At 47.7% G+C, this 57,671-nt stretch carries 43 protein-coding genes, 1 riboswitch and 1 other annotated feature (2 of these 45 running past the window's edge); of the genes, 10 read left to right on the forward strand and 33 right to left on the reverse strand.

The features are described from left to right. The 3 genes from ICC18_RS11760 to ICC18_RS11770 all read right to left on the reverse strand — a co-directional run. On the reverse strand, nucleotides 1–106 hold the 5' portion of the coding sequence (locus ICC18_RS11760) for an arginine--tRNA ligase (RefSeq protein WP_188174569.1). 1,778 nt of this gene lie to the left of the window's left edge; 106 of the gene's 1,884 nt are visible here — the first part of the coding sequence; the start codon lies at nucleotides 104–106; its stop codon lies beyond the left edge, outside the window. 53 nt (nucleotides 107–159) lie between these two features. Next, nucleotides 160–401: a binding site (T-box leader), on the reverse strand. A gap of 60 nt (nucleotides 402–461) precedes the next feature. Further along, nucleotides 462–1,337, reverse strand: coding sequence for an EamA family transporter (locus ICC18_RS11765; protein WP_188174570.1), 876 nt, complete (start codon nucleotides 1,335–1,337; stop codon nucleotides 462–464). A 61-nt stretch (nucleotides 1,338–1,398) separates the two neighbouring features. Further along, nucleotides 1,399–3,615, reverse strand: a complete 2,217-nt coding sequence (locus ICC18_RS11770) for a GDYXXLXY domain-containing protein (protein WP_188174571.1) — start codon at nucleotides 3,613–3,615, stop codon at nucleotides 1,399–1,401. Nucleotides 3,616–3,781: 166 nt separating this feature from the next. On the opposite strand from ICC18_RS11770, the gene ICC18_RS11775 reads away from it, so the two are divergent. After that, nucleotides 3,782–4,648 carry an EcsC family protein gene (locus tag ICC18_RS11775; protein WP_376745629.1) on the forward strand — a complete coding sequence of 289 codons (867 nt, stop codon included), beginning with the start codon at nucleotides 3,782–3,784 and terminating at the stop codon, nucleotides 4,646–4,648. A 47-nt stretch (nucleotides 4,649–4,695) separates the two neighbouring features. On the opposite strand, the gene ICC18_RS11780 is transcribed toward ICC18_RS11775, so the two are convergent. The 5 genes from ICC18_RS11780 to ICC18_RS11800 all read right to left on the reverse strand — a co-directional run bounded on the left by ICC18_RS11780 (nucleotide 4,696) and on the right by ICC18_RS11800 (nucleotide 15,217). Beyond that, nucleotides 4,696–6,432, reverse strand: coding sequence for a methyl-accepting chemotaxis protein (locus ICC18_RS11780; protein ID WP_188174572.1), 1,737 nt, complete (start codon nucleotides 6,430–6,432; stop codon nucleotides 4,696–4,698). 6 nt (nucleotides 6,433–6,438) lie between these two features. Continuing rightward, on the reverse strand, nucleotides 6,439–8,109 hold the full coding sequence (locus tag ICC18_RS11785) for a pyridoxal phosphate-dependent decarboxylase family protein (protein ID WP_188174573.1): 1,671 nt from the start codon (nucleotides 8,107–8,109) through the stop codon (nucleotides 6,439–6,441). Between the two features lie 92 nt (nucleotides 8,110–8,201). After that, nucleotides 8,202–8,287, reverse strand: a riboswitch (cyclic di-GMP riboswitch). Nucleotides 8,288–8,475: 188 nt separating this feature from the next. Continuing rightward, the gene (locus ICC18_RS11790; RefSeq protein ID WP_223192477.1) at nucleotides 8,476–10,266 is read right to left on the reverse strand and encodes an ABC transporter ATP-binding protein; all 1,791 of its coding nucleotides are present in this window, start codon (nucleotides 10,264–10,266) and stop codon (nucleotides 8,476–8,478) included. Next, a complete protein-coding gene (locus ICC18_RS11795; protein ID WP_188174574.1) occupies nucleotides 10,253–12,004 on the reverse strand; it encodes an ABC transporter ATP-binding protein in 1,752 nt (583 codons plus the stop codon). The genes ICC18_RS11790 and ICC18_RS11795 overlap by 14 nt, the downstream gene beginning before the upstream one ends. A 39-nt stretch (nucleotides 12,005–12,043) precedes the next feature. Continuing rightward, nucleotides 12,044–15,217, reverse strand: a complete 3,174-nt coding sequence (locus tag ICC18_RS11800) for an ATP-binding protein (RefSeq protein WP_188174575.1) — start codon at nucleotides 15,215–15,217, stop codon at nucleotides 12,044–12,046. A gap of 129 nt (nucleotides 15,218–15,346) precedes the next feature. On the opposite strand from ICC18_RS11800, the gene ICC18_RS11805 reads away from it, so the two are divergent. Then, nucleotides 15,347–15,553: a YrzA family protein gene (locus ICC18_RS11805; RefSeq protein WP_188174576.1), complete on the forward strand. Its 207-nt coding sequence runs from the start codon at nucleotides 15,347–15,349 to the stop codon at nucleotides 15,551–15,553. 170 nt (nucleotides 15,554–15,723) lie between these two features. Next, nucleotides 15,724–16,782 carry a CapA family protein gene (locus tag ICC18_RS11810; protein WP_188174577.1) on the forward strand — a complete coding sequence of 353 codons (1,059 nt, stop codon included), beginning with the start codon at nucleotides 15,724–15,726 and terminating at the stop codon, nucleotides 16,780–16,782. A 55-nt stretch (nucleotides 16,783–16,837) separates the two neighbouring features. On the opposite strand, the gene ICC18_RS11815 is transcribed toward ICC18_RS11810, so the two are convergent. From ICC18_RS11815 to ICC18_RS11840, 6 genes are all read right to left on the reverse strand, one after another. Continuing rightward, entirely contained in the window at nucleotides 16,838–17,080 is a 243-nt protein-coding gene (locus tag ICC18_RS11815; protein WP_188174578.1) for an HPr family phosphocarrier protein, read from the reverse strand. Between the two features lie 90 nt (nucleotides 17,081–17,170). After that, a complete protein-coding gene (locus ICC18_RS11820; RefSeq protein ID WP_188174579.1) occupies nucleotides 17,171–18,604 on the reverse strand; it encodes an NAD-dependent malic enzyme in 1,434 nt (477 codons plus the stop codon). A gap of 46 nt (nucleotides 18,605–18,650) precedes the next feature. Next, a complete protein-coding gene (locus ICC18_RS11825; protein ID WP_188174580.1) occupies nucleotides 18,651–19,574 on the reverse strand; it encodes an AEC family transporter in 924 nt (307 codons plus the stop codon). Between the two features lie 100 nt (nucleotides 19,575–19,674). Then, nucleotides 19,675–21,201, reverse strand: coding sequence for a tripartite tricarboxylate transporter permease (locus ICC18_RS11830; protein ID WP_188174581.1), 1,527 nt, complete (start codon nucleotides 21,199–21,201; stop codon nucleotides 19,675–19,677). Nucleotide 21,202: 1 nt separating this feature from the next. Next, complete coding sequence (locus ICC18_RS11835) at nucleotides 21,203–21,664, reverse strand: tripartite tricarboxylate transporter TctB family protein (RefSeq protein WP_188174582.1); 462 nt, start codon at nucleotides 21,662–21,664, stop codon at nucleotides 21,203–21,205. A 65-nt stretch (nucleotides 21,665–21,729) separates the two neighbouring features. Continuing rightward, the gene (locus ICC18_RS11840; RefSeq protein WP_188174583.1) at nucleotides 21,730–22,800 is read right to left on the reverse strand and encodes a Bug family tripartite tricarboxylate transporter substrate binding protein; all 1,071 of its coding nucleotides are present in this window, start codon (nucleotides 22,798–22,800) and stop codon (nucleotides 21,730–21,732) included. Nucleotides 22,801–23,054: 254 nt separating this feature from the next. Between ICC18_RS11840 and ICC18_RS11845 the strand changes: the two genes are divergently transcribed. Both ICC18_RS11845 and ICC18_RS11850 read left to right on the forward strand, forming a co-directional pair. Beyond that, nucleotides 23,055–24,692, forward strand: coding sequence for an ATP-binding protein (locus tag ICC18_RS11845; RefSeq protein WP_188174584.1), 1,638 nt, complete (start codon nucleotides 23,055–23,057; stop codon nucleotides 24,690–24,692). Beyond that, nucleotides 24,661–25,377 carry a response regulator gene (locus ICC18_RS11850; protein ID WP_223192478.1) on the forward strand — a complete coding sequence of 239 codons (717 nt, stop codon included), beginning with the start codon at nucleotides 24,661–24,663 and terminating at the stop codon, nucleotides 25,375–25,377. Before ICC18_RS11845 ends, ICC18_RS11850 begins: the two co-directional genes overlap by 32 nt. Before the next feature lie 306 nt (nucleotides 25,378–25,683). Here ICC18_RS11850 and ICC18_RS11855 read toward each other — a convergent pair whose 3' ends face one another. After that, nucleotides 25,684–26,643: an acetylxylan esterase gene (locus ICC18_RS11855; protein ID WP_188174585.1), complete on the reverse strand. Its 960-nt coding sequence runs from the start codon at nucleotides 26,641–26,643 to the stop codon at nucleotides 25,684–25,686. A gap of 16 nt (nucleotides 26,644–26,659) precedes the next feature. After that, nucleotides 26,660–28,315, reverse strand: coding sequence for a hypothetical protein (locus ICC18_RS11860; RefSeq protein ID WP_188174776.1), 1,656 nt, complete (start codon nucleotides 28,313–28,315; stop codon nucleotides 26,660–26,662). Between the two features lie 248 nt (nucleotides 28,316–28,563). Here ICC18_RS11860 and ICC18_RS11865 point away from each other — a divergent pair, with 248 nt between their 5' ends. The 3 genes from ICC18_RS11865 to ICC18_RS11875 all read left to right on the forward strand — a co-directional run bounded on the left by ICC18_RS11865 (nucleotide 28,564) and on the right by ICC18_RS11875 (nucleotide 31,245). After that, nucleotides 28,564–29,589 carry a methionine ABC transporter ATP-binding protein gene (locus ICC18_RS11865; RefSeq protein WP_223192535.1) on the forward strand — a complete coding sequence of 342 codons (1,026 nt, stop codon included), beginning with the start codon at nucleotides 28,564–28,566 and terminating at the stop codon, nucleotides 29,587–29,589. Between the two features lie 2 nt (nucleotides 29,590–29,591). Beyond that, the gene (locus tag ICC18_RS11870) at nucleotides 29,592–30,272 is read left to right on the forward strand and encodes a methionine ABC transporter permease (RefSeq protein WP_188174778.1); all 681 of its coding nucleotides are present in this window, start codon (nucleotides 29,592–29,594) and stop codon (nucleotides 30,270–30,272) included. A 115-nt stretch (nucleotides 30,273–30,387) separates the two neighbouring features. Further along, nucleotides 30,388–31,245: a MetQ/NlpA family ABC transporter substrate-binding protein gene (locus ICC18_RS11875; protein WP_188174586.1), complete on the forward strand. Its 858-nt coding sequence runs from the start codon at nucleotides 30,388–30,390 to the stop codon at nucleotides 31,243–31,245. 108 nt (nucleotides 31,246–31,353) lie between these two features. Here ICC18_RS11875 and ICC18_RS11880 read toward each other — a convergent pair whose 3' ends face one another. Together ICC18_RS11880 and ICC18_RS11885 are read right to left on the reverse strand one after the other, a co-directional pair. Beyond that, the gene (locus ICC18_RS11880; protein WP_188174587.1) at nucleotides 31,354–32,259 is read right to left on the reverse strand and encodes a LysR family transcriptional regulator; all 906 of its coding nucleotides are present in this window, start codon (nucleotides 32,257–32,259) and stop codon (nucleotides 31,354–31,356) included. A gap of 20 nt (nucleotides 32,260–32,279) precedes the next feature. Further along, nucleotides 32,280–33,656 carry an aminotransferase-like domain-containing protein gene (locus ICC18_RS11885; protein ID WP_188174588.1) on the reverse strand — a complete coding sequence of 459 codons (1,377 nt, stop codon included), beginning with the start codon at nucleotides 33,654–33,656 and terminating at the stop codon, nucleotides 32,280–32,282. A 130-nt stretch (nucleotides 33,657–33,786) separates the two neighbouring features. Between ICC18_RS11885 and ICC18_RS11890 the strand changes: the two genes are divergently transcribed. Beyond that, nucleotides 33,787–34,194, forward strand: a complete 408-nt coding sequence (locus ICC18_RS11890; RefSeq protein ID WP_188174589.1) for a GNAT family N-acetyltransferase — start codon at nucleotides 33,787–33,789, stop codon at nucleotides 34,192–34,194. A gap of 148 nt (nucleotides 34,195–34,342) precedes the next feature. Next, complete coding sequence (locus ICC18_RS11895) at nucleotides 34,343–35,557, forward strand: branched-chain amino acid ABC transporter substrate-binding protein (RefSeq protein WP_188174590.1); 1,215 nt, start codon at nucleotides 34,343–34,345, stop codon at nucleotides 35,555–35,557. A gap of 100 nt (nucleotides 35,558–35,657) precedes the next feature. On the opposite strand, the gene ald is transcribed toward ICC18_RS11895, so the two are convergent. The 15 genes from ald to ICC18_RS11970 form a co-directional block, all read right to left on the reverse strand. Continuing rightward, nucleotides 35,658–36,773 (reverse strand): alanine dehydrogenase, encoded by a 1,116-nt coding sequence (gene ald, locus ICC18_RS11900; RefSeq protein WP_188174591.1) that lies wholly within the window; start codon nucleotides 36,771–36,773, stop codon nucleotides 35,658–35,660. 124 nt (nucleotides 36,774–36,897) lie between these two features. Further along, nucleotides 36,898–38,559, reverse strand: a complete 1,662-nt coding sequence (locus ICC18_RS11905) for a PucR family transcriptional regulator (protein ID WP_312029518.1) — start codon at nucleotides 38,557–38,559, stop codon at nucleotides 36,898–36,900. Nucleotides 38,560–38,703: 144 nt separating this feature from the next. Next, nucleotides 38,704–40,290: an extracellular solute-binding protein gene (locus tag ICC18_RS11910; RefSeq protein WP_188174592.1), complete on the reverse strand. Its 1,587-nt coding sequence runs from the start codon at nucleotides 40,288–40,290 to the stop codon at nucleotides 38,704–38,706. Between the two features lie 48 nt (nucleotides 40,291–40,338). Next, a complete protein-coding gene (locus ICC18_RS11915; RefSeq protein ID WP_188174593.1) occupies nucleotides 40,339–41,217 on the reverse strand; it encodes a carbohydrate ABC transporter permease in 879 nt (292 codons plus the stop codon). A 20-nt stretch (nucleotides 41,218–41,237) separates the two neighbouring features. Further along, nucleotides 41,238–42,209 (reverse strand): ABC transporter permease, encoded by a 972-nt coding sequence (locus tag ICC18_RS11920; RefSeq protein WP_188174594.1) that lies wholly within the window; start codon nucleotides 42,207–42,209, stop codon nucleotides 41,238–41,240. A gap of 195 nt (nucleotides 42,210–42,404) precedes the next feature. Next, nucleotides 42,405–44,756, reverse strand: a complete 2,352-nt coding sequence (locus tag ICC18_RS11925; RefSeq protein WP_312029519.1) for a helix-turn-helix domain-containing protein — start codon at nucleotides 44,754–44,756, stop codon at nucleotides 42,405–42,407. A 190-nt stretch (nucleotides 44,757–44,946) separates the two neighbouring features. Then, nucleotides 44,947–45,987, reverse strand: a complete 1,041-nt coding sequence (gene bglB, locus ICC18_RS11930) for a beta-galactosidase BglB (RefSeq protein ID WP_223192479.1) — start codon at nucleotides 45,985–45,987, stop codon at nucleotides 44,947–44,949. A gap of 18 nt (nucleotides 45,988–46,005) precedes the next feature. Continuing rightward, the gene (locus ICC18_RS11935) at nucleotides 46,006–48,228 is read right to left on the reverse strand and encodes a glycoside hydrolase family 88/105 protein (RefSeq protein WP_188174595.1); all 2,223 of its coding nucleotides are present in this window, start codon (nucleotides 48,226–48,228) and stop codon (nucleotides 46,006–46,008) included. 15 nt (nucleotides 48,229–48,243) lie between these two features. Next, the gene (locus ICC18_RS11940; protein WP_188174596.1) at nucleotides 48,244–49,506 is read right to left on the reverse strand and encodes a hypothetical protein; all 1,263 of its coding nucleotides are present in this window, start codon (nucleotides 49,504–49,506) and stop codon (nucleotides 48,244–48,246) included. A gap of 885 nt (nucleotides 49,507–50,391) precedes the next feature. Further along, a complete protein-coding gene (locus ICC18_RS11945; RefSeq protein WP_188174597.1) occupies nucleotides 50,392–51,192 on the reverse strand; it encodes a polysaccharide deacetylase family protein in 801 nt (266 codons plus the stop codon). Nucleotides 51,193–51,216: 24 nt separating this feature from the next. Beyond that, nucleotides 51,217–52,368, reverse strand: a complete 1,152-nt coding sequence (locus ICC18_RS11950; RefSeq protein WP_188174598.1) for a DUF2264 domain-containing protein — start codon at nucleotides 52,366–52,368, stop codon at nucleotides 51,217–51,219. Beyond that, on the reverse strand, nucleotides 52,361–53,488 hold the full coding sequence (locus ICC18_RS11955; RefSeq protein WP_188174599.1) for a glycoside hydrolase family 88 protein: 1,128 nt from the start codon (nucleotides 53,486–53,488) through the stop codon (nucleotides 52,361–52,363). Before ICC18_RS11955 ends, ICC18_RS11950 begins: the two co-directional genes overlap by 8 nt. Continuing rightward, nucleotides 53,463–54,521, reverse strand: a complete 1,059-nt coding sequence (locus tag ICC18_RS11960) for a LacI family DNA-binding transcriptional regulator (RefSeq protein WP_188174600.1) — start codon at nucleotides 54,519–54,521, stop codon at nucleotides 53,463–53,465. Before ICC18_RS11960 ends, ICC18_RS11955 begins: the two co-directional genes overlap by 26 nt. Before the next feature lie 169 nt (nucleotides 54,522–54,690). Further along, nucleotides 54,691–56,034: an ABC transporter substrate-binding protein gene (locus ICC18_RS11965; protein ID WP_188174601.1), complete on the reverse strand. Its 1,344-nt coding sequence runs from the start codon at nucleotides 56,032–56,034 to the stop codon at nucleotides 54,691–54,693. 419 nt (nucleotides 56,035–56,453) lie between these two features. Continuing rightward, on the reverse strand, nucleotides 56,454–57,671 hold the 3' portion of the coding sequence (locus tag ICC18_RS11970) for a pectate lyase family protein (protein WP_188174602.1). It continues 864 nt past the right edge of the window; 1,218 of the gene's 2,082 nt are visible here — the last part of the coding sequence; its start codon lies off the right edge, out of view — the gene reads right to left on this strand; its stop codon occupies nucleotides 56,454–56,456.

The raw sequence follows: 57,671 nt of genomic DNA on the forward strand, positions 1-57,671 counted from the left end.
GGTGTTCCGTTATCACTTTTAACGAATCTGGACGCTCCACTCCCTCCTCTTGCAATAAAACATCTACAAGCTGCTCGATTTCGGCTGTCAAAAGGTTATGAATCATAATCAGTTCCTCCCTGTTTTGTCGTTGAAATGCAAAAAAGCCCCCGTCTCCAATAAAGAGACGAGAGCTGTTCATTCCCGCGGTACCACTCTAAGTATCAAACCAGCCGGTTTGACCCCTCACAAATAACGGCTTACGCCGGATCTTCCTACTACCCTTGCTGCCGTATGCGGCTCGGCGGTTCAAAAGACCATTTCCCAGGTCCGTTTCGCTCTTGACATTCGTACCGGTTCCCACCTTCTCCGGCTCGCTGCGACTGTCCGACAAGAACTACTGTCCTGTTCATCAATGTTGACTATGCAGTTGTTTAATTAACTGAATATTACATCATTTATACAGGAACGTTCCATGATTGTCAAGACGCATATAACCGCATCATGATAATTCCGACAAAAGCCATTGTAAGCCCAGACTGTTCCAAACGTGAAAAGTGATCCTTTAGAACGAATCTGGAATACAATAAAACCAGCAAAACATTAAGTGCAACAACAGCTGATACAAGACCTGCCTTCCCATCATCAAAAGCTTTAATAATCAGGATCATGCCAACCACATTCGTAATGCCTACCGACATCCCGATCAAAAACGTACGCTGTGTATTCCATGCAGCAGGAGCAGCAGGAGCCGTCTCCTCCCCATTCATTCTCGGACGATCCTTGAGCCACCAAATGCCAAAGCAGGCGGTTCCCGTCGCGAACATATAGAACAATGTAGGGAACAGCGGCGCTTCCACCATCGTCGACCATTTGCCCGAAAGATCATTACCGGCAAAAAGCAGCAAGGCCAGCAATCCCCATTGCGCGCCTTGCAAATTGCTTAATGAGATTTCGTTCGAATACCGAACGAGTAAAATGCCAACGACAATAACAACAAAAGCAAGAAATTGCATCATATTGAGGCGTTCGCCCCAGAGGGCAAAAGCTGCGATCACAACGACGACGGACGGCAATCCCGTCAGGATGGCAACGAGCGATGCCTTTCCAACCGCGAATCCTTTGAACATACTTGCATTAGCGCCAAATGAAAACAGCCCCATTTGTACACCTATCAAGGCCGAAACCGTCCATTCCTGCCTCAAGCTCAAACTGAATACCAGACTAATCAAGGCCCCCATGAAAAAGGTACCGCAAAGCAAAACATTCCGATTCAGCGATTTCTGGCTGGTCCAATGATACAAAATGCCCCGGAGCCCGAAGCTGACCGCTGCGAGCACCGAATAAATAAGCCACATGAAGCCGGAATCCCCTTTCTTCTTCAAAACCAAAGATTGGGACATTTTAACACAGATTCAGCTACCTAACAAGACTTGTTTCCTGCAGCAGCCGCACAAGAATGGCATCACCATTCGCAGACACTTTGACTACCGCGTACCGGGCATTTCTTTCAACATCTTGACCGGTACCTTCCGGGATAAAATAGGTTTCAATGCCGTATTCAACGTTGCCCAAGCCTCCGATTGTACCGTTCATTCGGATTTCTCCTGGGCTTAGCTGCTCTCCTTTGGTATATAGGCGGCGGAATTCGTATACGCCTGTGGAAGCGTCCGGAGCAAGAACAACGGCTATTTTTTTATGAAAAAAGCGATCACGCTCTAATTCTGCCGGCAGCTCCGGATCCGAGATCGCATAGTGCAGACGGACATAATCGCCCTGCATCAGGGAACGCGGATCCAGCGGAGCGAGCTCCAGCTTAATAAGCTGCCCGTGAGACAGCAGCCACTCGCTTTTACCGATTTGCAAGGACATCGCGCTAAGTTGCAGCATGAGAAGCACCGCTATTAGTAATCGCGTCCCTTTAACATACCAGGAGTAGTCAGCTTGTGCATGTTCAGCAGCTAGAGCTTGCCGGTTCCGTTGTTCATACCATACGGTGATCCCGATGATCAACAAGCCAAGAATCGCTAGGCTAACCGATTTATGCAAGAGTTTCCAGGCCAAATCGTAATATTTATAAACGAGAAACGCGATCCAGAAAGTCATTCCCCAACTGAACGTCCATGAGGACTGCAATTGTCTGCTGATGATCAGCACAGCGATAACGGCGAGGAAGTATAGGCCGTTGCTCATATAATACCATGAGAATTCAGTGATAAACGTAAGGATGAAGAACGCAAGCAAGAATGATGGGAAACTGCTGTACTGAAGCGGCGCTCTAACTGTTTCATTGCGGATCAACTGTGCTGTGATAAAAATTACGAACAGGATTGTTGTAAGCACGAGGAAAACCGCAACGCTATGGCCGAGCAAGTTGTGGAGTATAAAAGCCGCAATCGCTTCGCTGACAAGGAAGAATAAGATTCGCTGCACCTTGCCTGTCATATTGGCAAAAGCGAGTATGGTTAACGCCAAGAAAATAACCAACACGATCGTATAGTCCATAGCCGCGGCCGCACCAGCCCCAATCAGTAGCCCGCAGCATAACAGGGTATATCTGACAAGGCTATTTACATGTACGGCGAAGATCATGCTCACGATCGCAAGAATCCCGAATCCGATCAGTACATATTGCGGATCTCTAAATCCCAGAACACCCGTAACCAGCCCGATCAGAGACAAGCTGCCGATCAACGTGCCAATGACGATAACGGAAACCGTGAGCACGCGTGCGACCCATTTGGTAAAATCGCCCTCCGGTTTCGCTTCGTTATCCTTCTCTGCGGGTGGATTCCATGCACGTACAACCTGCACGAATTTCACATTGGCGCCGATGAAAAGAATGACGAACAGAATCCCTCCGATATAGAAAAGTTCACTATAATAACGTATTGCAAGCTCGATATATTTCACCGTGACGGTCATCGATACCCATAATCCGGCGAACAGGAGATATGATTTGTTTTTGGTTTTGCGAACGTATTGAATAACGACGGCCAGAACGGCAAGAAGTGGCAGATTCATCCATGGACCATACTGCTCATAGGCGATCGAATTGGATAACCAAAGCATGATGCCGAGTGCCGCTTGAAAAGCAACCCACCTCAGGATTGGCGAGTGAAGTCGCCCCCGTTCCGTAAGCATATATAAACATCCGTTGGCGATGGCCAAAACGAGTAAAATGATGATTTCAATCGCTTCCGTATCCGGATTCCCTCGCCATAACGGGAAAAAATAGAATAAATATGCAAGATGCCCCAGTATATAGGCAAGGATATAAAAGGGCTGCCAACGGGTGAACAGTGCGTATAAAAGAGCGGGCACGAACCATACGGCGAATAAGCTGTAACTGTCGGCATGAGAATTGTAGGTTTGCCCGATAAGCGCAATTCCAACACCGAATGAAATGCAGGATGCGAAAAGGCCTAACCGGCTAAGGAACTCACGCCCACTTTTATGCGATAACCATACAGACAAGCCGTAGAAACCAAAAATGAGAATAAAGATCGGAGCAAATTTCTGCGCTCGGGTTAACGCTTGCCAGTTTGTTGCGAAAAAATATACGATGGCTGTTAAGAGTGAGCTCGCACCTAACACATAGCCAAGCTGAATCGAAACAAATTTTGATTTCATCATGGATGTCCTCCTTTTCCTACTTATTACTCATTTTACGGAAGACGTGCAGTTTGAGAAGTACTATCTATTCCTAGTACCAGGTCATTAGTCTATGCCTTCTTGCTTATCCGTTGAATCCAAACGAAGATTTGAACGTATACAACATGAAAAGGAGTTGTGAACTATGATGATTGAACCTGAACAGATGCGCCATCCGGAAACAAGAGAAGAGCTACTGCAAGCACTTCATCACATACAATCATGGGAATCCGGTCAGAAAGATCTTTGGTTTTGGGAAAAAATCGGGCGGCTGCCTTTTCAAGTATTGGATCGGTTAACGCCCAAATTTTTGCACAAAAAGATTGGCGAAGCCTTGAATGAACTCGGAAATTATATCCAAGCCGGAGGCCGCTATCTGATTTCAGAAAAAGGGACTTTACGGCACATTGAGGAGATATGCCTTCGATCTGAGGGGAAAAGCAGAAGCGAATTGGTGAAGCCAGCTGAAGGGCTAACGATAGAGAAAGTGCGGTCGCTGCCTTTGACGGTCTTGGATCAAACAGCGGATGAGATCGTTCAGAACAGTACGAAACTGGCTGCGCTTCAGGGAGCGACAACCGGTATTGGCGGCATTCTAACGCTTGCCATCGATATTCCGGCTGTACTTGGCCTGTCTCTGAAAACCATTCAAGAGCTGGCAATCTGTTACGGTTATGATCCGAAAAACAAGCAGGAGCGGATTTTCACGATCAAATGTTTGCAATTCTCCTCCTCCGACATCGTCGGGAAAAAGGCGATCCTCGAAGATCTCGCGGAATATGCTTCGGCGGAACAAGAGAAAGCACAGATGATCTCGCAGCTGCAGGGCTGGAGGGAAGTTTTTGCCACTTATCGCGATAATTGGGGCTGGAAGAAGCTCTTCCAGCTGATTCCTATCGCCGGCATTATCTTTGGCGCTTGGATCAACCGCGGAACGCTGCAGGACGTCGGTGAAGCCGCGAAGATGCTGTACCGGAAGCGGCGAATTCTTGAGCGCCTGAACGAGATGGGATGAAAAAAGCCAGCTCTAGGCTGGCCATTCATCAATAATATGAGATTGATTTAATCTTTAACTCTAAAGTTTTGTACAGAATGCTGCAGCTCTACAGCCATATCGGATAATTGGCGAATAGCCGCAGTGATTTCCTGGATCGAAGCGCTTTGTTCCTGCGCTGCGGCTGCTACTTCTTCGTAACCTGCGGATTGTTCCTCCGTAATCCCGGAAATTTTCTGCATGGCATTTGAAATCGTTTCGAACGATTTTTCTGCCTTCTCTAAAGCATGAAGCAAGTGGTCTGTCCGATTCGTAAAAACGGAAATACCGTTGAAAATTACTTTAAAATTCTCATACGTTTCGTTAATCCACGTCTGCCCTTGTTCAACCGCCTGATTCCCCTGAACGATACTCTCCATCACAAGCTGACTATCGTTTTGGGTGCTGGACACAAGCTCGGTGATCGAACTCGCCGCTTTCGTTGATTGTTCCGCCAACTTCTTCACTTCGCCGGCTACAACGGCAAATCCCTTCCCTTGCTCCCCGACCCTTGCCGCTTCAATCGAAGCATTCAGAGCAAGCAAGTTCGTCTGCTGGGCAATTTCGGTGATGATATGTATGATTTCGCCGATTTCTTTTGAACGGTTCCCCAATTGGAACGCCGCTTCTTGCGAATGCTTCATCTCTTTTTGAATCACATTCATCTGATGCAGCGTCTTTTCAACTAGCTTTTGGCCGTCTGCAGACTGTTCACCGACTTTGTGCGCCATTTCTTGCATCTCTTTGACTTCGGTTGTCACTCCCGCCAATTCCGAATTGATATCTACGATTGAAGAAGTACTTTCCGTTAATGAAGTAACTACTTCGGCGACCCCTTCATTCATGCTGTTCATGGAAACGGCAACCTGCCCGGCGCTGGAGCTCGATTCATCCGCTGACTGGTACAATTGTGCACTGGTATTCGTAATAAGGTTGGAAGAGGAAACGATTTGCCTGATTAAGGAGTCCAAATTATCCCGCATCTCGTTAAAAGCATCGGCCAATTTGCCGATCTCGTCCTTACGCTTAATGGGTACTTGTGCGGATAAATCTCCGGCGGCAACCTTCTCAGTCATACGCACCAGTTGGGTAACCGGCTTGGTCACACTTCGGCTAATGAAATAAGCGATCAGGTAACCGACAACTAACACGATGATAGTGATCCATGTAGTCGTCCACAAAATGTCTTGCTTTGTTTTCGGAACCACGGAAGCGTCCAAATCAATACCGACAATTCCGACATTATCGCCTTTTGCATTCTTCAAAGGAATAAACACGGACTTATGTACACCAAATTCATCCTTATAAATTTCGCTGATCGTTTGTTTATTTTCCTTGATCGCCGCATTCATTTCCGGAGTGAACGGGTATTCGGTGCCGAAATCGTCATCAACTCCGGTCAATATGACGATTTGATCTTTATTTTGAGCTTTCATTAGAACATAAACGTTCTCCAGATTGTCTTCCTTTTTGAGCACTTCGAATTGCTGTTTAATTTTGGAATAGGCCGGATGATCTTTGCCTGTAATTTCATCTGCATGTTCGGGGATGGAAACAAGGTATTTGGAAACCGTCTGAATTTCTGACGACAATCTTAAAACAAACTGATCCTCAAGCTTCGTTGTTAAGGTCTGACTGACCAAGTACCCGGATACGGAAAATACTGCACTGACGAATAACAGCAGCAGAAGGATACTGACCGTCATTTTCACCGCGATATGTCCGCGGAACCAGTTAATCATAGTTGTAAAAACTACCTTTGCCACTTTCATTTACCTCCAGCTTAAAATCGATGCTTCGGAATATTTCTCGTAGACCTCAGCTACGGTTTTCTTCAAATATTGAACAATTTCTTCTACGTGCTTAGTCTCCGTATAAGGAGAAATGATAAAGATCTTTGTCGCGTAAAGAGCTGTTTCTTGGCCGTCTTTAGTCGGCACTACCAGATGTTTCTTGGTATCCCCGAAAAATATCCGGTCGCGATGATTGCCTAACATTTCAAACAAACGTTCGTTAAATTTGTTGTGCCTTTCGATTTCCTTGAGGGTGCATGCACCCGAAATTTCTGTCTGGAAACCGGATCCGCCTTCGGGATAAATTCGAAATAATGTGATGATGCCGGGGTTATCCAAATTAACGATTTCCGCTTGCGGGATTTCCCTTCTTAACGTTTCCCGGAAAGCGAGATTGACCTCAACGAATTGCGCCAAAAGCTGCTGATATCCTTCAATACCAAATGCGAGCAGAGCGCTGTACATACTGATGGAGCTGGCCATGCGCGAGCACTCGAGCGTGTACCCGGTATGATACTGTCCATACCCGCGATGTCCGACATAGGGAGTTTCATCCGGATGTAAATCGACAAGCCTTAAATCAGCGGCATCCTTGACCAAAAATAAACTTGTCACGTAAGGGGTTTGTCCCAACTTCTGGAAGTCGAAGCAAAGCGAATCCGCTTTATGCAAATGTCTCATCTTGCGCCGAATGGAAATTAAAGCTTGTGCAACATCCTTGTTTAGCTCCAGAGGATTAGCGGCAAAATCGTAATCGTTAAAGAAAGCAAAAAATCCGCCTAATGCTGAGTCGGCATGTATATGAGGTCTTGTCAAACCGTGCTGAACGGCTACCCTCTCGGATGTCATGCAAATTTGTTCCACATCGTCAATGCCCATGGCGTCTGTCGTTCCTGTTGTAGCTACAATGTAAATGGGGATTCCGCCCTTTGCAATCACTTCTTCCATTTTCTGTTGCAGATCAATCACATTCATGGAGCTGTCGTCATTCGTACGAACCCTGATCAATCTATCGCTGCCGATTCCAGACGCTTCCATGGACTTGTACAAGCTGTAGTGAGCGGCGTCAGAACAAAAAGCGTACAAATTGTCAGGAATGCCTTTTTGCAGCGCGTCGGGTACAACTTTGGCGATCGCGATCCTTAGTCCTGAGAATATGGCTCCTTGACCGCCCCAGGTCGTATACCCTCCGCTTTTCAACGAATCGTACCCGATTAATTTGGACATCATGCTGGTGACTCTGACTTCCGCCTCAGCTCCGGCCGGTCCGTATACATCCCATAAATTGTTCCCGTTGACCATAAAAGCAACAATCATTCCTAAAATACCGGGTATGCTCGCCATCGGCAAAATATTCGTCAAAAAATATTTCGTATGGTAAGGGTGATCATGCAGCAATTGCAGCAGCTCGGCATTAATGTCCTCTAAAGGGACGCTGCCGGCAGGGATCGCGCTATTACGGATGAGGTCGTTATAAAAACTCCCTGTCCGGTTTTTGAATCCTTTCAAATTGACGCTATCCGGATTCTTGAGATCATCCACCCCTGCAAGGATTTGCTCGATGAGCCTCATAAACATTTGCCTTGTTTGCAGATTACCATCTTCGCTTGGAAACAATTGCTGAACATTCGCCAGTCTTTTCTCTCTCATATCATTCTCTCTCCTATCGATAGACTTGTTTGAAGAAATGTTCACAAAAAAAAGGTGAACATGCGAAAAACGCAACATTTCACCAATTGCTACAATGCAACTGGCTGACATATCCTTGTAGGATGTAGTCCCTATAGTTTTGCGTCCCTATCTTTCAATAGGTTTGCCCAATTATAAAGTTGTAGGTGAATATTCCCATTACCGACAGAAACCGACAGGCAAAACTTTACAATTTCGATCTTCAGTATAGTATAGTCCTATAAATAAAACAACACAATTTTCCATTATTGTTTGTAAATTTTTAATATTGTCACATTGTAGATAATATGACATTATATTTGACTTTGGCAGAATATAGTTTAATTGTTACCTACTAACCATCTTCCCTTGAGCGTGTAGGTACAATTGCTCATAGTACCCGTGAAGCTCGATCAACTGGTCGTGACTGCCTTCCTCGACAATGCGTCCGCCTTGCATGACGATGATCCGATCGGCGTGTATGATCGTAGAGATGCGGTGCGCGATCACCAGCGTCGTTCGGCCTTCGGCGACGACCTGCAGCGCCGACTGGATCAGCTGCTCCGTTTGCGAATCCAAGTTCGCAGTCGCCTCATCCAGAATGAGCACCTTCGGCTGAAAGACGATGATACGCGCGAATGAGATCAACTGCCGCTCGCCTGCAGAGAGGCCGCTCCCTCTTTCGGAGATGCGCGTCTCATAGCCTTCCTTCATCCGTGCAATCAGCACGTCGGCGCCAACAAGCTGACAGGCGCGAATGACGTCTTCCCTCGAGATCGTCTCATCGAACATGCGGACGTTATCCAGGATGCTGCCGGCGTACAAATACGGTTCCTGCTGTACAAGCCCTACCATCCGGTGGAGATCAGCTTGCGCCATATCCCGAATATCCGTGCCGTCAATCCGAATGCTCCCCTGCTGCACGTCGTAAAACCGGCATAGCAGACTGATCAGCGAGCTTTTGCCCGCTCCTGTCGTACCGACGATGCCGATCAGCTCACCGGGCTCAATGCACAGTTCAAGATCATCAATAACCGTCATGTCCTTTTGATAGCCAAAATGTACATGGTTGAAATGAATGCGGCCCTGCACATCCGACAAGGGGATTTGCTTAGGCTCTTCTTTATCCGCGACTTCCGGCTTAACCGAGAACACATTCCAAATCCGCTGCATCGAAACAGTCGTCGATTGCAGCGTATTCCACTGCTGGGTAATGTTATTGATCGGCTGGAAAAACTGCCGAATATACGTGATGAACGCATAAAGCACGCCAAACTCAATCGTTTTGTCAAAAACGGCCATGCCGCCGAGCCATGTAATGAAGGCAACGGATAAATTGCCTAATATATCAAACGAGCGGTTAAACAATACGTTCGTCCGCACCTCACGTATATTCGCGCGGAAATAACCGAGATTCCGGTCATTAAAACGTTTCATCTGCTCCTTCTCTTGATAAAAAGCCTGAATCAGATGCATCCCGGATAAATTTTCTGCGGCGAACGCAACAAGCTGCGACAGCTGCGATCTCGACAGTTGATACGTTTTACGCATATAGGAACGAAAGCCGGCTGCAATCAGGACGATGAGCGGAATGACCAGCATACTGTACAGGGTTAGCTGGGGATCCAGGTGAAACATAAGAACGATAATAAAAACCAAAGTCATGCCATCGCGAACAAGGCTGAGGAGCACCTGCGTGAAGAACTGATTCAGCGTCTCGGTATCGCTGGAGACATGCGTAATCAGACTGCCGCTAGGCGTCCGGTCATAATAGGACATCGATAAGCGGAAGATATGCCGGAACAAATCTTTGCGAATCCTTGCGACAATGCTTTGCCCGGCAAACTGGAGCAAATTGTTTTGCAAATAACTGAAAAACAAGGAGCTCACAGATAAGCCTACATAGAACAAACAGATGATAACCAGCGATCTGTAGTCGTTCTTGCCGATCATCAGGTTGTCATCGATCGCAATTTTCACAAGGTATGGTTGGAACAAGTCGGCTGCAATACCCAGCAATGTGCAAAAAAGGACTGCAACGAAAGTGTACCGATGCGGCTTCGCATAAACGGATAAAGCGCGAAAAGCCGAATTCGTCGCTTTCCGCTCCTCTGCGCTCTTGCGTTTACGTATTGGCATCGTGGCTCCCCCCTTCTTGGATCGCATGGAGCTCAGCATACAGCCCGTCTTGCGACAGCAACTCCTTGTGGGTGCCCCGCTGTACGATGCGTCCCTCATCGAGCACAATAATTTCATCCGTATGCTTTAAAGCGCTGATGCGGTGGGCAATCCAAATGGTCGTTTTATCCGACCGTTCTTTCCTGATCGTGTCGATGATATGCTTTTCGGTCACCGAGTCTACAGCGCTTACACTATCGTCGAGAATCATGACAGGCGAATCTTTGATAATGCCTCGCGCCAGGCTGGTTCTTTGCCTTTGCCCACCGGACAGCGTCACCCCCCGCTCGCCCAGCTTCGTTTCGAATTGCTCCGGAAATGAAGCAATACTGGCGAAGATTTGCGCCTTTCTGGCGGCGCGTTCCACCTGATCAAGCGGCGTCTCTCTTTTATAGAAAGCGATGTTATCACGAATCGTCGTACTAAAAAGGAATCCTTCTTGTGGAACGTAAGCAATTTGACTGCGCAAGCTTTCAAGTGTCACATCGCGAATATCCGTTTCTCCGATCCACACCGTTCCGGCTGGCGGCTCGTAAATGCGGAGCATCAACTTCACTAGCGTGGACTTACCGCTCCCTGTTTTCCCGATAATACCAAGGGATTTTCCCGGCTCGATCCTTAGTGAGATATCATGAAGCACCTCGTCCTCGTCCCCGGGGTAGGCAAAGGATAAGTGCTCAATCCGAATGCTCTCATGGTCGAGATGAGACATCTGAGCAAGCTCGCTTTGTACGATATCCGATTTCAAATCCAGCAAATCGTTAATCCGCTCCAGCGAAGCCCTCGATCGCTGCATGGCGTTGATCACACGACCAATCTGCTGAAGCGGATTCACCATCATACGGATGTACAGCGTTAATTCAACGAAATTACCAATCGTGATTCTCTGATGTATCGTCAAGTAGCCCCCAAATGCAAGCGCGATAATGAGCGATAACGCCCCCAAAAAGGGAATGAGCGCCTCGAACAGCGAAGATAATCGGACCAAGCGAAGCTGGTTGTCACGAATGCGATCCACCGTTTCTCCGAATCTGCGTATCATGATCGCTTCCACAGCGAATTTTTTGGCGACGCGGATGCCTCCGAACTGCTCTTCGGCAGATTCTGTCATTTTGCCCAGTGATTCTTGCACCTGCAAGGAGTGATTTCTTATAACAGGCCGGAATTTGACTGCCAGTATAGGGATGAATAGTAGCGGGATTATGCATGCAGCAATTAAAAAGAGCGGGATGGAACTCAATACCATCGTGATCAATACGGCACCGATCAAAATGGTCGAGTTCACCACTTGATTGATGCCCATGGAAATCGATTCCCGAATCGCGGTCACGTCATTCATGACATAACTAAGCAGCTTCCCTACCCCATGTTTCGAATAGAAGGTCGCGCTTAACCGCGTAAAATGGTCGAACAATCGATTGCGCGACACATACTCGAACCTTCTGCCATTGCGCATGATTATGTACTGACCGATAGCAACAAGCACGCCATAAGAAATGCCGATCATGAGAAGCTTCATACTGTAATCAATGATTAGCGACTTGCTCAGCCCTCCTTGCTGGAGCTGGTCCGTAAACAATCCGAGAAGCTTCGGATAGTACGAATGAATAATATTCCCTATCGAAATAGACAGTGCCGCCAACACGTATAGCGGCCATTTCACTTTGAAGAAATCAATCAATAACCGTGTAGACTTCACAATCACATCACTTCCTGTAATCTCGTTTTATGTATAAAGTTACCTCCCCGGAATGCTGATTTCAAGAACAAAAGCCCAATCCGGTGTCTGGTAGACTTGCATGGTACCGCCCAAATGTGTCACCCGCTCGCTCATCGCAGTCAATCCGAAGCCATAGACGATTTTCGGGGCGGGATGCCCTGAGTTTTTTAATGAAAACTGCACTGCCTTATCCTTGGCTGAATAGTAGAGATCGAATCGAAATCTCGTACTTTTTCCATGACGCAGTCCATTCGTTAACCCTTCTTGCAGCGCGCGGTATAACACTTTACCATAGAGCGGCGCGAGCAAAGGAAGCGGACCGATCACATACTCAATTTCAACTTGCGTCATGGATTCGGTATCATGAATGAGCTTAATTAAGGATTGCTGCAAATCGCTCTTTGCAGAATCATCTTTTAACATACGTACCACATCTCGGATTTCATTCATGCCGTTGCGCATCAGTTCCTGGCAGATCGATAGCTTTTCAAGCGCGAGCGGACGGTCTTTCTCGAACAGCATTTTCGTCGCTTCCATCTGGATGATCGCAGAAGTGATCGTATGCCCGACGATGTCGTGGATCTCTTTAGAAACCCGGTTCCGTTCCTCCATCGCAACAGCTTCTTCCAAAATCTCCATCGTTTCGCGAATCGACGATTGCAGTTGTTGATTTCGCTTTTCCAGCTCATCTGTCCGAAGCTTCACTTGGTCTTCCAACTCCCGGCTCCACTTCGCCAGCTTGCTGTGCAGCTCTACACGCGATAAAAGTTCTCGTCTCGATACCGGTTTCATTAAATAATCGTTGGCACCGGAAATAAAGCCTTCCGCCAAATCTTCAGGGAGATGTTTTGCTGTCAGCATAATAATCGGAAGATCGGATTCCTTGTACGTTTCCCTTAAACGAAGACACAGCTCATATCCGTTCATCCCCGGCATCATAACATCCGTAATGACAAGGTCCGGCCGATTTCCCAAGCTTAACCAATTCAACGCTTCCTGTCCGCTGGCAAAAGCGAGTACTCGGTAAGTTGGGCTTAGATGGCTCGATAAAACCTCCAAATTAATGACTTCGTCATCCACTATGATAACTAGAGGGATCTCTGCCGTTCCTATTTCCACCCGTTTATCCCGTAACCTTACCGGACTTTCAAGTTGAGGGGACATCACAGCTGCTTCGATAGCTGAGCCGGCCGCAGCTTCCCAATGCCCCTCTTTATGCTCAGCATCGATTGGAAGTGTAAAAGAGAACGTACTTCCGTGTCCTAACTCTGACGAAACGCTTAATTCGCCTCCATGCAGCTCGACCAACTGTTTGCTGATCGTCAAGCCTAAGCCTGTTCCCATACTGCTTGCAAATGAGTTATCGGCTTGCCGGAATGGCTCATAAATGTTCTGCAGATCACTTTCTTCTATGCCTATGCCTGTGTCCGATACCGATACGCGCATATAAGCGCCGTCTTGCTTCGCAGATATGTGAACTTCTCCTGACAGCGTAAACTTGATCGCATTTCCGATCAAATTAATCAGCACCTGTTCGATGCGATCCTCATCTCCGTACACGGGCGCAAGCCCCGACAGCGGAATATCGTGACGAAGGCTTAATTGTTTGGACTTGGCTAAAGGATCGAGCATAGCAACGGCAACTTCGGCGACCTGACGCAAGTCCACCGGGCGCAAGCGCAGCTTCAAATCATTATGCCGAATCTTGGACATATCCAGGATATCATTCAAAAGACGTGCCAACCGCCTGCCGCTGGCAAGAATCAAAGAAATTCGATGCTTCGCTTCCTCTTCCGTAAGCGGAGCTGCGTGATCGACGAGCGACTCCGTTAACCCGATCATCCCATAAAGCGGTGTGCGCAATTCATGCGAGGTTCGCGCGAGGAAATCGTCTTTCAGCCGGTCGAGCGTTTGCAGCTGTTCATTTTTGACGATAAGTTCTTCCGCGTAGCCGTGCACTTTTTGCTGCGTTTCCCGATAGCGCTGAACCAGTACCGCCACGAGACAAAGTACAAACAAGAACGCACCGAAAATAATTTGCGTCTCATTCAAGTACGTGGTCATCATAGGAAACCATGCCGCAAGCCATTTTGAATAGGCATACACATTCATCTGGATATAGTGCAGTGCGGCAAAGACCGCGAGAAGAATACACCCTGCGAATATCCAGATCGTTTCATAATCCCGCTGTTTCCGGTAATGCCGGATCAGAAGGATGAGAACAACGAACATGAAAAGGATCGTCATCATGGGAAATACTTTTTCAATCAAAAAATGGTACCATATGTCATTCACCAAAGCGGCAGCCAGAACAATTCCGTCGAATAGAGCTAAGGCGGCGGCAAAAGAACGGAAAACGATTTTCTTGGTGCGGCTGGAGTACAACTCGCTCAAAAATCCCATTAATGCAGCGGTGCCGAACGGAACGGCTACGTCTTGAAGATAAACAAAAAGCGGCAGATCGATGAAAAACTGAATAATATGGGCGCGAACCATGCTGCCATAAGCGGCACAAGCGGTAAGCAGAGCAAAGTACAGATACATCAATTGCTTGCGATTGGTTGCAAATAAGATGAAAGACAGAAAAGAAAGACCAAAGAATAGCATGAAGAAAATAACTCGGAACGCATCGCGGTTCATCATATCCGAGTAGAAATCTTGCGTCGTACCAATCAGGAATTCTCCAAACCGTGTGTCCTCATCCGTTTGCAGTACCCGCACGTACAGCATGCTGCCTGCATCCTGCGGCTCAAGCGGGGCAAATCCCCAGTGAAGGAACTTGTTCGCTCTAAAATCAGGCGTGCTCATGTTGAACGCGTAGACCTGTTTATTCTCCACGAATATTTCAAAATGCCTGTATCCTCGAACGTATAGCTGTCCATCTCTAGGCGGCAGCTGCTCAGGAAGCTTTACGCGAAGCCAGTAGTAGCCTTTATACCCGGGTGTTAGTTCGGCAGTGGCGTTATTCATCAATTGAAGAGGTGTCCAGGCATCGTTACCTTGGCGATCTCCTGCTTGAATCTCCCACCCAAAATCCTCTTTCAAGCTTTGGAACCGCTTGGGTCCCTCACGCACCTGATTCCAGGTCAGAGCAAAGAGGAAAAGCATGAGCAGCATAGCAGCTGGCAGGAACCACCCGGCAGCCCTCACACCATTTGCTGCACGAATAAAAGGTTGTTTCAGAGTATTCATAACTCTGCGTCCTCCGTGATGATTATGCATCCTGTAACTTTTGACTCCAAATATTAACATAGCATATACTTCCTAATATCTGCTATTAAGTTCTAATAAAAACTTTATATTAGGAGAGAGAACGAACGAATGGAATTTAGACTCGATCGAATAGAGAATAAAATTGAGTTTTTTCAAGCTTACGATATGAAATCGCTGGAGCAAAAAATTGACGAGCAGATCGACAATAACAAAGCGTTGCTGCTCGATGTGTTTGCGATCCAACATCATGTCGTCTTCGACCCTAATGCCGGCAAAATGCTCTACAGCGCAGTCGTTCATTTTAAAGCGAAGTGAAACAGCATGATAAGGGCAACCCGCGAGGGGTGCCCTTTATTTCTTAGCTCGCGAATAATTCCTGTGTCTATCCTCGCTTTTTAGGCACAGTGTGTAATCAACCACAGACTCTTACCCATACAGTACGGACATCATTAACATAAACTAGTTAAAAGAGGAGAGGTGATACAATGACGGAAATTAAAATCGCCGCCGTTGGCGATCTCCTGATCAATGGGAAAATATGCATGTCGGTCAAACAAAAAGGTAAAAACACTTATAACTTCGATTATTTATTTGAAGAAGTTGCTCCTCAGTTGCAGGAAGCAGATCTTACTCTTGGAAATCTGGAAATTCCATTAAAAGGTAACCGAGCGTTTATTAAAAAAAGAAATCCAAAAACAGGATGCCCCCTATTCAACGCGCCGGAGGAATTAGCAGCTGCTTTGAAAAGAAACGGTTTTGATGTGCTTAGCACGGCAAACAATCATTGTTTGGATAACGGAATGGACGGACTGCTTCGAACGCTCGAAGTTTTAGACGAAAACCATTTAGCGCATACAGGAACATTTGCAAGCCGTGATCAGTCCAAACAATTTTTAATCATGGATGTTAAAGGAATAAAAGTCGGTATCCTCTCGTACACCCAAGGGACTAATCGCATAGCGATCCCCAAAGATGCACTTTGGTCAATTAATCTGATCAATGAAGACAAGATGATAAAGGATCTTGCTGAAATCAAACCGCTAACTGACCTTATTATCGTTAGTTTGCATTTCGGGAACGAGTATCATAAGAAGCCGGATCAAAAACAAAAAAAACTTGTGAAAACTCTGTTTCAATACGGAGCTGATATTATCCTTGGATCTCATCCCCATGTACTACAGCCGCTTATTAGGACTAAATCCAATAAAATCGCAATTTTCTCATTAGGAAACTTTATCTCGATCCGCTTGCGTAACAACCCTTACACCAATAACGGTTTGATCCTGCAATTAAGAGTAAAGAAAGAGGAGTGCTCAAGGGCAATAATCACTGAAGTTGATTGGGTTCCCACATGGACGCTTCGAAGATTTAAAAAAGGAACTGCCTCATATCGCATTCTTCCTAACCTGCAAAAGGAAATACAGCTTCAAAACTTTAGAGAGGATATTCCGCTGATCGATAAAAAGATGATGGAGAAGATGCACGCGTATACAAGTTCGTTACTTAAACGAAGAAAGCCGGTACTCCGGAAAAAGTATCAATGAGGTCGGCTAAAAATGGTCAAAAAGGGGACTATCTACTCGAGATAGCCCCCTTCTTTCAAATACCGCTAAGCGGGAGTCCATGATTTTCAAACAATTGCTTCATGACCGCTTTCGCTTCATCTTCATCCGGCCCATGAATGTCGAGCTGGTATACCTGATTGCTGAAGAGCGTAATGCTTAGGCCAAGAATGCTTTTCACATCGATGAACCTTGTGCCGACCTTGATTACAATACTTGACTTAAATTGATTTGCAGCTTGATTAATTTCCACAATTGCCTTTGTTTCCAATCCACCCATACCGATCCCTCCAACTTAATTTTAGTGATATCCGAGCCGGTTAAGAAGGAAAAACAGCGTTAAAAGCCAGCCTCCCTGCTTTCCGAACCTTCACTGGTTCGTAACCGTCCGAAACTCGCGCGGTATTCTACGCGCTACTCCTGTTTGTATCGCCGCGTGAATGACGGCTTCCCGAATGCGTCGGACGACCTCCTGATTGAACACGCTGGGAATGATATACAGCTTGTTCAATTCCTGCGGTGCTACGACGGAAGCAATAGCCGCGGAAGCAGCAAGCTTCATTTCTTCATTGATCGTTGTGGCTTGGCAATCAAGCGCAGCACGGAAGATACCCGGGAAGCAAAGCACGTTATTAATCTGATTAGGGAAATCAGACCTTCCCGTGGCAATGACGCCAGCGATGTCTTCAATTTCGTCCGGGTGAATTTCCGGCGTCGGATTCGCCATCGCGATGACGATCGGCCGCGCTGCCATCCGCTGGACATCGGCCCGCTTCAGCACCCCTCCGGCAGATAAGCCGATGAACACGTCCGCCCCTTCGATAATATCGTGAAGGGATCCTGTCCGTAAGTTCGGGTTCGTCTGCTGCGCGTACAAGTTCCACATCGGGTTGCTATACTCGTTGCTTCGCACCAGCGCGCCTTCCCGGTCAACCCCGATTAGCTCCCTTACACCGGCTGCGAGCAAAATGTTCGAGCAAGCAATACCTGCAGCTCCGATGCCGCAGACGACAACTTTGGCCTCCTCAATCCGCTTGCCAACCACTTTCAACGCATTGATCAGCCCTGCATACAGCACAACAGCTGTTCCATGCTGATCATCATGAAACACCGGAATGTCGAGCTCATTCCGCAATCTCTCTTCAATCTCGAAGCATCTTGGCGATGAAATATCCTCAAGATTAATCCCGCCGAAGGCAGGAGCCAAATGTTTGATCGTCGCGACGATTTCATCCGTACTCTGCGTGTCCAGGCAGATCGGGAACGCATCAACTTCAGCAAGCTGCTTGAACAGCATCGCTTTGCCTTCCATGACCGGCATAGCCGCATAAGGCCCAATATTACCGAGACCGAGCACTGCGCTCCCGTCGGAAACGACCGCAACGGTATTACGCTTAATGGTCAGTTTATAGGCATTCTCCTGCTTCTCATGAATCGCCATGCATACGCGTGCGACATCCGGCGTGTAGACGCGGGACAGGTCGTCCCTGTTCTGTATCGGCGCCTTCGGCTTCATCTCGATCTTGCCTCCCAGATGAAGCAGGAAAGTGCGATCTGACACATGAACGAGCCGAACGCCTACGAGCTCTTTCATCCTGTCGATAATCGCATCCAGCTGCGCCTGTTCCGAAGCATTGACCGTAATATCGCGGACGGTCCAATTCGCTCCGGTTTGGATCACGTCGATGGCGATAACATCCCCTCCATTTTCCGTGATGACAGTAATCAACTGACCGAAATGAATCTGCTCCGTTTGCAGTTCCAACCGTAAAATAATACTTTTGCCGCCAATCGTATTTTTCATTGCAACCTCCAAATCTGCGGTAAGCAGCCCCGCAAATCATTCAAATTTAAAATAGAATTTTTGCCGCGTAGACTACCGCTGTCACGGTCACACTGCTGAGCAGCGTTGATAGCAATACCGTCTGCGCCGCATATTCAGGGTGATTCCCGTATTCCAATGCGAATACGGCGCTGTTTCTCGAAGTCGGAAATGAGCTGGCGATGAGCAGTGCTTGGGCGGTCGTTCCTTCAAGTTGCAGCAGCCATATAAGAGCCAGCGCGATAACCGGTGAAACAACAAGTCTACCGAGCAAGCTGAGTACGAGCGAAACGCTCAATCGTTTGAATTGCAAGTAAGCGCTCTGCGCGCCAAGCGTTACGAGCGCTATCGCCAGGAATGCGTTAGCGACATTCTGGAGCGGATTCCAAATAAACGCCGGGATCGGAATGGTTAGGGAATGCATAAGCAGCCCCAATACAAAAGCGTAAATCATCGGATTTTTCAGCAGCTCTTTGAGCATCTTCTGTCCTTGGTTTCGGGCGGATACCGCGTTCATTAAACCGTACGTATTCGTGAGCAAATTCTGATAAATAGACACAACGACTTGCACCGATAAGCCAAGTGGATTGTTCTGAAACACGAGCTGGCTGACGGGAAGCCCGAAATTACCTGAATTACTTAAAACGACGCTGTTCGAGAAGCTCGATGCCAGCCCTTTATCGAATTTAGCCAGCTTACCTGCGGCCTTACTAAACAAGATAAGTACAATGCTTTGCAGCAGTAGAAAGCCAACGATCCGCATCAGCAGACCGGCGTCAAAATTACTTTCATAGATGTTCGTAAAGCTGACAGCCGGCAGCAGGAAAAATGCATTCAGTTTGGATAGCGTGTTCATCTCAAAATGAAACACACGATGCATCAGCACACCTGCTCCGATCAACAGGAATACCGGCACAATCACATTCAGCACGATTAGGAATAGGACGTCCATCGTTAGTTTTCTCCATTAAATGAAACCCCTGATTAGGTTGGAAAGCGGCTGATCAAGATCAGGGCTAGGGTCCATTCTATCAGGGGTTTGACGTTATCTTTTATCCTTCTTCGTTCACGAGGACATTCTTCCCTCTCATTTTCAAAACAAGAGGAATCGTGATCCACAAGAACCCGATAATGAGAAATACGAGAGAGACCGGCTTCTGCAGGAAGATCATGAAGTCACCGTTGGAAATGGTCAACGCTCTGCGCATATTATTTTCCATCATTGGACCTAAAATAAGACCAAGCACCAGCGGCGCTAGCGGATAATCGTTCTTGGCCAGGTAGTAACCGACCAGACCGCAGCCCATAATAAGCATCAAATCAAATGTCGAATATTGAACCGCATATACACCGAATACGGAAAAGACGATAATCAAAGGAATCAAATACTTCGTTGGCGTCTCAATGACTTTGGCAAAAACTTTAACGAGCGGCATATTGAGAATCAGCAGCATCAGGTTACCGACAAACATACTGGCGATTACGCCCCAAGCGAGCTGCGGGTGATCTTGGAATAATAAAGGACCCGGTTGCACATTGTACATAATGAAGGCGCCCATTAGAATCGCTGTGGTACCGGATGAAGGAATCCCCAGTGTCAAAAGCGGAATCATCGCGCCGCCGGAAGCGGCATTGTTCGCGGATTCAGGCGAAGCTACGCCCTCAATGGCACCTTTACCGAACTTCTCGGGATTTTTACTCAGCTTTTTCTCAACGATATATGCAAAGAATGAAGCAAGTATCGCGCCTGCGCCCGGCAGCAAACCGATGAAAAATCCAAGTACGGAACCGCGGGCAATCGGTGCGGCGCTATCTTTCAGATCTTTTTTCGTCGGCAGGATACGATTGATTTTGGCCAGTTCTCCATCGTTACCTTCACGATGGAGAATCGTCTTAAACACTTCCCCGACAGCGAAAGTACCTACTGCGACGGTAAGGAACTCTAAGCCCTGATACAGCTCCGGAACGCCGAACGTAAAACGTTCCACACCGGATACGTTGTCGATGCCAATCGTAGCAAGCAAAAGACCGAAAGCAGTCATCATGAGCGCTTTTACCATCGATTTACCCGCAAGACCGCTTATCGCAAGCAAACCTAGCACCATCAAAGAGAAGTATTCGGCTGGTCCGAACTTAATGGCAACCGCCGACAATGGCCGGGCTAAGAAGATGAGACCGATTAAGGAAATTAGTCCCGCGGCAAAAGATCCAATAGCTGAAATGGCAAGCGCTGCGCCTGCCCTGCCCTGTTTGGCCATTTGGTAGCCGTCCAAAGTCGTAACAACGGATGACGACTCACCCGGAGTGTTCAGAAGGATCGAAGTCGTTGAACCTCCGTACATCGCGCCGTAATATACCCCGGCCAGCAAAATAATCGAACTTGTTGCCGCTTCCTCAGGACCTAATCCTGCTGTCATCGTCGCAGTAATCGGGATCAACAGCGCAACACCGCTCATAGGACCAATCCCCGGCAATACGCCAACCACAGTTCCGATGAGTACGCCCAAGAATACGAAGACGACATTATGCCACTGCATGGCAGTACCTAAACCATGAAGAACGTAGTCAATTGTGCTCATGTTATTCCCCTCCTAACCAAGCTGGGAACCCGGGAAGCGAACCATCCAGCACGTTGACAAACAAATAATAAACGCCATAAGAAAAGCAGGCTGCGATCAGCAAGGAAACCCATACCTTGCCCTTTTGCATCGTTTGGAACCCGATCATCAAGAACAGGAACGTGGAGATAACGAATCCGACATCTTCGAGAAAAAAGGCATATAAGCATGCTGCAATAAAGATAATGCCGAATCTTTTGTAGTCCAGGTTTGATTTCTTTTTTTCCGCTTGCTTTTTACGGAAAGATTCATAGATAAGCCGGACACTCATCAGAGCCAGGAATGACCCCAGAATCATCGGGAAAATATTCGCACCCACATTACTGCCGTAAGCACTAGTCGATATGCTTCTGGAACCGACAACAAACGCAATACCGATAGCGAAAAAGGCAATGCCTGCATAGCGATCAAACGTAGTATTCATCTTTCTCTACCTCCTACCCTATGAACGAGGGAGAAGAGGTCATCTTCTCCCTTGTCTTCAGGTTCTTATTTCTGCATGCCAAGCGCTGTCAGCATGTCTTTAAGTTGAGTTTCTTGTTGTCCTAAGAAGGCTTTGAAATCATCTGCTTTCTTATAATCGGTTTCCCAATTGTTTGCTTGCATTTCTTTTTTCCAAGCTTCGGACTCTACCATTTTCTTGATCGTGTCTTCCCAGTAGCTTTTCGCGTCGGCGCTCATGTTCTTCGGTCCGAAGAATCCGCGCCAGATCAGGAATTCTGCATCAACGCCCTGCTCTTTCATCGTTGGAACGTCCTTCAAACTGCCGCCAAGTCGAGCCGGAGCCGCTACGGCCAATACGCGAATCTTTCCTGATTTGACATATTGATCCAAGGAAGCAGCATCTGTACCCAGAACGTCGGCATTACCTCCGAGCAGAGCCGTTACCGCTTCCCCGCCGCCGTCATAAGACACATATTTGACCTTTTTCGGGTCAATGCCATATTTAAAGGCTGGAAGAATGGAGACAAGGTGGTCCATCGAGCCCGGTGCAGAGCCGCCTGCAACTGTCAATTTCGTAGGATCCGCTTTCAAATCGTCGAGCAATGATTTCAGATCTTTATATTTGGAGTTCGCTGCGACAGCGACCGCGCCATAATCTTTAGTCAACTGGGCAAGCGGCGTCGTATCGTTGATGCCGTATGGCGTATTGCCTTCTTTTTTCAGATGGTTGATGAGAATCGGCGGTGAGTTGACGAACAGCTTGTAGTTATCTTTCACGTCTTTGGTCGCGTATTCAGCCATGAACACTGCGCCGCCGCCGCCTGGTTTATTTTCTACGCTAACCGGTTTATCAATCGCTTTCGTCTCGGTTAAAACTTTGGCAATCGTACGTGCCGTCATATCCCAACCGCCGCCTGCGCCGGACGGAGCGATAATGCTAAGCGCTTTTTCGGGATAGCTTGATTTTGCCGCTTGTGTTGGTGCTGTCGTTTCTTTTCCTTTTTCTGCCGGTGCAGCACCTGGTTTAGCGGCGCCATTGCCGCAGGCAGCCAAACTTACAGCCAAAATACTAATCGTCGTGACTTTCCAGGAAGCTGTTAAAAGTTGTTTTATCAAATGAAACCCCTCCACATGTTTGATGTGCTTGTTGTATACGCTTTCTTTGAAGCGTTTTCAGAATAACACCTATTATAGGATTTAGGGAAGTTTAACAAGATTAGTTGTAATAACGCCGTTATGGACATTTTGTTCATATTGTTCACGAATGCCTGCAGCTGATATCGGTCAAAATGATAACGCTTTATGATACAATACAAAAAACTAATATTCCCCCATATCCCATCATTGAAAAACGGAGGCCTGCGAGGGCTATGAAACTGCAAACCAAGCTTATCTTAATTATTTGTTCGCTGCTGTTCTTCGTCATCGTCAGCCTGGGAAGCATTTTCTATTACATCTTGACGACAGCGCTCGAGGATCAAATCGGAACGCGCGCCCTGAAAGTCGCTGAAACCGTTGCCAATATGCCCGAAATTCGTCATGCTTTTCAAACTGCAGACCCGCCTGCGATCATACAGCCAATTGCGGAAAGCATCCGTGAAAAAATCGATGCCGAGTACATCGTTGTCGGGAACCGTGAAGGCATACGTTACTCACACCCGCTGCCGGAACGCATAGGTAAAGAGATGGTTGGCGGCGACAACGGTCCGGTGCTGGCAGGTCAGTCGATTATATCTAAAGCCATCGGCTCTCTTGGACCTTCTCTGCGTGGCAAAGCTCCCATCTTCGGCGACCGCGGCGAAGTGATCGGTATTGTTTCCGTCGGCTTTCTCACCGAGGACATCGATACGATTACGGAAGCTTATCAATCGCGAATTGAGCTCATTTCCTTGATCGTGCTTGTTGTCGGATTGATTGGATCCGTGCTAATAGCACGCAATGTCCGAAGTTCTATACACGGGCTCGAGCCCAAAGAAATCGGTGCGCTCTACACCGAAAAGCAGGCCATCCTGCAATCCATTCGGGAAGGCATCATCGCTGTGAATCGGGATGGCATCATTACGATGGCGAACCGTTATGCACTGCAGCTGCTGCAACTGCCGGTCACCGCAAAAATTACTGGCCGGCACATTGAAGACGTCATTCCGAATTCCCGTTTGTATGAGGTCGTACGAACTGGCGAAGCCGATTTTGACCATGAAATGCTCATCGGCGATCACGAGGTCATTGTCAATCGGGTGCCGATTGTGAACCGAAAAAACGGGGTAACCGGCGCGGTATCGAGCTTTCGCAGCAAATCTGAACTATACCGGCTCGCCGAAGAGCTGTCGCAAGTCAAACGGTTCGCTGAAGCTCTTCGCGCTCAGACGCATGAATTTTCGAACAAACTGTATGTGATTTCCGGGCTTATCCAGCTTGAATCGTACCAGGAAGCCGTTGACCTGATATCCAAGGAATCGAATGTGCACCAGAATTGGGTGCAGTTCATCATGCATGAAATTCCCGATCCCATGATCGGGGGGCTGCTGATCGGCAAATTCAATCATGCCCAGGAGCTGAAATTGACGTTTGAAATCGATCATGAAAGCTCGTTCGCAGATATCCCTGAACATATCGATCGCAACCTGCTCGTCACCATTATCGGAAATTTGATCGACAATGCGATGGAGGCTGTTCTGGCAGGCGGCGAACAGACAGAGCCATATGTGAAATTGTTTTTGACCGACCTCGGTGAAGATCTGATCATTGAGTGTGAAGACCGGGGCATCGGTATTCCTGATGAAGTTGGCCATACAGTGTTCGAGAAAGGCTTCTCGACCAAAGAAGGCGAACATCGAGGCATAGGTCTCGCCTTAGTCCGGCATGCCATAGGCAAACTGAACGGATATATGACCTTCCAAAAAAATCCGGCCGGAGGTACGATTTTCACCGTCGCCGTTCCGAAGCAAAGTAAACTCGCAGAAAGGAGTCCGAATCATGAATCTACAACTCCAAAAAATGGCAATTGAAGTATTAATTGTGGAAGATGATGTGAAAATTGCTGAAATAAACCGAAGATTTATTGAAAAAATAGAAGGTTTTCACGTCGTCGGCATTGCCACGGACGAGATTCAAGCCAAGGAACAGCTTGAAATTTTGAGCCCTGACCTCGTGCTGCTGGACATCTATTTTCCGGGTATGAACGGCTTGGACATGCTTTCCTATATTCGCCAGCATTACAGGGAAACCGATGTTATTATGATCACAGCGGCCAAAGAAGTCGAGGCAATCCGTGAAGCCGTCCGCAGCGGTGCGTTCGATTACATTATGAAACCGCTTGTCTTTAATCGGCTGCAAGAAACGCTGCTGCGCTATCTCGACTTTCACCGCGAGCTTAACCGGCTGAATGAAACCGGAACGATTAATCAAAGCGACGTCGATCGCTTATTATCGGGGACCGGCAAGAAGGACTCACGCTCTGAAATTTCCTTCCTCCCCAAAGGAATTGACAAATTAACGCTGGTGAAAATCGTTCAGGCGATATCCGCCGCGGAGGGCGGCATGACTGCCGAGCAAATCGCCAAAGAGGTCGGCGTCAGCCGCACGACCGGCCGCCGCTATCTGGAGCATTTGGTCAGCTCAGGCGAAGTGTTCGCCGATCTGTCCTATGGCGTCGTCGGGCGTCCCGAGCGCGTATACCGCAAGAAGGGGTAGGGATCTTTTTCGCCGGGACTCGCGGCGGTCGCAGTCCGATTTCGCCCAATTGCAAAACGTGATGAATGGATTTAGCTGCTGGAGTACGATTTTGCCAGCTTATCATACGATCATCGAACATCCTCTTGCACAAATCAAGCGCCAATTCTGTATAATCGAACTCCAAACTGTTTTGGTAGATATATCTTATACGCAATTGTGTTTTTCCGAACTTAAGTAGCGATATGCGTCAAGCGTAGAATAAAAAGCCCTCAAAATCCACTGAAGCAAGTGGTTTTGAAGGCTCTTTGTCTTTGCTATATTAACTTATAATTGCAGTAAAAATTGAAGTGCCGCGTCATCGAATCCCGGTAAACCCTCGTGACCGAAGTCCGGATAAATCTCCACATTTTTTTTCGATTTTATTTTGTTGTATGCCGCAAACTGTGTGGAAGGCGGACAAACCGTATCGCTCAGGCCGACTGCCATCAGAACTTCGCCTTGAATCCTCTCAGCCAAATGCTGAATGTCGATATAGCCCAGCTTCAGGAACGTCTCCGCTTCCCGCTTATGCTGCGGGTCATGGCGGCGGAAATAATCTTTGAGCTCGGCATAGGCATCTTTCGCCAAATCCATTTCCCAAACGCGCTGATAATCGCTGAGGAACGGATACACCGGCGCAAGCCGTTTAATGCGTGGCTCCAGCGCAGCGCAAGCGATCGTCAAGGCGCCGCCCTGCGAGCCGCCCATCGCGCCTACACGCTCCGGATCTACCTCAGGCATGCTCATGGCGATACCGGCAAGCTGTGCCGTATCGAGAAAAATTTGCCTGAACAGCAATTGATCCGGATGATCGTCCAAACCGCGTATAATATGGCCGCGGAGCGTCGTACCTTTTACGCCTCCTGCATCTTCGGATAGACCGCCTTGCCCGCGGCAGTCCATCGAAAATACCGAGAATCCGAGCGCAGCATAGGCTAATTTCCCCATCCAATCGCCGGAATTTCCGGAATATCCGTGGAACTGTACAACGGCCGGATGCGGTGTCGCCGCATGCTTCGGACGAATATATTTGGCATATACGCGAGCTCCGCCTACACCTGTGAAGTAGAGATCAAAACAATCCGCATAGGGAACTTGAAATTCGCTCGGAAGCAGCTCAATTTGCGGATCAACAGCTTTCATCTCAGCAATGGCTCGCTCCCAATAAGCATCAAAATCATCCGGGCGCGGGTTGCGTCCTTCGTAAGTCATGAGCTTTTCAATTGGCATATCCACTAACGGCATTCGAACAACCTCTTTTCTATGTATGGGTATGATAGGCATAAGCCTGAAAATCAACAGCTGAACCATTCACAAATTTGGCAATTTTCCCCTTATTGTCTATCATAATTGCAATTGACTCTTCTTGCAAAGTTTTATAGGCAACTTCATAAGTACCTTCGTTAGACTGATTGAAAGTTGGCTGCATTCGCATCATGGTTTCTGCAAATTGCCCCGCATTATCAATCCCTTTGCTTCTTGCGTCAGCCATGTCGACACATTCAACAACGACCGCATTCTTGCCGCCTGAACTCCTCACAACAGAACGATCTGCAAGCACTTCTCTTTGGTACGGTTGCTGAATGTATACGGCGATAAGCGCATTTCCGCAATGACCGAATAAGCCGTTTGGCTCCTCGATCCAATCTCCCTGAGGCAGACAGCCAATGATCTCATTCTGCTGTCCATCCGGAATTTGATATACCGCTGCGACCACATTTTTATGAAAAAGCACTTCGCCGTGATCGCTTGGATGTCGGAGATCCCCCTCCGAATACCCGGGTCCGGGATGGAAAAAGAAGGCGCGATTTACACCGCTCACTGCTCCCAGAGGAAGCGTTACATCCCAGCGGTGCTGTTCGTTATCAAACTCCAGTGCCCGCTCCCATATACCCCCGACGGCAAAGTTTTCTGTGATATATACATAACTATGAAGGACGTCCTTATCACTCTGAGCTAACGCAGCCGGGCGGGGTACCCGACATCTTACTTCGGTAGGAAGCTTACGGTTAAGGGCAATGGCCCTTGCCTGAGCCGGCGCTTCGTAGGACAAGAATCCTGCATACTCCGTGCGAGGCATGTCGTCAGGCAAGGCGAAGTCACCGAATTGCACGTAGTCCATCAGCACATTTCGGTCTTGCGGGATGTCGTGAGGCCAGCCACGGGAATGAGCGCCAACCCAAGCGCCCCGCAGGTAATAAGTTGCGCGGACGCTCCATAGATAGTCCAGCATTTGAGCCAAAACTACGCGGATTTCTCCATCCTCCGCCAGCTCCCATGCGCAATTGAACGCCTGAACCCAGTGCCAGAACCAGGGCAAACCGCCATATTCGGACATACCGATCGTTGTGATGCGTCCAAGCGTTCGGCGCAAACTTTGATAGCCGTCCTTAATAAGTTCCTGATCTTGGTATAATTGTCCTAAAATCAGTTTAGCGGCTGTGTATTTCGCCTCATGATGGTGGTAATGCTCCAGCGGCTTGCGATAAAAATCGCTGCGGTAAATATGCAGCAGTGCTTGTTCGAATGCAGCCTGCAACGGTTCGCTCATTGATGCCTGATAACGTTTATAAAAGTAAACCATCAAGCTCCCCATTAACTCCACCGGCAAGGTATTGAACGGCGCTTCTTTAGGCGTAGGCCGCAGATGCAAGGGCCAATGTCCATATGTTTCGCTATCCGCATTCCGATCCTGCAATTCTAGTACTTGTAGCAGAATAAGTTCAGCTTTGGTCCTTGCTTCTTCTTTATTAAAATGAAAGGCTAAGCCTTCATCCTGCGAAGCGGCGTACAAATAAGATGCATAATAGAAGTTGTCCCTGATATCGCCTTGAAACCATAATCCATTATTTAGAATCGGTTGTTCAAATGCTTTTATGGCTATTTTGCTAATAAGTTCACGCTTTCTCTGCTGCATGTCCGTCAATTCATTTCATCCCCTTATGTTAAAAAACACAGAACATCAGCACATTATGCTTTGTCCTGAGTTTATTTTGTTGAAACGTTTAAACTAAGTTTATAGGCTAGCTTCTTAATCGTCAATGCAAAGTCTACACTCCATTTTCCATATCCTGGTGGTTGAAACTGGTTGCATTTTCTTATAAAATAGTTTACCGTTGGTCAAAATATAAAATCTTTGATTTCTGTACGATTGGAGGTATTCATCTGATTCATATCAAGCAATTGGAAAAGGTTTATGACGATGTGCCCGGACGTATACCTGCCATCCAGCAGATCAACCTACATATCGAACGCGGAGAAATTTTCGGAATCATCGGTCACTCCGGTGCCGGTAAAAGCACGCTGCTGCGATGTGTGAATATGCTTGAGAAGCCTTCCTCCGGAACGATTCAGATTGACGGGGAAGAAATGACCAGCCTTGACCCCCGGCAGCTGCAGGCTAAACGCCGTAAAATCGGAATGATTTTTCAGCATTTCAATCTGCTGTCGTCAGCGACGGTTGCGGACAATATTGCTTTTCCGCTTAGGCTTGCGGGTATGAACAAAGCGGCGATTCAGTCGCGCATTCAAGAATTGCTTGAGCTGGTCGGTTTGCAAGAGCACGCGCACAAATATCCGAATCAGCTTTCCGGCGGGCAAAAACAACGGGTAGGCATCGCAAGAGCGCTCGCCAATAATCCTGACATTCTGTTATGCGACGAGGCCACCTCTGCACTCGATCCGCAGACGACAAACTCGATTTTGTCGCTGCTGCTGGATATTAATAAGAAACTCGGCATCACCATTCTGCTCATTACGCATGAGATGCAGGTTATCCGTGCGATTTGCGACCGGGTTGCCGTCATGGAGCGGGGATTGGTCGTCGAGACCGGCAAGGTGCTTGACGTGTTCCTGAAGCCGCAGCATGCGGTGACGAAGGAATTCGTCGGACAAGTATCGGATCTCGGGTTTGCTCAGCAGGCTGAGACTGCCGGTCTGCAATCCTTGCAGAATGGCAAACGGATTCGAATCACCTATATCGGTTCGAAGACCTACGAACCTATTTTGTTCGAAACGGTGAAATCGACGAATGTTTCCTTTGCCATCTTGCAAGGGACGATTTCAGCGATGAAGCATGTGCCTTATGGACAGCTCGTTGTGGAATTGACCGGCGGGGAGCCGCATGAAATCGATACGGTGATCGCCAAGCTGAAGCAGGAAGGAATCGATGTGGAGGTGCTGGGACCATGAATATGACCTGGGACATTAACTGGGCCGAGATCGGCAAAGCGACAAGCGATACCCTTGTCATGCTCGGATGGTCGCTGCTGTTCACCGTCATCATCGGAATGGCGCTGGGTATCATCCTATTTCTTACTTCTAGAGGCCAACTGCTGCAGAATCTTCCGCTATACGGGGTACTCTCGCTCATTGTCAACATTTTGCGCTCCGTGCCCTTTGTGATCTTGATGATCTCGGTCTTCCCGATCACGAAGGCGCTCGTGCATACGACCATCGGCGTCAAGGGCGCAATCCCGCCCCTGGTCATTGCCGCCGCGCCTTTCCTGGCGCGGCTCGTGGAATCCGCGCTCCGCGAAATCGAGAGCGGCGTAATTGAAGCCGCGCAATCGATGGGCGCAACGCCGTGGCAAATCGTCTGGCGCGTCCTGCTGCCGGAGGCTCGCCCGGGTCTGATCTCAGCCGTCACGGTGACGGCTGTCGCCCTGCTTTCCTACTCCGCCATGTCCGGCGTCGTCGGCGGCGGCGGGCTTGGCGACCTCTCGCTGCGCTACGGCTATATGCGCTTCCGTACCGATATTATGATTGTGACTGTCGTGATTCTGGTCGTGCTCGTTCAGATTCTGCAAACGGTCGGAGACCGGCTCGTCACAAGATTTAATAAGAAAAACTCCAATCGAAGTCTAACCAAGTAGCCAGACCGCTTTTAGAGGAAGTTTTTCATGCCAATAAGAATTTTGTTATCCGACCACTCGGAAACTAATAAATTCTTATGTGGAAAAAAATAGATTAAGGGAGAGAAACATCATCATGAAAAAACTTACTGTAACATTGGCAGCCTTGTTCCTTATGGTTGCACTCGCAGCATGCGGACAAAAACCGGCTGCAAGCCCATCCCCAGCTGCAACCGCAGCTCCTGCAGCAACTGCAACACCCGCTGCGGCAAAAGAAGTTACGCTGAAAGTGGGAGCCTCGTCCGTTCCGCACGCGGAAATTTTGAACTCGATCAAAGAAAAAGTGAAAGCACAAGGCGTGAAACTTGAAGTTATTGAGTTTAACGACTATGTTCAACCGAACGTCCAAGTGTTCGAAAAGCAGCTGGATGCGAACTTCTTCCAGCACCAGCCTTACCTGGATCAATTCAACACCGATAAAAAACAAAACCTTGTGAAAGTTTCGGGCGTTCACATCGAGCCGTTCGGCGCCTATTCCCAAAAAGTGAAATCCGCTGCTGAATTGAAAGAAGGCGCAACCGTTGCGATTCCTAACGATCCGTCCAATGCAGGCCGCGCACTCGCGCTAATGGAGAAAAACGGTCTGATCAAGCTGAAAGACGGCGTAGGTATCAAAGGAACAGTTAAAGACATCGTGGAAAACAGCAAAAAACTGGATATCAAAGAATTAGACCCAGCGATGCTTCCACGTACGATCGGAGAGTTCGATCTCGCGTTAATCAACACAAACTACGCATTGCAAGCGAACCTGATGCCGACGAAAGACGCTCTGTTCATTGAGGATAAAAACTCTCCATACGTGAACATCCTCGTTTCCCGTCCGGACAACAAAGACTCCGAAGCCATGCAAAAGCTGGCTAAAGAGCTGAACTCCGCTGACGTGAAGAAGTTCATTGAAGACAAATACAAAGGCGCTATCGTGCCTGCATTCTAAATGATTGAAAAGCCCCTGTACATGATATTGTACGGGGGCTTTTTTCACGACAACAGCTGTGTGCCGCAGTTCACCAATCCCATTCTAATCGGAACGTAGTGATGGCGCTTATTGATGCTCGAATGCGGACAGTTGCTTGACCAGTTCCAGGAAAACCCGTAACGCGGGCGATATCCATTTATCTTTATGCCATGCCAGATGCGTAACAACTGAAAGTTCTTCTCCCGACCATCGAAGAGCGGTCATGCGACCCGAGCTGATCTCAGCTCTTACCGCGATTTCCGGAAGAAATCCAATCCCCATCCCCGCCATTACACATTGTTTGATCGCCTCGACGCTTGCAAATTCCAGTTTCGTTGCAGGATGTACGTTGGCCCCGCGCAAAATCTGCTCGAATAACTCCCGGTACGTGCACCCCGCCTCCGTTAACAGAATGACCTCCCCTTCAAGCTTGCCTGGCAATACGGTTTCGAGTCTGGTCAACGGGTGATCCGGCTCAGCGATAAGGAGTAACGTTTCCTGTAAGAGCTGCTCAACGATCAAAGTATCCGAAAGGCGCGGATAATTAAAAAATAAAGCTACGTCCACCGTTCCTTGCATGACTTCCCGTCTTAGGCCGAGATGGCCGGGATAAAAGTCCGGTTTAAAATGGAGTTCCACCTTGGGGCAGCGGGAACGAAACTCACGTAAAATTGGAGGTAACCGATAAGTGAATAAGCTCTCAGGAGCGCCGATTCGCAGTGTTCCCGACGGCTCATCGTCTCCTCGAACCGCTAACTGCGCTTCATCCGCCAATTGCAGCATTCTCTCTGCGTAGAACAGCAAACGCTTACCCTCTTCAGTGATAGCCACTCGTTTGCCGAGCCGATTAAAAAGGGGGACGCCGAACTGCTGTTCCAATCCTTGAATCTGTGCAGTGACACTCGATTGGGCATACGCTAATACCTCCGCCGCTCGCGTAAAACTTAATTCTGTCGCCACCGCGCGAAATGTCTGCAGTTGTTTGAGTTCCATAGAAGATCCTCCATTCGAAACTATAAGTTAATCCAATTTGTACGAAAAAAAGCTCTAGGCTTGGCTGTTATTTTCAATTCTTCGGCAATGATGCGAATACCTTGGGTAATCTCCTGTTTATCCGCACGCATAATGCTAATGCGCAGCAGATTGCGCTTGGGGAAAGACGGGTGATATTGTCTGTCTACCGGCATTACGTCTATACCACGCAACTCCAAACGCTTTGAAAAATCCCCCGAATCTAACCATACAGGCAACTGTAAAGATGCGAAAATGCCTCCTGTTGGAGCAGCATAGAGGGTATCGGGAGGCAGATGGATTCGACAAGCTTCGGTCAACCATTGGATTCGCTCCTTGTAGAGTTCCCGCATTTTCATAATATGATGGATATACATGCCCGATTTGAGATAGATCTCCAGAGCGCCTTGAGACAAGACAGACGTGCTTAAATCTACGGCATGCTTGTGATAGCGAAACAGAGGAATAAATGAGGGCGGTACAATAACAGCCGCCACACGCAGGCCTGGGAGCATAACCTTTGACAAACTTCTGACATAAATAACATGACTAGACCCTTCGAAGGCATATAGGGGGTCGGCTTTGCTATTGTCTTCTAAATCTGCCAGATAATCGTCTTCGACAATATATACATCATAGGTTTTAGCGAGCTGTACAAGTCTCTTCTTATCCCGGGCAGATAAGGAAGTGCCAAGCGGATTATGGAAACGCGGGACCGTATAGAAAAATTTGATATTATTGCTTTGGAAATGACGCTCTAAACTTTCCCAATCGAGCCCGTTTGGTCCTCTTTCAATACCAATGACGGATTTTTTTTGCACATCAAGACTGTTTAGCATGCCCCAATAAGTGGGTTGCTCAATTAAAATGTTCGTTTTGCCATTAGGAAAAGGCATCCCGTTTAGAATGTGAAGCGCTTGTTGAGCACCTGAGGTAATGAAAACTTGTTCCTCATTTGTGAAAATCTGTAGGTTTTGAAGAAGCTTTACGATTTCTTTGCGTAAAGAGAGAAGTCCTTGCACGTCCGAGTAATCAAACAAACGATCCTTATATAGATCAATAGCTTTATTCATGCTGTGCCGAAAATCCTCGTAAGGCATTCTGTCTGCATCTGGTGCTGCCGATGCAAAGTCAATTCGAGCCGGATGAGAACTGACTGAAATCTCTTCCCTGGCAACGACAAAGTAGCCGCTTCTGGGCCGTGAATAAATGAGATGCTGATTTTCCAGTTCTTGATACACATGTATGATTGTATTCAGACTGCAAGCGAACCGCTGGCTTTGCTCTCGGATAGATGCCAATTTCTGTCCTGGCTTCATGCTGCCGTTTTCAATCTCGGAGCGGATGATTTGCACGATAGCTGTTTGTTTACTTCCCAATCGCAATCCCACCATTCGTAAAATGAACTTGACCATCTGTAACCATACAGATGCATATAATGACACTGTCTGTTCTTTTTTGTATCTAATATAATGCAAGAACAGTTAAATTAACAAGGGGATGACGATTATGGAATGGTGTAAAGATGGGTTTGTTTTAACGGATGATAAATCTCGGATTGATATGGATGCGTTATACGCCATGCTCTCCGGCAGTTACTGGGCAAGTAAACGAAGCAAGAAGATTGTAGAAAAAAGCTTAGCTGGCTCTCTATGCTTAAGCTTATTCACAGAAAGCGCACAGATTGGTTTTGTACGAGTGATCACTGACTATGCGGTATTTGCTTGGATATGCGATGTTATCGTAAATGAAGAATATAGGGGTCTAGGACTTGGTAAGTGGATGATGGCCTGCATGATGAAGCATCCTGACCTGCAGCAACTGAAAATGGCTTTAGCCACAAAGGACGCACATGGTTTATATGAGCAATATGGCTTTGTACGCAAGGAATTTATGGTACGCGAACAACAACTTTAAGTAGAGGGCCTAAGTTGCTTGTGTTGCATAGAATATTCTCCGATCGAAATTTCCGATGGATATCATCTGAATTATCGTATGACACGATTATATCAGTCGATATAACATAAGGAAAATAATAATGTGTTTGGGATATGGAGGGCTTATCATGAAAATCAAAAACGATTTGTCAGTACTCTTAGCTTCAGTGATTATTTTAAGTTTATTAGCAGGATGCGCAAACAGAAGTTCTACTTCAGTGCCGAATAACTCTAAATCCGATAACGAATCCAATGAATTAACAGTTATTAAAATTGCGACTCAATCGCCACTGTCTGGAGGAAGTGCAGTTCAAGGCGAGGCCATTAAACTTGGGGCGCAAATGTCATTGGATGACCATAAAGCAGAGTTTGAAAAGCTTGGCTTCGGTCTGCAGCTTGTTCCATACGACGATCAGGGTAACCCGAAAACAGGAGTGGCTAACGCAGCATTAATTGGTGCCGATCCGTCCATCCTGGGAGTCGTCGGACACTTGAACTCCGGAGTATCCATTCCTTCCTCAGACGTTTATGAGAAATATAATACGGTGATGGTTTCTCCGGCGAATACGGCGGCAGAAGTCACCGGCCGCAATTTAAAAGTGGTCAATCGAATCGTTGCCCATGACGATTTCCAAGGACCTGCAGCCGCCGAATATGCTGTGAATACAGTTAAAGCTAAACGAATTTTTATCATTCAAGAAAAATCCGTATACGGTCAAGGCTTGGCTAACGCTTTTATAGATACATCCAAAAAACTGGGTGCCCAGATTGTTGGCTATGAACGTATTATGATTGGTGATAAGGACTTCAATGGCTTGATCAATCAAGTGCTTTTCATAAAGCCGGATTTCATCTTTTTCAGCGGATCATATGCAGAAGGAGGCATATTGCTCAGGCAAGCGCGTGAAAAAGGCATAACCATCCCTTTTATGGGCGGAGACGGCTTAGATTCATCAGGAGTTATTGACTTCGCCGGAGAAAAAATTAAAGGTGCACTCTTCAGCTCGCCGGCTAGGGATATCACCCAATCAGATAACGGTCAAAAGTGGGCCGAAGCGTATCGGCAAAAATTCGGCAAACGTGCAGACGGCTTTTCCGTCTACGCGTACGACAGTATGTCTGTCTTATTAAATGGAGTGAAAAATGCGATTCGCGATAACGCCGGTGAACTTCCTTCCCGCGAACAGGTGCGCGATGCGGTTCGCTCCACTCAAAATTTCCAAGGCATTGCTACAAAAGTCAGCTTTGATCGTTATGGGGATAATGCTTTCGCAAACGTGTATATTTATAGATTTGAAGAAGCGGCTTATCCGGGCACACTTATTTCGGAGATAAGCAAGTGAGTGTTCTTATCTCTCGTTGACAAAAGAAAGCAAGTAATAAAAAATGACAAAAACCAGTCCCTGCAAATCTGCAGAAACCAGTCGTCATCATTACGCTATTCTACTGTAATAGTGAATAAACATCGGTATGTTCGTAGCCATGCGCCTCGGCTACCGCTTTATAAGTAACATGACCGGCTGCGACATTAATGCCTTTCGCAATCGCTTTGTTGTCCAAAGCCGCTCGCGCATAACCTTTATTCGCGATCTGCATGCCATATGGCGTCGTCACATTCGTAAGCGCGAGTGTCGATGTTCTTGCGACAGCACCAGGCATGTTCGCAACCGCATAATGGATCACGCCATGCTTCACATAGGTCGGTTGGTCGTGTGTCGTGATCCGATCGATCGTCTCAATCGATCCGCCCTGATCGATCGCCACATCGACGATGACGGAGCCTGGACTCATCGCTTTCACCATTTCTTCCGTGACGAGCCGTGGTGCGCGTGCGCCAGGGATCAATACGGCACCGACGACCAAATCGGCACGTCGTACTACTTCCGCGATGTTATACGGATTGGACATCACCGTCTTCACACGGCCTTGGAACTGGTCATCGAGTTGGCGCAGCCGATCCGGATTCAAATCCACGATCGTCACATCTGCACCGAGACCAGCCGCCATTTTCGCTGCATTCGTACCTACGATGCCGCCTCCGATAACGGCTACTTTGGCCGGTTCAACGCCAGGCACGCCGCTTAGGAGGATGCCTTTGCCGCCATGGGCCTTTTCCAGGAAATGCGCCCCGATCTGGATTGACATACGGCCGGCCACTTCGCTCATCGGCGTCAACAGCGGGAGGCTGCCGTTGTCCAGCTGAATAGTCTCATAAGCGATCGCTGTGACCTTCTTCTCGACCAAAGCATGCGTAAGCTCCGCTTCAGGGGCCAGATGCAGGTACGTGTACAAAATCAGTCCTTCGTGGAAATAACCATACTCTTCAGGCAGCGGCTCTTTGACTTTCACAACCATCTCCGCCGACCATGCCTCTGCCGCATTCCCGACAATTTTGGCTCCCGCCAGCACGTAATCCTCATCTGTAAATCCGATGCTGTGACCTGCATGCGTCTCCACCCGAACTTCATGGCCCGCATGGGTGTAAGAAAGCACGGAGCCGGGCGTCATGCCGACCCGGTACTCGTTATTTTTAATTTCCTTAGGTACGCCAATAATCATCGTCATTCTCCCTCTCGCTTATGACCCCAAGAAAAAAAGGATCGATCTGTACTTGTCTCCAAGTATAGGATCAATCCCCTGACGTTCCATTAGACAAATTGTAAGGAAACTTCACACACTTTTTTCACATTTTCGTTTCCGGATTTAACAGTTGGTATGCACGGATCGCAACCTGCAGCGCCAAACGTTTTTCCGGTGACATGTAATCTGATCCGAGCAGCTCCTCGATTTTTTCCAACCGGTAATAGAGCGATTGACGGACGATAAAAAGCCGCTGTGCCACGATTTGCTTGGAGCCGTCATAATCCAGATACACCTTCAATGTTCGTAGAAGCTCACTGCCTCTCGTCTGATCATGATCGATAAGCGGCCCTAAATGGGTCTTCACAAACGCCTGCAGCGTCTGCTTTTCAGCGATGTGAAACAGCAGCTGGAAGACGCCGAGCTCGTCGAAGTACAACACGTTCGCCTGCATGGTAGACGATAATGAAATCGCCTGAATCGCTTCTTGATAGCTCATATAAGCATTCATAAAGCTCCTGTTGATTTGCCCGACACCGATGACCAGCTTGACCTGCTCTTCGGCTTTCATTTGCTGTATAGATTGAAAGACGTGCTGTAATCTCTCTTTAGCGGGCTTCTTCGGGGCTTGATCGAAGGCGATAATGACAAGCCGATTGTTCTGCAGCGTGATGAGCGGGTGAAACGCATGCTGCTCGAAAACCGAACGCACCGTTAGCGACAGATGAATGCCAAGAGTTTCAACACCCTCGTCAACAGAAGAAGTTCTAGCTTCCTGGTCATACTCGAATTCGATCAAGCAAACGTGATAATTCAGCACATTCAGCCGCTTGAAGTCAATTCCGATCAACACCTTAATCTGCTCTTCGTCGCGGATGCGCAAATGAAGCAAATCATCTACCCAAAGCGTCTGTGAATACAGCTTGCGCTCTTCCATATAGCGTTTACGGAGCAAATCCTGCGCAATCGAAAGAGATGCCGAATCAAGGATCAAATACTCATACTCCCGAGGCTTGCGGCCGAGCACGATGGCAATGTGCGCCCACGTCTTGCCCATGGCGCCGACGGGCTGCACAATAATCGTTTGTCCTTCGAATTCGATCAGTGAAGGTGATGGGGTATGGCCTGCTTCTGAGCTCTCATCCAATTGTTTGCCAAGAAGCTCCATCCACTGTTTGGATTCACGGCTTGAAGCATGTGGAACAAATTTGGGCTGCCCTTCCGCCGGCACATAGATGACCTTTGCTTTTGTGCTGTTTTGCAACAGCTGAAGAACTTGGGCGACACCCTGCGAAGTCAGCGTCATGCGATGGAATTCCCGCGATATTTTTTCCAAGTCCTGCAGCGCCCGATGATGCTGATTGATGATATGCGCATGAATATCTTGCGTAATATCGATGAATCGCACCGCTTGCGGAAAAATGATGAGCGGCAAACCGCTCGTTTCCGCCATATCAATCCATTCCCCGGGCACTGAACTCAGGTAATGCCCCATCTCAATGCACAGGCAGGACACATTTCTGTTGATTAACTGTTCCAGATAAATCTTGAACAACTGCGTATCCGACTTGAAGGCGGCTCCGGTCGTGAGAATCATTTCCCCGCCTTGCAGCAGCTGCTCAAACTGGATGACTTCAATGATATGCACCCATCGCACCAAGCGATGCAGGCCTTGCTTTCCGGCAGCTAAATAAGCATGCTGAAAATGTGGCCGTTCCAGCACTTCTTGTACCGATAGCTGATAATCTTGATTCAAATGTTTCACTTCACTTTCTTCCCCGACGGGCAAGATGCCCTTACTTCTAGCATAGCAGAGATAACGGCAGGGGTGAAAGAAAAAAAGCGCCTCGCTGCGATCAAGGTCATGGCAGACCCGCAATCCGCAGCAACACGCTTTCGTTTTCAGCGCTTATTTTTTAATCGCAGCATACAGCTCATTGATTTCTTTGATATATTCATCGCCGCCGCTCTTTTTCCATAACTCGATGGCAGCTTTTACGCCAGCTTCATCAATTTGCCCTACGATGTACTTCGTCCGGGCATCGCTGATCATCAGATCAAGTTGGGCTCCCTGCTTCGTATATACGTTAGAAATCAACGGTTCTGCCGGGTTAGGCACAACGATGGATTCATTCGCTTTTTGTACCGCTTCGGATTTCAAACGCAGCGGCGTTGGCTTCACCTTTAGAGAGCGACTTTCAGGGATAAAGGAGGTAAATTGGTTCAGCCCTTCCACTTCCCCCTCCAAGAGTGCAGTATCCTTAACGATTTCGATGCCTCCTTCCACTTTCGTATAGTGTTTGCCTTCAATGCCTCGCTCTGCCAATGTTTGCAAGTCCGCTTCATTCATTTTATCGAGGAATGCTAACACACGGCGCAGTTCTTCTTCCGTCTTTACACCTGATTTGGATATGGATACCATGCCGGCATATCCGGAAGTTGGCATGTTACGCAAACCTTTCGGTCCGGACACGGCTCCCATCAGCTCCATGTATTGCTTACTCGGATCGTCTTTGCCCGCTTTTTTCAACACTTCGTGGATCTTATCTTCCAAACGCGCCGCATTATCCGTCACATCGACGATAACGCCCGCCTGCCCGTTCGCCAGCGGATCATTCCATTTGGCTGTATCCATGACGGCGAAATCGGCATTGATCAATTTTTCATCATACAATTTTTTGAAAAACTTCAACGCATCCATATATTCTGGCATCAAATGCGTCGGCAGCAGCTTCCCGCTTGCATCCTGGCCCCATTTGTTTGGAAGGCCGAACCAGATCTCCATAATATCGAAAGGACCGGTAAATTTGGAAATGGCCATTCCGTATGTATCATTTTTGCCGTTTTGATCCGGGTCTTTCTCTTTGAAAGCTTTCAGCATATTGTAAAACTCGTCAATCGTTTTCGGTTCCTGCAGACCGACGTTTTTCAGCCAATCTTTACGGTACATAATGCCATTACGGCCCAGCGGTCTTGAACGATAGAGGCCATAAATTTTGCCGTCAATCGAAATGTTATTGTTCACGATGGCATTAGCCTTGCTCAAATTCGGATAGTCTTTCATATAAGGTCCCAGTTCCCAGAAGGCGCCGGAACGAACCGCGTTAATAAAGGAAGAGTTTTTGGCCTGAACGACCATAACCATTGGAAGCTTGCCGGAAGCGAGCGTAATATTAAATTTGTCCGGGTAGGTATTATTCGGCACCCATTCAAAATGCATATCGACATTAGTCAATTTTTCGATTTCCTTAGCTACCAAACCGTCATCTTTAGGAAATGTCGGTTTGTAGTTTGGAAGCATGATGGTAACATCCAGAGGCTTTTTAGGCTCCGTTTTACTTTTGTCACTATCTGCTGCGGGCTTCGATGTCGTTGCGCCTTCTGTCTTGGCGCTTCCGTTCGTGCTGCCCGTGCAGCCTGCCAATGTAGTCATGGATAAAGATGCAAGCGCCGCTACAGCGACCCATTTTTTGTTTGTAAGTGCTTTCAATACCATTGATCATACCTCCCTTTATAGGTAAAGCATTCATAATATTAATCTTGATCAGCCTTTAATGGAGCCAATCAGTACCCCTTTAGCAAAATACTTTTGTACAAAAGGATACACAAGCAGAATGGGAAGCGTGCCTAATACGATAACAGCCATTTTGATCGTTTGCTCCGGCGGTTTGATAAAGCTGGGATCCAGCTGGGACATGTCGCCTGCACCTTGCGACAGCATGACGATTTGTCTGAGCAGCACCTGCAGCGGCCATTTTTCTGCATCATTGATGTAGAGCAGTGCAGAGAAAAAGTTGTTCCAATGCCCGACCGCGTAAAACAGCGCGAATGTAGCAAGAACAGGTTTGGAAAGCGGCAGGACGATTTTCCATAGTATCGCGACTTCATTGCAGCCATCGATCTTAGCTGATTCCTCCAGCCCTGGCGGGAGCTCCTGAAAGAAATTTTTGACCACGATTAAATTAAATGCATTGATGGCCCCCGGAATGATCAGTGCCCAATAAGAATCGATGAGGCCAAGTTCTTTGACGACCAGATACGTAGGGATGAGTCCGCCGGAGAAAACCATCGTAAATACGATCATATTCAGAAATGTGTTTCTCCCCATAAGTTCTCTTCGAGCTAGCGGATAGGCCATTGTAACCGTAAAAGCCAAATTGACTAATGTACCCACAAGGGTAATGCCCATCGATACGGCCAAACTCCGAAACAAGGGGGGGCTGGAAAGAATGTACTCGTAGCCGGATAATGTAAAGGATTGCGGGATGAGAAAGAACGGTCTTGCCGTCAGTTCCGCATCCGAAGCGAACGAACCGGCTACTACATATAGAAACGGAAGCAGGCTAAAGCATGCGAACAACGCGAGCACCGTATAGTTTAGGCCGTCAAAGACGACTCCTGGAACAGTCTTATGCCGTCTCATCTGTCAGTCTCCTTTCCATGCTAGTAAATGCCGGATTGACCGAATCTTTTGGCCAAATAGTTGCTGGAGAATACGAGCAGCACGCCGATTATCGCTTTAAACAAGCCGACGGCCGTACTGTAGCTAAATGCGCCTTGGGTAATCCCCATCAGGTACACATACGTATCAAACACGTCTGAAACTTCACGGTTCAGCGCATTTTGCATCACATAGATTTGATCAAAGCCATTCTCCAGAACGTCACCCATGCGCAAAATAAGCAAAATAATGATCGTGCTTCGAATCGAAGGGAGCGTAATATGCCACATTTGCCGCCAGCGGCTGGCTCCGTCAACAACTGCAGCTTCATACTGCTCCACATCTACACCAGCAAGCGCAGCCAGAAAAATAATCGTCCCGAAGCCACATTCCTTCCAGATCGTTTGAATAATAATGATCGGTCGGAACCAGCCGGGGTCGGCTAAGAAATTAATCTTTTGACCCGTGAACTGAAATAACAACTCATTGACAATACCGCCCTCCGTCGTCAGGACGACATAGCTGATACTTCCGACGATAACCATGGAAATAAAGTGAGGTATATAGATCAAGGTCTGAATCGTTCGTTTAAAGAAGGCCTTGCGTACCTCGTTCAGCAATAGCGCCAAAATAATGGGGGCCGGAAAGAAAAAGATCAAATTGTACAAAGAAAGAAGCAGCGTATTGCGCAAAATGCGAAAGAAATCCGGATTTTGAAAGAAGTTGCGGAAGTGCTCAAGGCCCACCCACTCACTATGCCAAAAACCGGTAAAGGGCTGATAATTTTTGAAAGCGAGCGCAATGCCCCACATCGGTACATATTTGAAAATAATAAAGTAAAGAAGTCCCGGCGTTAGCAGCAGATACATCCATTTGTCTCGCTTCAGCCGTTTCCATACTCTGCCTTCGAACGCTCTGATTCGGGTCCTGATGGGCAGATCACCGTTCCGGGATGTCGATGCCGCTCTGTTCATCTTTCTCCCCCTTCGTCTTGAACTTTCACCTGATGTTGTTCACCGGTCGACTTCGGTTTACAGCTTTATTGTGGCGTACCTGTCTTTTGATTGCTATCGGACATTTTTGCTGCGCAACCAGGAAGGCTTTCAGATATTATTGCTTCATTTGAACTTTATTGATTCCATTGTTTAAAACGCTTAGCGCCTCTAATTTCAAGTATTGCGGAAGCTTTCCCGGAACTGCGTCGGTGTCACGCCTTCGAATTTTTTGAACAACCGGTTGAAATAACTGTGTTGATAACCGACCTGCATGGCAATATCATGAATCTTTTGCTCGGAATTGCGAAGCAGCGCTTTTGCTTTTTCCATCCGAAGGTCTGTTAAATAATCAATAAAATTAGTGCCCGATACTTGTTTAAAGGAGCGGCTGAGCATAAACACATTAGCCCCGCAAACATCGGCACATTCGTCTAGAGAAATATCCCGCATGTAATTATGTTCGATGAATTGGATGGCCTGCTCGACGATTTTCTTAATTTTATGATCAGACCGGCTCTCCATTTCGTACATAAACGGTCGAATGATCTGAGTGATGAACCATTTTCGAATTTGTTCAGACTCCCGCAACGACGAAAGCTGCTCGAATCGGTTGACCGGCGCTAGAATATCGTTCGGATTGAGTCCGGATTGCATGATTTCACGCTCCAGCGCACCGAGTAAATTCAAAATGCCTTGCCGCACATTCAAATCAATAGGGGCCCCTTGCGTCAATGCTTCCAGAAAAGCCCCCAGCAGCTCCTCCGCTTCATCCAACTTGCTTGTGCGCATAGCTTGAATCATTTCACGCTCGATCATAAAGGGATAGGAAGCCCCTTGTGTCCGCTCTTGCTCCTTCAGTTGCCGGACGTTCAATATTTGACTGCCCGCATCCCACTTCCGGTAGTTTAACGCGTTGCGCGCTTCTTCAAATACCCATGGAAGTTGTTTCACCTGTGTACAACTGCTGCTGATCGAAATCGTTGCCTGCAGCTTCAGAATCGCATTCAACGTTTGAATTAATGATTCCGCGATCGGGTATAGTCCGTTGTTCTCTTCCAACCACGCTTCATCCACCTTCAGCAATATGCCGACGGTAAGATCATGGAAGTTGATGACCTGACAATGTTGGAATCTTTCACTGACGACATCTTGGGCAATATTAGCAGCCGCAAAACTAATCAGTCCTTCATCTCCATGCGTAAAACTGCTCATCGCGCTCGCATGAGTCATGCCGATAAGGCGGATAAACAGCACATAATACCGGTCATTATCCAGATTCCAACCGTATTGGCGCATCCGCTCATGCAGTTCTTCCTCCGTATACGAGCCCATATAGCCTTGAATGAGCTGATACAAGAAACCTTGCCGAAGCTGTGGAAGCTGGGTTTCGAATTTAGTTTGAAGCGCCTTGCTCTCTCTGGTTAAATGACTCCACTCTTCTTCGATCAGTTGAAATTCATCCCGGCCCTTGGACGAATCCTGCTGCTTCCCGTAAGCAAGTAAGCTCATTAAGCGGGCCAATGGGCTATACATGCGTCTTGAAGCGAACCAAGCCAGAACTGCTGCCAGCAGCATACCCGCGCAGCTCACCTGCACGATGAGCTTGGACATGAATACGACAGGGCTCGTAATCGCACTCATAGGCGCAGCCGAGACATACGTCCAAGTCGTGCCTATTCGCTCAAACTGACCGGAAGAAACGGAATACTTAAGCGCACCCCATTTCCAAATAAAAGATGAAGAGCCATGGCCGCGATTTGCGATTTCCTTTTTCAATGCGTCCAGCATCTCTGGCGTGGCTTGACCGCTCGATGAAACGAGCAGGGTGCCGTCTTCCTGCATAAGAAACGCTTCACCCTCTTCATACGGTGTTAGCGTTTTCAATAAATCCTGTAATTGAGCTTCATTCGTCCGTGCGATAAGTACGCCATAGTCATCCATCGTACCGCCGGAAATCTTATGAATTAAGGCTAGACTGGGCTTTTCTGAACTATCGGTTGGAAATGGCGTAAGTTTCCAATACACAGACGAATCCTGCTTTAACCATGCATGTAACTGTCGATTCTCTTCCGAATCGGGAGAAAGCAGGTTAAATTGAGGAGTGAACTGAACCGGGGAGCTCCCGCTCAAATAGAACTCCAGCTTCGCCGTCAATGGCATAGATCCTTCCATCACCATCAACGTCTTTGTTATGTCGCGCGTCACTTCAAATTGACGGAAAAAGTCCGTTTCCAGAAGACGAAAATCAAAGATCGGTTCGAACGAAAGATGCGACATCGATAATTCTAAGTGCTCAAATTGTGCGCCGATGCTCTCTGCCCGCTTCGTGATCTGGTTTTTGTGCAGATGGACCATGACCTCTTCAATACGCCCGCCTGAAAACCAGTAAATGAGAAGTCCCGTGATAAGTCCGGGGATGGACGTAATGAGCAGGATTAATACTAAGCTTTTTCGATAAAACGTTCCTTTGCCCATAGAAAATACTGAACTTCGCGGCAGCCATTTTCGAGTAAATTTTGTGAGCACGAGTTCGCTCCCCCCTAACCTACTAATGCAAACAAAATAGTTCGATGCCGCCATTATATTCGATTTGCATAGTCGACCATGTACAAATAACAGTCTATTTTGTTCGAATATCCGATTTGCATATGTAAATACCTCCCGCTGGAAGAAACGGGAGGAATATGTTGGATAAATATGCTTATGTCCAGGGAAATTATCGTTTCAACGCTTCCGTTAAGAGCATAATCGTAAGAGCTTGACCGTATGCGGTCGGACAGACGGGTATGGCCTTATAATGATCGTTAGAATGACCTATCGCCGTACCGTAAGAAACATCGGCAACCGTTCCGTCTTCACCGATGCGATCGACCACGGCTTGAAGCGCTTGACGCCCCGCTTCTGCGTAACGCGCAGGCAAGTAACCTAAACGGATTCCTTTCAAAATGCCGAAGCCAAAGCCTGCTGTTGCGGAAGCTTCAACATACGAAGAACGATCCGTTAATAGCGTGTGCCACATGCCATCCGGCTCCTGAAGTTCTTGTAGTTTTTCAACTTGGGCTTGCAATGTTTCAAGTAAATAGCGCTTCACTGACCCCTGAACACCGGAAATTTCAATAAACTCCACCACGCTGGCCGTGAACCAGCAATTTCCCCGCGCCCATAGCGACTTGCTGTAGGCATGTCTGCCGATAAAATTCCAGCCATGGTACCACAGTCCCGTCTGCGTATCGTACAAATATTTAATATGCAGCAGAAATTGGTATTCGGCCTCTTCCTGCAGGTCCTGCCTGCCGGTGATTTGCGCCATTTTAGCCAAAAACAAAACGGTCATAAACAGCGTATCGTCCCAAAGCTGACGATCATTAGCATCGAGAATCGTCATATGCTGAAGTCCGCCCTCTTCCGTCCTAGGCATCTCCTTCATAATCCATTCCGTCCATTCCAAACACACTTGAAGGTAAGACTCACGATGCTTGAGCTCATAAAGATGAGCAAGCGTTAGCAAAGGCGCAACTGTATTCACATTTTTACTAGGCAACCCTTTATCCAAATGGCGGTCAAACCAGTCGGTCATGAAGGTCAAATGATGGTCCTGCTTGTTGATCCTATTGTATTTAAATAAACCGTAAAGGGCGACCCCTACCGGCCATTCCCACGTATCAAAATTCATATGATCATTCGAATTGTCTTTGTTCGCCGTAATCATGCGCTGAAAAACCCGTTCCAACAGCACATCTGCTTGGATCGTCTGCATACGATATTTGGCCTCCTTTTAAGTGGTGTTATGGTTAAAATGTTGTCTCATTTTGATCGTTTCGATTCCGGCCAACAGCACAATGCCAATACCGTGCGTATCATTAAGCTGCCATGTTAATTCATCTTTGTAATAAGACTTCGAGTAAGAATATCCCGACTCTCGACAAACGCCGTATACATTTCCTTTGTTATCGATGCAATGCTTCACGATACCGTCCCAGCCCGTAAGCACAGCTTGCATGTAAGGCTCTGGCTTGGAAGTCAGCCAACCGAAGCGCACACCACGGGAAAATGCATAGATGAACATCGAGGTGCAAGAAGCTTCCGCATAAGACTCAGGGTCGGTCAACACTTGATGCCACAAGCCATCCTTCCCCTGCAGACGCAAATATCCCTCGCAGAGATCCCGGTAAAAATAAAGCACTTCATCCCGAAGCTCATGATCATCCGGCATGACCGCAAGCAGCTCGGTCAACGAAAATAATACCCAGCCGTTGCCCCTCCCCCATGCTACGCCATTGGGTTTGTTGAATTTATAATCATAAACATGATGCATGATTTTCTGCTCAGGCATAAATAATCGTTTCTTATATAATAAGAATTGATTCGCTGCATCATCCAGATACGATCGTTCTCCTGTCATTTCGTAGTATCGGCATAAGAATGGAGTACTCATGTACAAATCGTCACACCACATCGTATCCTGCATAAAATCGGTCGTACCCCGCACCCGGTACAATGCGCCATCAGGCATCCGGTCCTGCACACGTGTAATGTAATCGGCAATTCGCTTCGCAGCGCCAGCCACTCCTTCCAGTTCGCGTATCTGATGTGCCAGCAGCATCGTCGCACCGAATGATCCGCAGTCGTCAAGGCTATCGATCAGCGTCAACTGATGATTCGTGCCGGGAGCGCCATACTGCTCTTGATCCCACAATGCGTAGGCGTCAAGCCTCGTACAGCTTTCGATATGATCCTTCACATAGGTCACGAAATGATCATTGCTAAGTACCCTTCCCGTTTCCAATAATCCATATAACGTGACCCCAAGCGGATAGTTCCATTTGCCGAACATTCCATTCTCCAAATAAGGCCTGATCCATGTTTCTGGTTCATCTGCGCGCCAGTAAACCGTGTTCGCGCCTTGACCGAACAATGTGTCCACACGGCAAAGCTGCTGAAGTTCAGGGAGTTTGTCTGCTGCGAAAGGTCCCAGATACAGCCACGGCTCCTTGAGTCCTTCAATCGGATACGGCTGCGTCCAGCAGATTGATGAATGCCCCTTTAGTTGAGGAAGGGGATTAAACATGATCCCCCACTGCGAATCATCGCCTTGATACTCACTTTGTACGACAAGATCGTGCGTACCGAAAGTGAGGAGCAGCGAAGTTTCGAACGTTCCATCGAGTTTCTCCGTGTGAGGAACCTGCTCGTTGTCAACAAACAGCGTAAACCGTCCACTATGTATTCCGCTCAAAACGACTTGCTGTGGCGTTGCGCCCGTATAAGTCAACTTTGACCATGCATAAGCGTATTCTCCGGCTTGAGCACCGCCACAGCCGCCATCTCCGCCAAATAACCTGGATAAAACACCTCGGTTCGCATTAGCTTCAGACCACACCAACTGCGGATACCAGCGAATCCCCGAAGCCGATTCGGTCATGCCTTCTCCCGGGACCGCAGTCCAAGCCGAATCCTGCGGTACGCTATAAATCCAGCCTTCTTGTCCGTCCCTCTCTGCTGTTGGCGCAAGGAAGTGGAACGGAGCCCCCTTGACAGATGCCGTGCCGAATCGTCCGCCGCAGCCTGTTCCCGTCTTGACGAACCGTAGAACGAAATGATTCCACCCTTTCACCAGCTTCGTTCGAAAGCCCGTTTTACGATCCGGGAACACATCGTCATTTAAGTTCGAGCGAAATTGCACCTCGCCATTGACATAAATGTGGACCGGGCTATAGCAGCTTATACTGAAGGGCGCCTCCCCCTCCTGATCGCACCATAACTTTCCCCAGACATACACATATTGTCCATCCAACAAATGAGGGAACTTCTCGGATAAATTCATTTCATATCGGCAATCGTTCCCTCTTTTGAATCCCAATTTGCTATGTGTTCGATAGACGGGCGGCAGCTTCGGGAATGCTCCCAAGAAACGTCCTGCCACAGCGGCCAATATATCCTCGGTACGTCCGGCAGTCCTTCTCGAAATGGATTCCTGTTCATGAAAATAAGGCAGCATAGAAGCCCCTCCCTCTTAAACTTCCCCGCCGGGATATAGTGTCGAGCTGTAAAGTCTCTTCACCTGAGGCAACGGTGTACCTGTTGTCACTGTAAGGTCTTGATGTTGGCTAGCAAAAATACAAGCGGTTTCATTGTCATAAATAATGACTTGTTCACTGTCAACTCCGAGTAAATCGCCATGGACAACATAGCCCTCAAAGGGAAACGTCGTTACTGACTGCATATGCCCATCATACAAAGTGGGATTTACGCCTCCCCCTCTGCGATAGGCTAGTATATAATCCAAGCCGCTATCATCCCAGCCGCTCAGTGTTTCGATGATGGTCAACCAACCATCCGTCGTCCGATCTTCCTTCCATATTTCCTTGCCTGCCCCATCAAGCAGAAAAAGTGCATCTTTTCCGCTTTGGGTAAACATTTCTCCCGTATCACCACGAACAATCCGATCCAAACCGGCGATTTGCAAGCCTGGAAGATCGTCACGAAATTTTCCCAAAGCAACATGCTGCGATTCTACCGAACCGTCATAACGCCACAGTTCATGCCCGCTGCGATCATACATGACCGTCACGCTGCCTCCAATGACCAGCTCCGGTCGGCCGTCTCCATTCACATCGCCCACCCAAATGCAATCCGCATGGTCATCCAGATCCTTGCAACTCCATAACAGCTGTCCCTTAGGATCCAGCAAATCATATCCGGCCATAACTTCATCGCGGCCATCCCCGTTCAAGTCAAATGCCCAAGGGAAATGACCCGGATTGCCATCATGCTTCCAAAGCAGGTTAAAGTTATTATCCATCGCCCATAACCTGTGATAGCGATCTTTGAGAATCACATCACTCGGTCTTTTTCCGCCTGACAGATTGGCGATGATGATACAATCATGAGCTTGAGAACCTGGCAGCTCGTGAGAGGATTTTAATTCACCCGTTGCCCCGTTCAGCAGGCAAAAACGGTCATTCATCACACACAGCACCTCGAGCTGCCCGTCATCATCCAAATCATAGATTTGTGCCGGATAGTCGGAGCCTGGTCCGCCTGCCGTATTGCTTGGGGTACCCGTTTGCCAAAGAAGATTACCGAGCAAATCGAATGCAGTGACACACTGTACTTGATGAGGAATGTAACGGACATCTTGGCGATCATCCGGCTGAATCATAACGATCTCCATTCTACCGTCACCGTTAATATCGCCGAGCAGCATTTTGCAGCGCGGACCCGCCGATCGCAGATCCAATTTTCCTAATAAAATAGGCTCATTCTTCCCAGTCATCTCCATCAACCTCCCTACCTAACCGGATCATAACGAAATTCCACTGTGCGAACAATCATACTTTTTTGCAACAGGTGTATTCCATAGAATTACGCGCTTGCACTTTTTTGAGTTCTTGGGACTTTTTTGCGATCGTTTGCATTGGATTGCTGTGATTATTATGAAATTAAGAAAAACCTAGCCTGCGGCTAGGTCCTTGTCTAAACCCACACGTTTGAGCGTGGGGGAGGAAATTGGGTATGGGGTTCCAACCGCTGTTGAAATTCGTATTATTTGAATTGTACTTAGCGGTATCAACACGAATTTCAAAGGCGGCCGCTATCGCTTTTCCGCCCCATATCCATTCCCTTTTTTTTGTTCTACTTTGAGCTGCCTTCCACTTCTCTTTTTCCTATCCTGTCTTCAATCCGGTATTCATATCCATGTACTCCCTTGTAGTACTCCGGATACATCTTTCGTCCGCAAGTCGATTTTAACTACTTAAAGAAGGTCATTTTTCTCTTTTTTTTCCGTAGTCCGACTTAGCACACTTGCAGAGGCTTTTATATAGCCACATGAGCAAATAGACTCTCCAAGTTGGCAAACTCGGACTACGGATAGTCGGGTTGGACATCATTTCGCCGCAATTGGGTGATTTCGGACTCCAGTTGGAGATGGGCACGATTTTTACGTCATCAAGATGAAAACAGCTGGATTTCCGTCTCAACAATCCGATCCTCATTGGTTTCTGGCTTAAGCAAGGAGTGATCTTCCGGTTACCCCCAAATTTATACTTTCTTATCTTTCGAAAAAAGCCCTTCACAGGGCATTTCCAGCAGAAAGATAATTATTTCGACACGTTCGAACATCCGGCAGCCTTGATAGCCAACAAGCCCATCACGGCCGTTATGTCAGCCACGTTTGCCCGCCGCCCTTCACTTCCACAATCGCCTGATCAACACTCAGCCATACTGAATTGGCCGTAGGATTGTAAACGAAATCTTGTGCGGCGGAAAATTTCAACTGGCGGAATGCGTGCAAATAATCCACAATTTCAATATTAGTCGCATACCAGATATCGTCTCGACCGCCCGCTGCCTCACAAAACTGTTCGATCAGCTCCCAATTGTTATCGTTATCGAATTCATAGCTATGACCCCATACGTACATAAGATATAAATACTGCACCTTATGCAGGGAAATGAAGCTTTCGGCTAGATTCATGAGATTCTGATTATGATGACAAGTCGGCCTCCATGCCAACAAATCATCAGGAAGAGCAAAATCCTTCGTCGTTTGTACCACTCTGGCATATTCAATGCCGAGATGCGGCAGCATTTCCTTGATTTGGTTGTTAAATGATCCGTTCGGGTACGACATTCCTCTGACGGTATACCCGAATGCGCGTTCCAAATTTTTGCGATCTTCCATAATTTCGTAAACCAGCTGTTCCTTCGGACAACGTGCGATCGTCGGATGCGTTAGCGTATGCGCCGACACTTCATGACCTTGATACAGCTCGACAGATTCCTCCTCAGTCAACCGATCGCCGGCTCCGAACAGGCCGGAATTGATATGGAACGTCCCTTTGATCCCGTTGCGATTAAAAATCTCGACTAATTTACGGTCAGCCGCCCTCCCGTCGTCATAGCTCATCGTCAATACTTTATGCTTTCCCTCCGGAAAACAAAGTAATATTTTCGGCATGTTCCATCACCTCTCGTCACAACACTATTTCGCTTTATCTATCGCTACGGTTAGCCCAGACCAAGCTTTCTGCGAAGTCCACAGGGCATCGGGATTGCGCCAAAATGCATCCTCCGCCGACAGTCCGAGAGGCAAGAAGACCGCCGAGCACAAGTACAGACTGCCGGTCGAAATATAGGGCTCCCCCAGCTCGGGCTGGTGTCCGCATAAGCCGATACGCAACCAGCCGGCTTCATCGAATGTGCCGGGTGCTTCGATCAGCCTGCGAATGACAGCGCTAAGCGCGCACCGGACTTGCGCCGGATCCACCTCTGCCGGCAGATCACCTCTTAAAGCGATTTGAGCAAGCAGCTGAAACGCGCCGAAGCGGTAAGCAAGCGAGCGACCGGTAACCGGAAATGTGCCTTCCGGTGAAATGGAGCGTTCGAGCACGGCCGCATGACGTTGCGCTCTGGCCAAGATCGGCGCCTTCATTTGCGCCCAGTCGTCAGATTCGCCGCTAACCCGGTCGATAATATCGACCAGCATCGGTTGAATAACGAAGCTGTTATAATAGTCGGCGTGATACTCCGGACCGTCGCTGTACATCCCATCGCCTAGATACCACTGCTCATGCTGCTTGAGGGCAAAATCGACGCGCATGCGGTCCCATTCTTCGCCGCAGACGAACAGAGCAGCCTCGATCATGGCTGAGAACAGCAGCCAATTGCTGAAAAATGGCTTGCGCGTGCGAGTAGCCTTCAGAGCTTGAACCACATTGCTTTGGACCCGCTCATCCAAACTGTGCCACAAAGCATTCGGCGCCCTGAGGATTGCATGCGCCAAAAAAGCAGTATCCACAATCGGCTGATACCCGACTGTGAAGTTCAAGTAATCAGGCGAATCCGGGTCCGTCGCCGCGTCCATCGCAGAACAAACCAGCTCGCCATAATGGCTGCGCAGCCGCTCTTCCTCCGGATCCGATGAGCGGCTTTCCAGCCATGGCGCGATACCGACCAGCGTGCGCGCGAACGCCTCAAGATGAGAATACTGCAACTGCTCATCCTTCTTGCGCTCTACAGGCATTATGGCGCGAAGCTTCCTCGCAGCCAGCGCCTCCAACACAGGTGATGCAATGCGATTCACCGTGTTAATCCAGTACTTGCGGTGGTTTCCTTCAATAGCTCTATTATTCATACCAGTAACCTTTGAGCCCTTTTTCTAATCGAAGAAGCGCTTCAAGATAATAATAATCGCCCCAAATCATGTAATCATCCGGTGCATTACCGCCGCGAACGTGGTACGATCCATGCTCAATGAAGCCTTGAGCGTCCGGTTTGCCGATCGTGGCATACTTGTCAACGAGTCCGTTCATTGAACGCTGGATGCCATCTTCCAAGAATTTGCGGTCTGCATCGTCTTGCGGTAAATGGTCGAGAAGCTCCAAGGCCCCGGCAGACGCAATCGCGGAGGCTGAGCTATCGCGCTTCGTATCCGCATCAACAGGTACATTGAAATCCCAATACACCACGTTATCCTCAGGCAATCGTTCGAAGAAATAACGCGCTAAGCGCTTTGACGTTTCCAAATAAAGCGGATCTTTCGTATATCGATAGGATAACGCGAACCCGTAAATACCCCACGCTTGCCCGCGTGTCCACGTAGAGCCATCCCGGTAGCCCTGATGCGTTCCTCCATGCAGCGGCTCCCCATTTTCCTGATCAAAATAGAATGTATGAAACGATGAATCATCGCCACGCACCAAATAACGGCGGCTCAAGTTCGCGTGAGTCACCGCGATCTCTTTGTATTTGGCGTCACCCGTCTGTTCATAAGCCCAATAAAGCAGCGGCAAATTCATCAAGCAGTCAATGATAATCCGTCCTCCGTTGTGCTCATCACCTTCAGGACCCCAAGCTTGTATGTATTGGCCTTTAGGTCTCCAACGCTTTAATAACACATCGGCTGCTTGCAGGGTTAAAGCTTTAGCGGCTTCATCTTTTTCGATGATCCATTGCGCTTTGGAAGATAGAGAATACAAGAATCCAATGTCATGATGATCCAGTGCAACGTTCTTCTCCAATCTTTGCTTGAAGCTCGCTACCGTTTTCCTCGCTGCTTCCCGGAAAGCTTGGTCGCCGCTATATTCATAGCATAGCCACAAGATACCTGACCAAAAACCATCCGTCCAATCATCGTTCGGATTGAGCAAATATACATCATTATCGCTCACATGGGGAAATAAGTCGCCGAATCGCTCCATATTTACTTTTGTTTTCTGCACCGCATCTTCAATTGCCTTTTGCCACATGTTCATTCACTCCGCCCTTCAATGCGTTTGTTGTATGACGTTCAATTAATGTGAGAGGGACATTGATTTCCCGCTCATCCTGTTCGGCTGCTTGCTGATTACTCAGCTTGCTAAGCAGCTTATCGATAGCCATTTGGGCCTGAAATGTGTAAGGAATGTCCCAACTTGTAAGACCTGGATAACTATGCTCTGCAATATAATCGTTATTAATGCCTACGATTTTCATCTCCTCCGGCAGTTCAATGCCTAACCGAAGCGTCCCGCATATTAGGCGTAATGCCACATGGTCATCGAACGCAACGATGCCAATCGGCGCAGGATGGCCTTCACGCATTTTTCGCAAAAAAACATCGACATCGAGATCCTTCGCATCGGCAACCTCATAATTGATACCGTTTCCATAACGTTCCATCCCACGAATAAAACCGATATGCCGCTGCTCGTCGATTGCTTTGGATCTCTTGCTGCTAACATAGCAAAGCGTTCGGCAGCCACGTTCCAACAAAAGCTTGACCGATTGCTCGCAAGCTGAAGCAAAACCTAGATTGACTGCGCCTATGGCGATATCCTCAGGCCAATCCCAGCCGTTAATGAGCACTAATGGCGTCCCGCTGTTCACAATGGATCTGGTTGATTCAAAGCCCATCGCCAAACCGTGGCAAATCAAGCCATCAACTCTGCGCTGTTGCAAAACCTCCAAATTTCTGCGCTCAATCTCCGGGTCGAATCCTCCGGAGGAGAAAACAGACAAATGATACCCGCGATTGTGTGCTTCAACCTGCAGATGTTCGGCAAGCTGCCCGTAATATCCATTCAATCCCGGAACGATTAATCCAATCTCGTACGTTTTATTGCGGCTTAGCCCTGCTGCCATCGTATTGCGTCGATAGCCTAACCGCTCCGCAGCCTGCTCAACTTTACGGATTGTTTCTTTAGACGAACGAATACCACCTCGATTCAGCACATTGGAGACCGTGGCAATTGATACGCCGGCTTCTTCGGCCACATCCACAATCGTGACTTGTTTGGGCTTGCTCATGTTACTTTCAACTCCATTTTGTTAAACGTTTAACACTCAGTAATAGCTTAAATTGAAACGTTTAACATGTCAAGATGGATACAACAAAAAAATAGAATAATTTCCCTGCAAAAAAGAAAGGGAACCCTTCGCTAATGAAAGGTTCCCTTTTTTGGCCGCTCAGCAGCCGTTATTTTTTATTTTTTTCCAGGATCGCATTCGCATCCTTGCGGAATTTGGCCGCTGCTTCTTCAACGGTCGTTTTCTTGTAAAGAATTTGCTCACTTGTCGATTTCAGCAGCTTCTCGACTTCGATCGAACCAATTGGATTCGGTGGATCCATTGGGCTGCTGTTTTGTTCAGCCCAGGCAACATAATCGAAAATTTTCACTTCATTCGGACTCAGGATCGGCTTAAGTGCTTCCTTCACTTTGGAGGATACCGGCACGCCTCGGTCACCTTTAATCAGTTTGTTCGCTTCAACATCGTTGACGAAGAAGCTGATGAATTTGGCCGCTTCTTCTTTTTGCTTGGAGCTGTTAGTAACCGAGAAATACATGCTAGGTTTCATGAACAAACCTTTATTTCCGTTACGTCCAGGAAGCGGAAACAGCTCAAGCGGACGATCTTTCACCAAATTGGCAACAGCCAGGAATTGATTGGACCAACCATGACCTGAAACCGCTTTGCCAAGCAGGATTTCATCTTCTTCGGCAACGCCTTTCTTTTGCGCTTCTTTATCGAGTGAAAGGATATAGCCGCTATCATACCATTTTTGGTAGCGCTTGAAGTAGTCAATAAGCGGTTTGTCATCCGAGTAGCCAAGAGCCGTGCCATCCGCATTGTACATTTTTTGATCAATCGTTCTTAAGTAATAAGGGAAGAACACTTCGTGACGGAATGCGAAGCCGCCTACCTGTTTGCCTCCTTCTTTGGCTTTAGCCGCCAACGTTTCAAAATCGTCCCATGTCCAATCTTTGCCTGGAACCGCGGCTCCCAAGCCTTTAATCGTATTCACATCCAATGTGGTGCTAAGCGCATTTACGCCTAAGTTCATGCCTACAAGCTTGCCGCCGTATTCACCGCCGGATAGAGCGTTCGGGCTGACAGAGGAAACGTCAAGAATTCCGTTTTTCGTGTAAGGAGCCAGGTCTGCCAACTGATTTTTCCCGCCGTATTGAGCCAAGTACGAGATATCCATCTGGATCACGTCAGGCAGTTGGTTCGCTGATGCTTGAGGGGCCAACTTTTTCCAATAATCGTCAAACGTCGCGTATTCCGGCTCGATTTTCACGTGCGGATTCTGCTTCTCGTACATTTCGATCACTTTCAGCGTGTAATCGTGGCGCGATTGTCCTCCCCACCATGCAACCCGCAGCTTGATCGGATCTTTGCTTGCCGCAGGCGTTACGGTAGCCGCAGCCTTGGCCGGTTCGCCGCTAGCTGCAGGCGCTTTGGTATTTGTACCTGAAGAACAAGCAGCTGCTGTGAACAGCACAGATAACGAGAGTGCTAACGTTAAAGCTTTTTTCATCTCTGTTTCCTCCCCTAAAGTCGCTTGATTGTGGATAACGCTTACATGTTTATTATCCAACTTTAAGGAGAGAAGTTTAATGCAGAAATCGGAGATGTTTGTTCAAAAAACAGTGATCATATGAAAAAACTTCCCCAGCGCATGTGAAAAATTTATAAAAAAAAAATAAAACCAGATCCGTTTCTCTTACGTAGTACTCTTCATGCATGGCATTCTAACAAGTCAGGGAGGTTTCTTGCTTATGGCAACTACATTAGCTTTTCACCAAACCGCTTCGATCCAGGACTTTATCTCCATGTTAGTCTGGTATTTACGTAAGAGACGAAGAGCGTAGCTTGAATATGGATTCCTCCTATAAAAAGTAAGAAAAGGGCTGTTCCCCTGTAGAATTTTTCTGCTCGGGGAACAGCCTTTTTGTTCTAATAACTTACTTTTAGCCAATTGGTCTTGGACCAACTTAATTTACCGGATCCAGCGCCGTCTGACGCGGTGAGTCTCGATTTCAAAGTCGATGCATCGTCAGCGTTGTAGCTATAAGGCAAGGTCGAAAATCCATTCCAGGAGAAAGGTTTAACTGGTGCAGGTACCGGTGCTAGCGGGCTCCCTGTCGAATCGCTATTTCCCCTAAATGTGGATCCGTCTATTGTATAGATCGTATCAACAGCAAGAATTTTGCCTGTATAACTGGCATCTGCCGGATCTGTCTGATTGTTGCGCACAGGAGAAGCGACATCGATAATTTGAGATTTTTCAATCATTACGGCTCCATCCTCAGTAGAAATAGCTCCATTGCTTGTTACGCCGAACTTATAACCTTGTCCTGCCAAGGCCGTTTCCATCGCAGGCGTAATTTTCTTCTTCGCTGCCCAAGCGACAGCGTTATCCATCACGATGTTGTAGGCGTGGGCATTCCCCCCGCGGAGACGCGGCATCCGGTCTTGAACATCCTGATAATAGTTATGATGAAGCGTGACTTGCAGATTGGCATTATCGGTAGCAAACTCCGTTGATCCAACGAGATGCCCTTTTTTCTGTCCGGCTGCAATTGCAATAATATCCGCTTTGCTTAACCCGATTGCGCTGCTTCTTAGATAAGCATACATCGGATAAGAAGACATATTCGCTTCCATCTCGTTGATTTGCTGCGTAACCCAACTGTTTGCGCTCTGATCGTCTGCCAAGAAAGAAGACCACGATACCGTTACGCCGTTACTGCCCTTTTTTACATCGAGTACGCCGTCATAAGCTTTACGGAATGTACAATGGTCTATCCATACTTTGGAGCTGGCGCCCTCAATAGTCAGGTAATCCCAATCATTTTTGTCGTAATTTCCTTTGGTCGATTCATCCCACTCCCACAGCTCGTCGAATTCCAGATTGCGAATAATCAGATTGGAACTATATTTCACGACAAAAGAAGCATGTTTGATTTTCGCGCCGTTTGCTGAAAAGATCGTCAATCCGTTGAAGCTGTCGATGTAGATTTTACTTACGCCAGTGCTTTTAAGCACAGGATGTGTGAGAGCCGCGTTATGAACGCTGAAAGGCGATACTTGCGCTGCTGCCGGTATCTCGTTCCATCCCAGATTTAAATCATTCATGATTTCAATGACACGAACGCCAGACCCTTTCTTAAG

It is taken from the genome of Paenibacillus sedimenti (assembly GCF_014534655.1).
Lineage (GTDB): Bacteria > Bacillota > Bacilli > Paenibacillales > NBRC-103111 > Paenibacillus_E > Paenibacillus_E sedimenti.

Coding starts and splice junctions, on each gene's coding strand:
- ICC18_RS11860 (WP_188174776.1), bottom strand. CDS start 28,315: ATGCAGCAGAGAAAGCGTGAACTTATTAGCAAAATAGCCATAAAAGCA.
- ICC18_RS11935 (WP_188174595.1), bottom strand. CDS start 48,228: ATGCTGCCTTATTTTCATGAACAGGAATCCATTTCGAGAAGGACTGCC.
- ICC18_RS11870 (WP_188174778.1), top strand. CDS start 29,592: ATGACCTGGGACATTAACTGGGCCGAGATCGGCAAAGCGACAAGCGAT.
- ICC18_RS11800 (WP_188174575.1), bottom strand. CDS start 15,217: ATGAATACTCTGAAACAACCTTTTATTCGTGCAGCAAATGGTGTGAGG.
- ICC18_RS11775 (WP_376745629.1), top strand. CDS start 3,782: ATGATTGAACCTGAACAGATGCGCCATCCGGAAACAAGAGAAGAGCTA.
- ICC18_RS11830 (WP_188174581.1), bottom strand. CDS start 21,201: ATGAGCACAATTGACTACGTTCTTCATGGTTTAGGTACTGCCATGCAG.
- ICC18_RS11955 (WP_188174599.1), bottom strand. CDS start 53,488: ATGAACATGTGGCAAAAGGCAATTGAAGATGCGGTGCAGAAAACAAAA.
- ICC18_RS11920 (WP_188174594.1), bottom strand. CDS start 42,209: ATGAACAGAGCGGCATCGACATCCCGGAACGGTGATCTGCCCATCAGG.
- ICC18_RS11910 (WP_188174592.1), bottom strand. CDS start 40,290: ATGGTATTGAAAGCACTTACAAACAAAAAATGGGTCGCTGTAGCGGCG.
- ICC18_RS11960 (WP_188174600.1), bottom strand. CDS start 54,521: ATGAGCAAGCCCAAACAAGTCACGATTGTGGATGTGGCCGAAGAAGCC.
- ICC18_RS11915 (WP_188174593.1), bottom strand. CDS start 41,217: ATGAGACGGCATAAGACTGTTCCAGGAGTCGTCTTTGACGGCCTAAAC.
- ICC18_RS11875 (WP_188174586.1), top strand. CDS start 30,388: ATGAAAAAACTTACTGTAACATTGGCAGCCTTGTTCCTTATGGTTGCA.
- ICC18_RS11765 (WP_188174570.1), bottom strand. CDS start 1,337: ATGTGGCTTATTTATTCGGTGCTCGCAGCGGTCAGCTTCGGGCTCCGG.
- bglB (WP_223192479.1), bottom strand. CDS start 45,987: ATGCAGACGATCCAAGCAGATGTGCTGTTGGAACGGGTTTTTCAGCGC.
- ICC18_RS11825 (WP_188174580.1), bottom strand. CDS start 19,574: ATGGACGTCCTATTCCTAATCGTGCTGAATGTGATTGTGCCGGTATTC.
- ICC18_RS11855 (WP_188174585.1), bottom strand. CDS start 26,643: ATGCCGTTAGTGGATATGCCAATTGAAAAGCTCATGACTTACGAAGGA.
- ICC18_RS11850 (WP_223192478.1), top strand. CDS start 24,661: ATGAATCTACAACTCCAAAAAATGGCAATTGAAGTATTAATTGTGGAA.
- ICC18_RS11785 (WP_188174573.1), bottom strand. CDS start 8,109: ATGAGAGAGAAAAGACTGGCGAATGTTCAGCAATTGTTTCCAAGCGAA.
- ICC18_RS11810 (WP_188174577.1), top strand. CDS start 15,724: ATGACGGAAATTAAAATCGCCGCCGTTGGCGATCTCCTGATCAATGGG.
- ICC18_RS11805 (WP_188174576.1), top strand. CDS start 15,347: ATGGAATTTAGACTCGATCGAATAGAGAATAAAATTGAGTTTTTTCAA.
- ICC18_RS11845 (WP_188174584.1), top strand. CDS start 23,055: ATGAAACTGCAAACCAAGCTTATCTTAATTATTTGTTCGCTGCTGTTC.
- ICC18_RS11940 (WP_188174596.1), bottom strand. CDS start 49,506: ATGACTGGGAAGAATGAGCCTATTTTATTAGGAAAATTGGATCTGCGA.
- ICC18_RS11835 (WP_188174582.1), bottom strand. CDS start 21,664: ATGAATACTACGTTTGATCGCTATGCAGGCATTGCCTTTTTCGCTATC.
- ald (WP_188174591.1), bottom strand. CDS start 36,773: ATGATTATTGGCGTACCTAAGGAAATTAAAAATAACGAGTACCGGGTC.
- ICC18_RS11965 (WP_188174601.1), bottom strand. CDS start 56,034: ATGAAAAAAGCTTTAACGTTAGCACTCTCGTTATCTGTGCTGTTCACA.
- ICC18_RS11820 (WP_188174579.1), bottom strand. CDS start 18,604: ATGAAAAATACGATTGGCGGCAAAAGTATTATTTTACGGTTGGAACTG.
- ICC18_RS11770 (WP_188174571.1), bottom strand. CDS start 3,615: ATGATGAAATCAAAATTTGTTTCGATTCAGCTTGGCTATGTGTTAGGT.
- ICC18_RS11945 (WP_188174597.1), bottom strand. CDS start 51,192: ATGCCGAAAATATTACTTTGTTTTCCGGAGGGAAAGCATAAAGTATTG.
- ICC18_RS11890 (WP_188174589.1), top strand. CDS start 33,787: ATGGAATGGTGTAAAGATGGGTTTGTTTTAACGGATGATAAATCTCGG.
- ICC18_RS11950 (WP_188174598.1), bottom strand. CDS start 52,368: ATGAATAATAGAGCTATTGAAGGAAACCACCGCAAGTACTGGATTAAC.
- ICC18_RS11815 (WP_188174578.1), bottom strand. CDS start 17,080: ATGGGTGGATTGGAAACAAAGGCAATTGTGGAAATTAATCAAGCTGCA.
- ICC18_RS11790 (WP_223192477.1), bottom strand. CDS start 10,266: ATGCCAATACGTAAACGCAAGAGCGCAGAGGAGCGGAAAGCGACGAAT.
- ICC18_RS11880 (WP_188174587.1), bottom strand. CDS start 32,259: ATGGAACTCAAACAACTGCAGACATTTCGCGCGGTGGCGACAGAATTA.
- ICC18_RS11895 (WP_188174590.1), top strand. CDS start 34,343: ATGAAAATCAAAAACGATTTGTCAGTACTCTTAGCTTCAGTGATTATT.